At 60.5% G+C, this 43,375-nt stretch carries 35 protein-coding genes, 3 tRNA genes and 2 pseudogenes; 24 read left to right on the plus strand and 16 right to left on the minus strand.

From position 1 onward, the window contains the following. Positions 1–118: 118 nt before the first annotated feature. The 4 genes from flgH to HLH48_RS19990 all read right to left on the minus strand — a co-directional run bounded on the left by flgH (position 119) and on the right by HLH48_RS19990 (position 3,773). Positions 119–841, minus strand: a complete 723-nt coding sequence (flgH, locus tag HLH48_RS19975; RefSeq protein WP_182999238.1) for a flagellar basal body L-ring protein FlgH — start codon at positions 839–841, stop codon at positions 119–121. Between the two features lie 30 nt (positions 842–871). Beyond that, on the minus strand, positions 872–1,891 hold the full coding sequence (flgA, locus tag HLH48_RS19980) for a flagellar basal body P-ring formation chaperone FlgA (protein WP_246387588.1): 1,020 nt from the start codon (positions 1,889–1,891) through the stop codon (positions 872–874). 1 nt (position 1,892) lies between these two features. Further along, entirely contained in the window at positions 1,893–2,678 is a 786-nt protein-coding gene (gene flgG, locus HLH48_RS19985; protein WP_182999269.1) for a flagellar basal-body rod protein FlgG, read from the minus strand. 201 nt (positions 2,679–2,879) lie between these two features. Then, positions 2,880–3,773, minus strand: coding sequence for a D-amino-acid transaminase (locus HLH48_RS19990; protein ID WP_220795227.1), 894 nt, complete (start codon positions 3,771–3,773; stop codon positions 2,880–2,882). 127 nt (positions 3,774–3,900) lie between these two features. Between HLH48_RS19990 and HLH48_RS23390 the strand changes: the two are divergent. Then, a pseudogene (locus HLH48_RS23390) lies at positions 3,901–4,284 on the plus strand (amidohydrolase family protein); the annotation flags it as partial. A 428-nt stretch (positions 4,285–4,712) separates the two neighbouring features. Here HLH48_RS23390 and HLH48_RS20000 read toward each other — a convergent pair. Beyond that, a pseudogene (locus HLH48_RS20000) lies at positions 4,713–5,788 on the minus strand (IS5 family transposase). A 303-nt stretch (positions 5,789–6,091) separates the two neighbouring features. Then, entirely contained in the window at positions 6,092–6,280 is a 189-nt protein-coding gene (locus tag HLH48_RS20005; protein ID WP_182999241.1) for a YqaE/Pmp3 family membrane protein, read from the minus strand. A 288-nt stretch (positions 6,281–6,568) separates the two neighbouring features. On the opposite strand from HLH48_RS20005, the gene HLH48_RS20010 reads away from it, so the two are divergent. Continuing rightward, the gene (locus HLH48_RS20010; protein WP_182999242.1) at positions 6,569–7,093 is read left to right on the plus strand and encodes a DUF2501 domain-containing protein; all 525 of its coding nucleotides are present in this window, start codon (positions 6,569–6,571) and stop codon (positions 7,091–7,093) included. A 29-nt stretch (positions 7,094–7,122) separates the two neighbouring features. On the opposite strand, the gene HLH48_RS20015 is transcribed toward HLH48_RS20010, so the two are convergent. Together HLH48_RS20015 and HLH48_RS20020 are read right to left on the minus strand one after the other, a co-directional pair. After that, a complete protein-coding gene (locus tag HLH48_RS20015; RefSeq protein WP_182999243.1) occupies positions 7,123–9,438 on the minus strand; it encodes a hypothetical protein in 2,316 nt (771 codons plus the stop codon). After that, entirely contained in the window at positions 9,435–10,670 is a 1,236-nt protein-coding gene (locus tag HLH48_RS20020) for a DUF3142 domain-containing protein (protein ID WP_182999244.1), read from the minus strand. The genes HLH48_RS20015 and HLH48_RS20020 overlap by 4 nt, the downstream gene beginning before the upstream one ends. 243 nt (positions 10,671–10,913) lie before the next feature. Here HLH48_RS20020 and HLH48_RS20025 point away from each other — a divergent pair, with 243 nt between their 5' ends. After that, complete coding sequence (locus HLH48_RS20025; protein ID WP_264812553.1) at positions 10,914–11,888, plus strand: DMT family transporter; 975 nt, start codon at positions 10,914–10,916, stop codon at positions 11,886–11,888. Positions 11,889–11,924: 36 nt separating this feature from the next. Here the strand turns inward: HLH48_RS20025 and HLH48_RS20030 are convergent, their stop codons facing one another. Beyond that, entirely contained in the window at positions 11,925–12,374 is a 450-nt protein-coding gene (locus HLH48_RS20030) for a MarR family winged helix-turn-helix transcriptional regulator (protein WP_220795228.1), read from the minus strand. A gap of 94 nt (positions 12,375–12,468) precedes the next feature. Between HLH48_RS20030 and HLH48_RS20035 the strand changes: the two genes are divergently transcribed. From HLH48_RS20035 to HLH48_RS20060, 6 genes are all read left to right on the plus strand, one after another. Next, entirely contained in the window at positions 12,469–13,950 is a 1,482-nt protein-coding gene (locus HLH48_RS20035) for an FAD-dependent oxidoreductase (protein ID WP_182999246.1), read from the plus strand. Between the two features lie 214 nt (positions 13,951–14,164). Further along, on the plus strand, positions 14,165–15,556 hold the full coding sequence (locus HLH48_RS20040) for an NAD-dependent succinate-semialdehyde dehydrogenase (protein ID WP_182999247.1): 1,392 nt from the start codon (positions 14,165–14,167) through the stop codon (positions 15,554–15,556). A gap of 103 nt (positions 15,557–15,659) precedes the next feature. After that, a tRNA-Thr gene (locus tag HLH48_RS20045) sits at positions 15,660–15,735 on the plus strand. 268 nt (positions 15,736–16,003) lie between these two features. Continuing rightward, positions 16,004–17,440 (plus strand): paraquat-inducible protein A, encoded by a 1,437-nt coding sequence (locus tag HLH48_RS20050; protein WP_246387591.1) that lies wholly within the window; start codon positions 16,004–16,006, stop codon positions 17,438–17,440. Next, complete coding sequence (locus HLH48_RS20055; RefSeq protein ID WP_182999249.1) at positions 17,437–19,122, plus strand: PqiB family protein; 1,686 nt, start codon at positions 17,437–17,439, stop codon at positions 19,120–19,122. The genes HLH48_RS20050 and HLH48_RS20055 overlap by 4 nt, the downstream gene beginning before the upstream one ends. A gap of 87 nt (positions 19,123–19,209) precedes the next feature. Further along, complete coding sequence (locus tag HLH48_RS20060) at positions 19,210–19,776, plus strand: PqiC family protein (RefSeq protein WP_246387593.1); 567 nt, start codon at positions 19,210–19,212, stop codon at positions 19,774–19,776. Positions 19,777–19,852: 76 nt separating this feature from the next. Here the strand turns inward: HLH48_RS20060 and nusG are convergent, their stop codons facing one another. The 3 genes from nusG to HLH48_RS20075 all read right to left on the minus strand — a co-directional run bounded on the left by nusG (position 19,853) and on the right by HLH48_RS20075 (position 20,793). Beyond that, complete coding sequence (gene nusG, locus HLH48_RS20065) at positions 19,853–20,383, minus strand: transcription termination/antitermination protein NusG (RefSeq protein WP_182999251.1); 531 nt, start codon at positions 20,381–20,383, stop codon at positions 19,853–19,855. 10 nt (positions 20,384–20,393) lie between these two features. Continuing rightward, the gene (gene secE / locus HLH48_RS20070; protein ID WP_182999252.1) at positions 20,394–20,588 is read right to left on the minus strand and encodes a preprotein translocase subunit SecE; all 195 of its coding nucleotides are present in this window, start codon (positions 20,586–20,588) and stop codon (positions 20,394–20,396) included. Between the two features lie 128 nt (positions 20,589–20,716). Continuing rightward, positions 20,717–20,793: transfer RNA gene (locus tag HLH48_RS20075), tRNA-Trp, on the minus strand. Positions 20,794–21,009: 216 nt separating this feature from the next. Between HLH48_RS20075 and HLH48_RS20080 the strand changes: the two genes are divergently transcribed. From HLH48_RS20080 to HLH48_RS23930, 3 genes are all read left to right on the plus strand, one after another. Beyond that, a tRNA-Gly gene (locus HLH48_RS20080) sits at positions 21,010–21,083 on the plus strand. A gap of 231 nt (positions 21,084–21,314) precedes the next feature. Continuing rightward, positions 21,315–22,346 (plus strand): tyrosine-type recombinase/integrase, encoded by a 1,032-nt coding sequence (locus HLH48_RS23925; RefSeq protein WP_456305416.1) that lies wholly within the window; start codon positions 21,315–21,317, stop codon positions 22,344–22,346. Continuing rightward, a complete protein-coding gene (locus HLH48_RS23930; RefSeq protein WP_456305417.1) occupies positions 22,336–23,091 on the plus strand; it encodes a tyrosine-type recombinase/integrase in 756 nt (251 codons plus the stop codon). The genes HLH48_RS23925 and HLH48_RS23930 overlap by 11 nt, the downstream gene beginning before the upstream one ends. 252 nt (positions 23,092–23,343) lie before the next feature. On the opposite strand, the gene HLH48_RS20090 is transcribed toward HLH48_RS23930, so the two are convergent. Together HLH48_RS20090 and HLH48_RS20095 are read right to left on the minus strand one after the other, a co-directional pair. Then, positions 23,344–23,763 (minus strand): site-specific integrase, encoded by a 420-nt coding sequence (locus HLH48_RS20090; RefSeq protein WP_182999253.1) that lies wholly within the window; start codon positions 23,761–23,763, stop codon positions 23,344–23,346. Between the two features lie 525 nt (positions 23,764–24,288). After that, positions 24,289–24,672, minus strand: a complete 384-nt coding sequence (locus HLH48_RS20095) for a hypothetical protein (RefSeq protein ID WP_182999254.1) — start codon at positions 24,670–24,672, stop codon at positions 24,289–24,291. A gap of 69 nt (positions 24,673–24,741) precedes the next feature. Between HLH48_RS20095 and HLH48_RS20100 the strand changes: the two genes are divergently transcribed. Then, on the plus strand, positions 24,742–25,119 hold the full coding sequence (locus HLH48_RS20100; protein WP_182999255.1) for a hypothetical protein: 378 nt from the start codon (positions 24,742–24,744) through the stop codon (positions 25,117–25,119). A gap of 101 nt (positions 25,120–25,220) precedes the next feature. Here the strand turns inward: HLH48_RS20100 and HLH48_RS23610 are convergent, their stop codons facing one another. After that, entirely contained in the window at positions 25,221–25,808 is a 588-nt protein-coding gene (locus HLH48_RS23610; RefSeq protein ID WP_220795230.1) for a TetR/AcrR family transcriptional regulator, read from the minus strand. A gap of 40 nt (positions 25,809–25,848) precedes the next feature. Here HLH48_RS23610 and HLH48_RS20110 point away from each other — a divergent pair, with 40 nt between their 5' ends. The 9 genes from HLH48_RS20110 (at position 25,849) to lysA (ending at position 39,294) form a co-directional block, all read left to right on the plus strand. Further along, positions 25,849–27,255: an FAD-dependent oxidoreductase gene (locus HLH48_RS20110; RefSeq protein WP_182999256.1), complete on the plus strand. Its 1,407-nt coding sequence runs from the start codon at positions 25,849–25,851 to the stop codon at positions 27,253–27,255. Continuing rightward, positions 27,252–27,719 carry a nucleotide triphosphate diphosphatase NUDT15 gene (locus tag HLH48_RS23840; protein WP_182999257.1) on the plus strand — a complete coding sequence of 156 codons (468 nt, stop codon included), beginning with the start codon at positions 27,252–27,254 and terminating at the stop codon, positions 27,717–27,719. The genes HLH48_RS20110 and HLH48_RS23840 overlap by 4 nt, the downstream gene beginning before the upstream one ends. A 192-nt stretch (positions 27,720–27,911) precedes the next feature. Further along, entirely contained in the window at positions 27,912–30,890 is a 2,979-nt protein-coding gene (locus tag HLH48_RS20120) for a non-ribosomal peptide synthetase (RefSeq protein WP_182999258.1), read from the plus strand. Between the two features lie 5 nt (positions 30,891–30,895). Next, a complete protein-coding gene (locus HLH48_RS20125; RefSeq protein WP_182999259.1) occupies positions 30,896–32,206 on the plus strand; it encodes an aspartate aminotransferase family protein in 1,311 nt (436 codons plus the stop codon). A gap of 16 nt (positions 32,207–32,222) precedes the next feature. Further along, a complete protein-coding gene (locus HLH48_RS20130; RefSeq protein ID WP_182999260.1) occupies positions 32,223–33,230 on the plus strand; it encodes an iron-containing redox enzyme family protein in 1,008 nt (335 codons plus the stop codon). Between the two features lie 193 nt (positions 33,231–33,423). Then, the gene (locus HLH48_RS20135; protein ID WP_182999261.1) at positions 33,424–34,692 is read left to right on the plus strand and encodes an ATP-grasp domain-containing protein; all 1,269 of its coding nucleotides are present in this window, start codon (positions 33,424–33,426) and stop codon (positions 34,690–34,692) included. Between the two features lie 140 nt (positions 34,693–34,832). Continuing rightward, on the plus strand, positions 34,833–36,065 hold the full coding sequence (locus HLH48_RS20140; RefSeq protein ID WP_182999262.1) for an MFS transporter: 1,233 nt from the start codon (positions 34,833–34,835) through the stop codon (positions 36,063–36,065). 106 nt (positions 36,066–36,171) lie between these two features. After that, the gene (locus tag HLH48_RS20145) at positions 36,172–37,380 is read left to right on the plus strand and encodes an ATP-grasp domain-containing protein (protein WP_182999263.1); all 1,209 of its coding nucleotides are present in this window, start codon (positions 36,172–36,174) and stop codon (positions 37,378–37,380) included. A 591-nt stretch (positions 37,381–37,971) separates the two neighbouring features. Further along, positions 37,972–39,294 (plus strand): diaminopimelate decarboxylase, encoded by a 1,323-nt coding sequence (gene lysA, locus HLH48_RS20150; protein ID WP_182999264.1) that lies wholly within the window; start codon positions 37,972–37,974, stop codon positions 39,292–39,294. Between the two features lie 636 nt (positions 39,295–39,930). On the opposite strand, the gene HLH48_RS20155 is transcribed toward lysA, so the two are convergent. Further along, complete coding sequence (locus HLH48_RS20155) at positions 39,931–40,227, minus strand: hypothetical protein (protein ID WP_182999265.1); 297 nt, start codon at positions 40,225–40,227, stop codon at positions 39,931–39,933. A 602-nt stretch (positions 40,228–40,829) separates the two neighbouring features. Between HLH48_RS20155 and HLH48_RS20160 the strand changes: the two genes are divergently transcribed. Both HLH48_RS20160 and HLH48_RS20165 read left to right on the plus strand, forming a co-directional pair. Next, positions 40,830–42,365: an efflux transporter outer membrane subunit gene (locus HLH48_RS20160; protein WP_182999266.1), complete on the plus strand. Its 1,536-nt coding sequence runs from the start codon at positions 40,830–40,832 to the stop codon at positions 42,363–42,365. Next, positions 42,362–43,288, plus strand: a complete 927-nt coding sequence (locus tag HLH48_RS20165) for an efflux RND transporter periplasmic adaptor subunit (protein ID WP_182999267.1) — start codon at positions 42,362–42,364, stop codon at positions 43,286–43,288. The genes HLH48_RS20160 and HLH48_RS20165 overlap by 4 nt, the downstream gene beginning before the upstream one ends. Positions 43,289–43,375 lie beyond the last annotated feature (87 nt).

Below are 43,375 nucleotides of genomic sequence, written 5' to 3' on the forward strand. Positions count from 1 at the left end.
GGTCAGGCGGCAGAAGATATGGCTGGGATCGGTCAAACGGGATGAAACGGCTCATCCCAGCATACTATACCCTCGCCACTTCAAAGGGTACCCCAACCCGACAGGCTGCTAGAGCGGATCAGAAGGGCAGGACGCTATCGAGGATCTGCTGTCCGTAGCGCGGGGTCTGGAGCTTGCTCAACTGTCCGCGGCCGCCGTAGGAAATCCGTGCCTCGGCGATCTTGTCGTGGGTGATGATATTGTCTTCGGTGATGTCCTGCGGGCGGACGACGCCGCTGACCATCAACTGGCGCAATTCGCCGTTCACGCGGACTTCCTGGCGGGCGACGACGACGAAATTGCCGTTGGGCAGGACCTGGGTGATCGTGCCGGCCAGGGCGAGCGTGACGGATTCGTTGCGCGTGATCCTGCCGGCGGCCGTGTTGGCGCTGGCGCTGCTGGTGTCGAGTGCCGACGAACTGGACAAGGTCTTGCCCTGGGCACCGAAGAAGCTGGGAATGCCGAATGTCTGCGAGCCGCTGCCCGCGGCATTCGTGTTGTCGGTCAGGGCCGCGTTGTCGGCGATGTTGACGTTGATGGTGATCAGGTCTCCGACCTGCGACGCCCGCTGGTCCTTGAAGAAGGCCCGGCTGCCCGGGCGCCACAGGCTGCCGACTTCCGTCGGCGGCGGCTGAAGCGGCGGCATGGGCATGGTGACCGGGCGATAATCGGGGGTCTGCGTCGGGTCCGACGTCTTGGTCATGCGCGGCGGGTGACCGATTTCGCTGAGATCGGCTACGCCGGTGCAGCCGGACAGGCAGAGCAATCCGGCCAGGGCTACCCGGGGCAGGGGCTGTTTCATCGCGGGCAGGCTCCAGCGCATAGGCGGCGGCTATCGAAGGGAAAGGTCCGCGCGCGACCGGCCGCGCGCGGATGTCAGGCGCCGCAGCGCGTTCGAATCGGAGGGAACGGGGTTGCTGCCGGCCGCGACCTCGATTTCCGATGCGCTGATGACCCTGCCCGTCACGATCATGTTGCTCGACAGGTTGAGGATATGCACATACTGGCCGGCGCCGCCATCCTCCAGCGCGCGGCCGGTCGCCGTCAGGTGGACGCCCGGCGCGGTGAAGGTGATCACCGCCGGGTCGCCCTTGTGCATCAGCACGGTCCGTTGCAGGTCCTGGTCGAGGATCGGCGCGCCGGCGACCACACCGCGGGTCAGGGTCATGCCGTCGATGTCGGCTTCGTTGGTGAACGCCTTGGAGGTGATGTGTCCGGCATAGGAATCGTCCATCTGGGCATCCGAGGCCGAGAGTACGCTGCCGGCGGGAAGGGCATGCGCGTAGACGAGCAGGCGGCGGGTCGCGTGGATGACGCCCGTCAGCAGGAAGGAATCCCGCGTGATGTCGCCCGTGGGCTGGCCACGATAGGCCGTCGCGGAAAACCACCCGCTGCGCTGGTCCCATTTGATGTCGGACAGCACGATCGGCTTCTTGTCGTCGGGGGCGACGATGATCGGGTGGAAATCGCGGAGTTCGATGGAGACGGGGCCGTCTCCGAGATCGGGCAGGTTCTGCCGGACGAGCCCGGCAAAATAATCCTGGTCCAGCACGCGGCCGGCGCGGGTGATCGTCGCCGTGGCCGATGGCGATTGGTCGAGCCAGTCGACGCCATATTCGTCGGCGATGGCAAGCAGTTGCCTGCCGCCCACCTGGATGCTCGCGCCCGGGGCGGGGCCGGGGCCGAGGGGGCGATCCTGCCCAGGTTCCAGATCGGCGAAGAGGTCGGACAGCCTGACCGTGCCCGAGGCGATGACCGTGGCGCCGCGCAATGTCGCGGCATGCGCGTGCGCGGCGCCGCCGGCCGCGAGGCCGATCGCGAACATGCTCGCAATGGCCACGCGCATCGGCATGTTACCGCAGGTTCGTCAGCGTCTGCAGCATCTCGTCGGAGGCGGTGATGACCTTGCTGTTCATTTCATAGGCGCGCTGCGCCGTGATCAGGTCGGTGATTTCGGTGACCACGTTGACCGACGATTCCTCCACGAACCCCTGCCTGACCGTTCCATATCCCTCGCTCTCGGGCGTGCTGAGATTGGCGGTACCGGATGAGGTGGTTTCGGTGAACAGGTTCTGGCCCATCGCCGCCAGGCCGTTTTCGTTCTGGAAGGTCGCCAGCTGGATCTGGCCCGCGATCTGGGCCGTCGTCTGGCCGGACAGGGTGTACTGCACCTGGCCGGACTGGTCGATGGTGATGTTTTCGGCGTTGTTCGGCAGGGCGATGTTGGGCGACAGCGGGTAGCCGTCCGCCGAGACGATCGTGCCGTCCTGGGAGAGCGAGAAGGTGCCGTCGCGGGTATAGGCGTATTCGCCCGATGGCAGCGTCACCCGGAAATAGCCGCGTCCCTCGATGGCGAGGTCGAGGGAGTTGCCGGTCTGTTCCAGCGTGCCCTGTTCGTTGATGCGGTAGATGCCGGCGGTGCGGACGCCGAGCCCGACCTGCGCGCCGGCGGGAACGAGGTCGCCGGTGTCGGAACTCATGGTGCCGGCGCGGCGCAGATCCTGGTAGATCAGGTCCTGGAATTCGGCACGGCGGCGCTTGTAGCCCGTCGTGGTCATGTTGGCGATGTTGTTGGAGATCGTCTCGACATTCGTCGTCTGGGCCTGCATGCCCGTGTTGGCGATATCAAGCGAACGCATCATGGGATGAGAGTCCTCCGGGGCTGCCGCGCTGCACGGCCACCCACCCTGACCGATAGGGGTGACGGATGCAGGTCCACATTATTCGCACATGCCGTGGGCCGACCGATCGCATCCATCCCCGCATTGCCTTCGACACAGCTACGATCATGTCGCGCCCATGGCAAGGTCTTTCCCCCGTATACGATCGGTTAATTTTTTCTATCCGTGCCCGTCTTCCGCTGGCCAGGCTTCGGGAAGGTCCATCAGGTCGCGCATGTAGGCGGCGTACAGATCCTGGAAGACGGGACCCGGCTCGCGGTCGCCGATGGGGTGTCCGTCGATGGTGGCGACCGGGATCGCGATGGTCGATGCGCTGGTATAGAATGCTTCCGTCGCCGCCAGCGCCTCGGCGCGGGTGAAGGGCCGCTCGACGATGGTCAGGCCGCGTGCCCGCGCGATCTTGAGGATCGTCTGGCGGGTGATGCCCGGCAGGACCGCGGGCGACAGGTCGCGGGTTATCACGTCGCCGCCGGCGGTCACGATATAGGCGGTCGAAGACGCGCCTTCGGTGATCTGGTCGCCGCGCGTCATCCAAGCCTCGTGGGCGCCGGCCTGCGAGACGGCATGCTTGGCCATGACCTGGGCCAGCAGCGAGGTCGATTTGATGTCGCAGCGCGTCCAGCGCTGATCGGGAAGAGTGATGATCCTGGCGCCTGTCTTCGTCAGGGGGCTGTACTGGACGGGCTGGAATTGCGGGAACAGGACCACTGTCGGCGCCAGCCCGTCCGCGTAGGCGAACGCCCGTTCCGCGACGCCGCGCGTGACCTGGATATAGATCAGGCCGTTGCGCAGGCCGTTGCGCCGCATCAGTTCCTTTTCGATCGCGGTCCATTCGGGGGCGGCGAAGGGATTGGGGATGTCGATTTCAGCCAGCGAGCGGGCGAGGCGGGCCAGATGGGGCGTGTCGTCCACCAGGCGTCCCTCGATGACCGCCGTGACTTCGTAGACGCCGTCGCCGAAGAGAAATCCCCTGTCCATGACGGGAATGACCGCTTCGGCCAGCGGAACGAACTGTCCGCGTATGAATGCGATCCGGGTGTCTGTCGTCGTCACGATGCCTCCGCTGGCCGGTCCTGTGTCCGAGGGGCGCACCATAGAAGAGAAACGTGCATGCCGCTTATTCGGATATCGGCGTTGCCTATTCGGGCGGGTGATAGGCCTGGGCATATTCGGATAGGTCGCGGGTTGGACGGTGGCGGCGGTGAATGAGGGCGGTGTACACTGTATCGGATCGGACCACGCCTCGCATGCCCGCGACGCCGAGGAGCGCCCGTGGCCGCAGACCGTGGCCGGACTGACGGGCGTGCAGACGCCGGTGCCGGTCATGCTCGACCATGTCGGCGCCGGGCGGCTGTCGCTGGAGCGGATGGTGCAATTGATGTCCGCCGGGCCGGCCCGGATATGGATATACGGTGCCGTGGGCAAGGGGCGCATTGCCGTGGGCTATGATGCCGACTTCACGATCGCCGACCTGGCGCGGCGGCGGACGATCGAGGAAAGCTGGATTGCCAGCCCGTGCGGCTGGACGCCGTTCGCCGGCGGGCGCGCTCGTGTCGTTCCGCTAGCCGGCGGTCAGTGGGCGGCGGGGATCTCTTTCACGATCTCCCCCAGCCGGTCGAGGAAGAAGCGTGCCAGGCGCGAGAGGGAGCGGTTTTCCGACCAGATGGCGTGGGCCGCGACGGGAATGGCCGGTACGAACGGGCGGCTGGCCAGGCGGAAGCGGCCCGACGTCGCGGTCAGTGGATCGACGATGGCGATCCCGGCATTCGCCTCGGCCAGGACGCAGGCACCGGACTTCGGCGGAGAAATTGAATGCCGCTCCCTCGTGGTCGAAGGCGGTGCGCGTGGCCTCGCCCATCTGGAGAGATCGAAGAACCATTGATTGATGCGTCCGGCTTCTGATTTCAGAGTTGTGGCGTGTTGATTGATGGTTTCTGGGCCTGATTTTCGCACTGCGTCTGTCGCAGTGTGGAGGGAATTGGCTCTGGATTGCTACGCGGCGGCGTTCATCCTCTCGAGGAAGAGGAGGCGGCGCATGTCGTAGACGATATTTGCCGGCCCGATCCGCGTTGTGGCCTGGGTGATGCCGACGGTCCGGACGAACAGTCCCGTCTGCGATTTCTGATCGGCAAGACATGCTCGATGCGAGAGCGGATCACCGACTTCTTGGCGGTGGACCGATGGATATGCCGGGGCATGGGCTTGAGATGCGGCTTTTTCCTATGGACCTTCGAGACGAAGCCCTTCTTTTCCATGAAGGCTTCGTTGGCTTTCGAGCGGTAGGTCGTGTCGGCCCAGACGCTTGAGGCGGTATTGGTTTATCCAGCAGGCCCGCGCGCAGCCTGGCGCCATCACTGGCGGCGGCATCCGTCACTTTCCATTTTCGGATCAGCCGAAACTTCCGGTCGATGGCAATATGCGACTTGTAGCCAAAGAACGGGATGGTGAGATCCGTGGACGGGATCGTCCCGTCCTCCCGCCGTTTTGCCTTGGTAAACTTCAGCGTCCAGCGGGCGTGCCTGTCCTTATGCGACGCTTTGCCGGTTTGTCCTAGCAGTCTTGTGGGATCCGTCCTTCCCGAAGATCGGCTTTCTCCCCATTGGTATTGCGCTTTTTTGGAACTGCCACCAGTGTCGCATCCGGGATCCGGCCTGACATAGGCAGATAGCCGGCGTTCCGCAGGGTCGCGTCAAACCGGTCAAACAGCACGTAAATGGCGCCAGCCTGGGTCAGACGCTCACGAAACAGCCAGACCGTTTTGGCATCAGGCACGCGATCCGATAACGCAAGGCCGAGGAAGCGCATGAAGGACAGACGATCGTTGATCAGATACTCGTTCGTTCATCGGAGAGATTGTTCAGCGTTTGGAAGGCCAGAATTTTGAACATCAGCACCGGATCGAACGGGAGACGGCGGCCTTTGCTGCGATCGGAATAAGCCAGAGCCTTCTCCAGATCAGAATGGAATGCCTCAAAATCCACAGCCCGGGAAAACGCTTCGAACTGGTCACCAAGCCCGCTCAACCGTACCAGGCGCTCTTCAACATCAAAGAAACCCGGTTGCTTCATGAGCCATCCCCCAATTACCACACGAGGAATGGAATCACAGAGAGGGGGCCAAAATCAGGAGGTTTTTCGAACCTCTACCTATCAGTTTTATCGACCGACAATCACTCCGGTTTATAGGCGCCGCGTCATTTTCCCGCGGTGGAAAAGAGCGGCGAAGGGGTGGGCCGGCCACGGATAACCGGCAGCCGGCCGGACGTCGCCCTTTTCGTTTGGAAATCGTCCTGTCCGGAGCGGCGGAGATTCGATCCGGCGCTCCGGGAGAATGCGGGACAGGGAGCGTTGCGGGTTTGCCGGTGGGCGAGTTCAGCCGCGTAGGGTCTTTTTGATCTTCCGGTCGGTCTCGTATTGGCTGAGGGCGTAGACCGACCAGATGGCCGCGGGGATCCAGCCGATGATCGTGATCTGGAGCACCAGGCAGACGATGCCGGCGATGGGCCGGCCGATGGTGAAGAACTGGAGCCAGGGGAGAAGGAGCGCGAGGAGCAGGCGCATTTGGAAAACCTCTTTATTGGATTGTTAAGGGGATGGATCCTACACAATGCGGGTGCGGCCGTTAAGGGGCCGTCTGGCGGCCCGGCCACGACGACGCCCCGAAGACGCGCGCCGGGTTGGCGCCGGGATGACTTTGCCGGACGCCTCGTCAGTATTTTGTTTTGCGGCGATTGTTTCAGGACTGCATAGAACTGCCGGTGCATGGGGACGTTTCGTCTTCGTCTGTACGGCCCGATGTGACGGGATGTCGCGGGCTGTTGCTTATCCGAGTTGCTGAAAGGTTCGGTCATGTTGAAGGGTCGTTTTGTTGCTTTTGCTGTCTCCTGTGGCCTGGTGGTTTCCGGTGCCGCGCACGCGCAGAGCGCGGCGGCGCAACTGCCGGCTGGAACGACGCTGTCTACCCCGCCGGCGGGCAGCGTGCCCGTGGCGTCGCCGGCCGATCCGGCCTCCAACCCGGCTACGCGCGGCACGCAGATCGTCAAGGGCGTGACCGGGACGACGACGGCGGCGACGCCGGGCGTGTTGGGCGAGAACGGGTTGCCGTCGCTGGCGTCGGCCAATGCGGGGAATGTCGCCGGCTTGCTAAGCTATTGCATCCACAAGAAACTGGTTTACGGCACCACGTCGCGCAGCACCGCCCGCGCGCTGGCCAAGCGCGACGATGTGAAGAACGACCAGTTCTATTCGGTGGGTGGCCAGGGGCTGCTGGAGACCGGAACCAGCACGCCGTTCGATATCTCGACGCTCGACAGGTCGAAGCGTGTCGAACTGTGCAGCGACCTCGTCAAGAAGGGCCAGTCGCTGTCCAACTGAGGACGGGCCAGGAACGCCGGCTCGGGCTGCTACAGTCTCGCCATCACGTCGGCGAGCGGTGTGACCAGGTGGTGGTGCAGCCATCGGTGCAGGCGCGCGAAGGGCCGTGCATAGGGATCCATCGCGGCCGACCGGAAATCGGGCGCGGCGCAGTGCCGTCCGAAATCTTTCGCGAAGGGAACGGACGGGCCCTGGCGGACATAGCGGTGATAAAGCTCCGCCCGGGCGCCGGTGCCCCAGCCGGCGGCCTGGCACAGCACGGCGGCGAAAGCCTGGGAGCGCGGGGGCAGCAGGTCCGCCGCGTTTTCCGCCTGATCGACGGCGATCGCGCGGTAATGGAAGCGCCGGTAGGGCGTGGCCTCGCTGGCGGCGAAGCGGGCGCGTTCGCCCTCGGTCACCAGCGGGCCGGGCAGGGCGATCGCGGCGCGGGCCGCCCTGGTTGTGGGGAGTGGCGCCTGGCCGTCGGCGAGGGTGCGGCCCGCGCCCATGGCGAAGCCGCCGTCGAAGACCGCATAGTCCGGGTCCTGCTCGGTGCCCATGATGTCCATGCCGTGGGCGTGGGCAAGGTTGGCGGCGGTGAACCAGGCCTGGGCACGGCCGACGGCGGTCCAGCGGTGCGCGGCGTCGTGCAGCGCCTGGCCGTAGGTTCTGGCCCAGGCGCGGATCGGGGCACGCTGGTCGCGATCGTCGGGGAAATAGGGCAGGGCGTCCGCGACGCGGCCGGCGCGGACCAGGCGCCGGGCCAGGATCGACCGGATTTTGTCGGATTCGGCCGTGCGCGCGGCCGGGATATGGGTATCAACGTCGCGGCGCAATTCGTCGATCGTCAGGACGCGTTCGGCCAGGTAGGCGGCATCGAAGGCGATGCCGCCGTGGCTGTCCGCGTCGGCGGCGGCGTAGAGGCAGTCGAAGGCCGCGACATACTGGCCACGAGAGAGGGTCAGGACGCCCTGTTCGGCGCGGAGCCGGCTGATCTCCCGCGGTGCCAGCCCGTCTCCGATGGTGGGAAATCCCTTGACGGCTTCGGCGTATTGGCGTGCCGCGGCGGTGAGGTCGCCCTGCTGGATGGCCAGCTTGGCCAGGACCCAGTGCGACAGCGGGGTGGGCTGCATGGACGCGAATGTCCGGGCAAGGTCGGCGCGGCCGCCGCGATAGGCCAGGGCGGCCAGGCGGTCGGCATGGGCGATGCGCGCGACCCCGCGCGCGCGAATGGCATCGACCAGGGTGACGATGGCGGGATTGGGGCGGATGGTCCGGATTGCGGTGCAATAGGGGCAGCTATTGCCGGAAATGCCGCGCGCGGCATCGTAATAGCCCTGGCCGCCCCGGTCGGGGGCGGCGTAGACGGACGCTGTCCGGGGATCGTCATTGACGATGTCGCCGGTGCGGGCCAGCGCGTAGGCCACCAGGAGCTGCTGGCCGAGCGGATCGTCGATCAGGCGCCGGGCGCGCCGCGAGTCTTTCATCGCCCAGGAGGCGATGAGTTGCAGCGACGTGACGCCGCTGTTCGAGCCGCGTGCGGCCTGTTGGGCATAGAGCGCGATGGCCTGGTCGAGGTTCGCGGGGGCGATGCGATCGGCGCACGGGGCATCGGTCAGGAAGGCTTTCCAGCCGCAGGCGGTGCCGCCGTCCATCAGGTAGGACCTGGCCTGCTCGCCATAGCTGGCGACGGCCAGGGAGAGTGGATCGGGGGCGCCCTGCCGGGCGAGGGCGCGGGCCTGTGCGAAGGCGCGGGATGCGTCGTCGCGCGCCTTGCCGTCGCCGGAGGCGAACAGCCTGTCCAGGTCCAGGCGGCCGAGCATGGCGGCCGCCCAGACCGCCCGGTCCCGTCCCTGGCCGTCCGGCAGGTCCAGAACCGCCTGGAAGCGCCTGCGCGCGCGCTCGGCGGCGTCGGGGGCGCCGGTCCGGCGGGCGAGATCGGTATCGACCGCGGCGGCGGTGTAGAGGCGGATCGCGGCGGGCAGGCCGTCCGCACGGGCGTAGGCGGCATCGCCGTCGATCGCGTCGCGCATCGTCGCGACGCGGTTCTGTTGCAGGGGGGAGAGTGCCTCCATCCCGGGTTCCGGCGGGGTGGCATCGTCCTCCGGGGAGCGGAGGGGAGCGGGTGCCGACCGGGTCGCGCGGAGGGAATCGCCGGGGACGACGAGGTGGCTGGCCGCGTAGGCGAAGGAGGTGGGGGGCGTGGCCTTCAGCGTGCCTTCGCGGTCGTCGAGCAACTGGGTGGGAAAATCCATGCCGCAGGCGAGGACGATCGAGATGCCCGCGAGGCTGAACAGCGCGAAGGCGAGCCCGTGGCGCGGCAGGGCGTTGCGGATCGGCCGCGGCGGATCAGGTCTGTCGTTCATCTCTGTCGTTCATCGGTTTCGGCATAGGCTTTGACCGTTCCCCTGTCACACCGTACCCATCCGACGACGGATTGTCGCCCCGCCCGCAGCAATCCGGGCTGGTCGCGCCGCAGCCGCATGCCCCCGGCATCATAGTCCAGGATGTAGCCGTTCATGCCGTCGGCGGCCGCCGGGCAGGGGCTTTCGATCCGGATGGCCGGCGGGCCCGGGGCATCCGCGTTGCCGTCATTGGCGAGGAGGATATCGTAAGGGGACGTGGCCGAGGGCCGGTGCAAGCGGACCGACAGTGCGGCGCGCAGGGGCTGGCGGGTGACGACCGCGCGCCATGCCGGCAGGCTCCAGGCCCGTCGGTCGTCGGCTGTCGGCAGGCGGAACCATACCCAGCCGGCCAGCCCCCGTGGCGGGGCGTGGTCGATGCGTTTCATGAAGGCGGCGATGTCGGCGGGAGCGGCCACCAGTTCGCGGCCGCCGTCGGTGCCCATGAAACGGTCCAGTTCGCTCTCGACGCCCGCGATCCGTCCGTCTGTGCCCCATGTGACGCGGGCGCCGTAGGCGGGCAGCGCGACGTGCCAGGGGCCGTGGCGGCGCTGCGCGAAAAGCCGGACCCATTCGTGGGATCTTTCCGGATCGAACAGGCCGGATTGCGGGTTCTGGACCGCATGGATCTGCAGGACCGCGTCATCGGCCCGCGCCAGCACGTCGTTCAGCGCGGGAGAGGCCAGCCAGGCCGGCAGGACGGTGACGGAAACGGGCGTGCCCGGCCCCAGGCGGCCGCGCAGCAGCGCCAGGAACCGCGCATAGGCCCGCAGGCGGGCGGTCGCGCAATCATGGTCGATTTCGATGCCGGAAAGCGGAATGCCGCTTTGGCGCCATCGGGTCTTCAGATCGAGAATGCGGGTTGCCAGCAGGCCTTCGTCCCAATCGGCGAGTTGGCCCTCGACGCGGATCACGGCGATGACCGGCCGGCGCGATCGCGCGAGGAGAGCGGCGTCGGGGTGGGTGGCCGTCCAGGTGCCATGCCCGTCCAGCTCGGCCGCGAGGATGCGCCATGCATGGATCATGTCCTGGCTGGCGGTGAGCGCCGCGCCGACGGCGGGTGTCCATTGGCGTTGCCAGATATAGGCGTCGCTGGGCAGCCGGGTGGCGCGCCGCGTGGTGAGGGCCGCGTGGATGCCGATGAGGCAGAATAAAATGGCGACGAGGATGAAGGGTCTTCGGAGAAAATCGGTCATCGCGTTGCGTCAGGCCTGCCGACCATCCCGTTCCTTCCGGCTGCCGGACATGGCGTGAGGATAGCCCCGCGGCGTGGGGGACAGAAGCCGCTTTCGGGCGGTTTCCTCGATGGGGGGGGAGATCCGCTTTCCGCGCGGGTCGGGGCCGTTCATCGGCCTTCTTGCCGAACCGCCGCGAAACGGGCACGGCATTCCCTCTATCCGGCCCCCTGCATCCTTCCCGATTGTCCGAGAACAGACCCCGTGACCCATCCCGCTCCTGCTTCCTCGTCCCATGGCGGTGCCGATGCGCTGCGCGGTATCCTGCTGGCGTTCGGCGCCTTTGCCGCGTTCTCGTGCAGCGATGCCAGCGTCAAGCTGATCCGGGACGGGTTGCCGCCCTATGAATGCGCGTTTTTCGGCTCGCTCTCCGCGCTGGTGGTGTTTCCGTTCCTGCTCGGGGGGAAGGACCGGCTGACCGATGTGTTCGCGACCCGGAACCGCAGGCTGTGGATGGTCCGCTTCATCGCCTATCCGCTGGGGATCATCGGCAGTGTGACCGCGTTCAGCCATCTGTCGATGGCGGAGGCGTTTACGCTGATCTTTCTCCAGCCCTCGTTCGTGACGCTGATGTCGATCGTCTTCCTCCGGGAGCGGATCGGCCTGCCGCGCTGGGTGGCGATCGGACTGGGCTTCGTCGGCGTGCTGATCGTGCTGCGGCCCGGGCTGCGGCCCCTGTCGATCGGGCATCTGGGCGCCGTCGTCGCCGGGATGGCGGGGGCGGTCTCGGTCGTGACCTTTCGGGCGTCCGGCACCCATGAAAAGCAGATTTCGCTGTTCGGGGCCGGCATCCTGGGCGGCATCACCATTTGCGGGCTGGTCAGCATCCCGGGCTTTGCGCTGCCCACGCCGCATCAGGCCGGCCTGCTGGCCGGTTACGGGCTGCTGGCGGCCGTGGCGAACGTGCTGCTGATGCATGCCGCGTTCCATGCCCCGGCGGGGGCGATCGCGCCGACCCAGTACAGCCAGATGATCTGGGCGCTGGCGATCGGGCATCTGGTGTTCGGCGATTCGGCGGACATGGTGACATTGAGCGGAATCGGGCTGATCATCTGTTCCGGCCTGATCACGCTGGTTCGCGAGCAGGAAAAACATGTGCCCGGACCGCCGCCGATCGCGGTCAGCCGAGGGCATGCGGCGTCGATGCTGGTGAGCGAGGAGCAGGACGCCGCCCTCTGACCGCGCGGGGGCGCCAGCATCGGGGCGCCACCAGTATCAGCCGATCTCGGGAGGCAGGTTTGCCATCCCCTCGGCGAGCATGCCGACGAGGCGCACGAGCTGGTCGAAATCGCTCTCGCTCCAGTCCCGGAACAGGGAGACGGCCATGGCGGCGCGGGCGCGGTCCACGGCGTCCGTCGCGTTCCTGCCCTGCGGGGTGATCGTCGCCTCGCGCACCCGGCGGTCGGCCGCGCTGCCGTGGCGGGTCACCAGACCCAGTTCCGCCAGCCGCGCGATCTGCCGGCTGACCGTCGTGTGATCGCGGCCGACGCGGCCGGCGAGATCGACCACGCCGATCGGGCCCAGCCGCTCGACCAAAACCAGCAGCGGAAACAGCGCGCGCTCCAGCGTGAGGCCGGCGGCCTTCAGCATCGCCTCGTCCCGCTCCGGCCGGTTCATGACGCCGACGATCTCGATCAGCGACCGATGGAGCGCCGGAAGCTTCATACATATATGTGCATCATGCACATTTTTGGTTGACATTCCGGCGCCCTCCTTAATATGTGCAATATGCATATAATTCCCGGAGGAGGGAAGCGAAATGGATGTTTCACGGGAGACGGATATTCTAATCTGCGGCGCGGGGGCGGCCGGGCTGACGCTTGCGGTCGATCTGGCCCGCCGTGGGGTCTCGTTTCGCCTGATCGATCGGCTGGATGGTCCGTTCGCGGGGTCGCGCGGCAAGGGGATCCAGCCGCGTACCCAGGAAATATTCGAGGATCTGGGCGTGATCGACCGCCTGGCCGCGGAAGGGGGGCCATATCCGCCGCAGCGCGCGTATCGCGACGACGGCGCGCATGACGATACGCAGGGCATCGCGATGTCGCCGCCGACGGTGGACGAGCCCTATCGCGCGCCGTTGCTGGTACCGCAGTCGCGCACCGAAGCGGTCTTGCGCGACCGGCTGGCGGAATGGGGCCATCGGCCGGACTATGCCAGCCGGCTGACCGCGTTCGTCGATGATGGCGAGGGCGTGCGCGCCCATGTCACGGGCGCGGGCGGGGAGCAGGTCGTCCGCTGCCGTTACCTGATCGGCGCGGATGGCGGGCGGTCTTTCGTCCGGCATGCCCTGGAGGTCGGCTTTCCCGGCAAGACGCTCGGCATGCGCGCGATGGTTGCCGATATCGTGCTGGACGGCCTGGAACCGACGGTGTGGCACCGGTTTCACGAGGGTGACATGCAGCGGCAGATTTCGTTCTGTCCTTTGCCGCATTGCGATCTGTTCCAGCTTCAGGCGCCGATCCCGTTCGATGGCGCGGCCGATCTGTCCGTCGATGGCATCCAGGCCTTTATCGACGCCCGCCTGCCGCCGGGGGCGATCCGGGTGCGGGCGGTGCGCTGGGCGTCGGATTATGCGATGAATGCGCGCCTCGCCGATCATTATCGGGTCGGCCGGGTGTTTCTGGTGGGGGATGCCGCGCATATCCATCCGCCGACGGGCGGACAGGGGCTGAATACCAGCGTTCAGGATGCCTATAACCTGGGCTGGAAGCTGGGCGCGGTCCTGGCCGGCGCGCCGGCGGCATTGCTCGACACCTACGAGGAGGAACGCCGGCCGATCGCCGCCGGGATGCTGGGGCTGTCGACCCATCTGCTCGAACGGGCCCGGCAGGGCGAAATGCGCCGGGGGCGGGAGGTTCACCAGCTCGATCTCGGTTATCGCGGTTCGTCGCTCTCGCTGGATCGGGGCGGTGATCCTCATCGCCTGATGGCCGGCGATCGGATGCCCGACGCGGTGCTGCGCGGGGCGGGCGGGCAGGCGCGGCGGCTGTTCGACCTGATGGCCGGGCCGCATTGGACGCTGCTTCTGGGCGCGGGCGCCGCCCCCGTTGCCCCGCGTGACGGGGTGCGCGCCTGGCGTGTCGGGCTTGGGGGGGCATTGCCGGATGGGGGGGATCTATCGGGCCTGGAGGCTGGGGGGTGCGTGCTCGTGCGGCCTGACGGTTATGTCGGGGCGCGTCTGGCCGCGGGGGAGATGGGAGGGCTGGCGGCTTATCTCGCGGCGGTTTCCGTTCCTTTTTGACGAGGAGAACCAACGCCCCCTCTTTGGTCATTTCCTTCCGGGTCGATGGGCCGCCTGATCCCGCGGTGCCGGCGCCCGGGGGCCGTGGGATGACGGGGCGCGTGATGCATCCTGGTGACAGCGGAATTGCGGGGCGGCCTCTTGACGGGCGTGGGCCGGACGGCCGTTATCACACGCGTCGGGCCGGAAAAGGCCTGCTGCAAGGAAAACGACCATGGCGTACGCAACGACCAACCCCTATACCGGCGAAGTGCTGGCCACCTTTCCGGATGCCACGGATGACGAGGTGCGCCAGGCGATCGACGACGCCCATACGGCCTTTCTGGCCTGGCGCGACACGCCGTTTGCCACCCGCGCCGCCGTGATGACGAAGGCGGCCCGGATCCTGCGCGCCGAGACCGATGAATTCGCCCGCCTGCTGACGCTGGAGATGGGCAAGCTGTTCGCCGAGGCCAAGGCCGAGGTGGAATTGTCGGCGGCGATCTTCGATTACTATGCGGAACATGCCGAGCGCCTGCTGGCGCCGGAGCGGCTGCCGGTGTCCGACCCGCGTTCGGGCGAGGCGATGCTGGTGCATCAGCCGCTGGGCGTGCTGCTGGCGATCGAGCCGTGGAATTTCCCGTATTACCAGATCGCGCGGATCATCGCGCCGCAGCTTTCGGCCGGCAACACCGTGCTGCTGAAACATGCGTCGAACGTGCCGCAGAGTGCCGGGATCTTCCAGGTGCTGATGCAGCGCGCCGGGCTGCCGGACGGCGCGTTCCGCAACCTTTACCCCACGCGCGGGCAGGTCGAGATGATCCTGAACGATCCGCGCGTGTGCGGCGCCGCGCTGACCGGATCGGAAGGTGCCGGGGCGGTGATCGCGTCGCAGGCCGGCAAGGCATTGAAGAAGACGACCATGGAGCTGGGCGGTGCCGATGCCTTCGTGGTGCTGGAGGATGCGGACCTGGAGAAGACCGCGCGATGGGCGGTGTTCGGCCGGCACTGGAATGCCGGGCAGGTGTGCGTGTCGTCGAAGCGGGTGATCGTGGTCGATGCGGTCTATGACCGGTTCATGGAACTCTATACCGCCGGCGTCGCGGCGCTGAAGGCCGGCGACCCGATGGACCCGGATACCACGCTGGCGCCGCTGTCGTCGCAGGCGGCGGCCAAGGAGATTCGCGAGAACATCGCCAAGGCGGTGACCCATGGCGCGACGGCGACCGAGGTCGGCCCCCGGGTGCCGGAGACCGGCGCCTTCGTCCAGCCGACGATCCTGACCGGGATGACGGGCGACAACCCCGCGCGCCTGTGGGAGTTCTTCGGCCCGGTGTCGATGATCTTCCGCGCCCGCGACGAGGCCGACGCGATCCGCATCGCCAACGACACGCCGTACGGCCTGGGTGGGTCGGTCTTCACCCGGGACACCGCGCGCGGGGTCGAGGTGGCGAAGAAGATCCATACCGGCATGGTGTTCGTGAACCATCCGACGATGGTCAAGGCCGACCTGCCGTTCGGCGGCGTCGGGCGCTCCGGCTACGGCCGCGAACTGATCGGGCTCGGGATCAAGGAGTTCGTCAACCACAAGCTGATCGACGTCGTCGATATCGACGCGCCGTTCTGACGGCGTGACCGGGGCGCCGGCCGGTCCTGCCGGATCGGCCGGCGATCCTGCCCGGAAGGGGGCTTGCAATGCCCTTTCAGGCCCGTTATACGCTCGCCTCGTTGCCGGTGTAGCTCAGTTGGTAGAGCACGTCATTCGTAATGATGGGGTCGGGAGTTCGAATCTCTTCACCGGCACCACTCGGCCTTTCCTTCTGATCGTGGGCCGGGTGGTCTGGCAGGATAGTGCCGGTTCCGCCTCCGGGCCGGCGGGCCGTGTCGTCGCGCGGCGCTTCCGTTATCCAAATATTCCGGTTTTCCAGAGATGATCGCGTCATCGCCGGCCGGTCATGCGGTGGCCCGGCGGCTCTCGTCATGGCAGCAATATGCTGGATGACTATCGCGGGTCCGATTTTGATCTATAGTACGGCGGGTCATGAGCGAGACGATGTCAGCGCGGACTTCACGCATGCTCCGTCGGGGCCCCTGGCCGCGCCGGACGGCCGATTTGCGGCATGTCCGGACGATCGACGACCTGGTGGAATGTCCCGGATGCGGCCTGTTTCAGCGCCGCCCGCCGTTGGAGGCTGGCGAACTGGCCGCCTGCGCGCGTTGTGGGCAGACGCTGGAATGGCGGCGCCGGACCTCGCCCTTGCAGACGCCGCTGGCCTTCTGCATCAGTTCCTGCGCCCTGTACCTGGCCGCGCTGGCGTCGTCGCTGATGACGCTGGACGTGTATGGGCGCGAGCGCACCGTGGACCTGCTGACCGGGCCGATGGAACTGCTGCATGAGGGGTGGGGGGAGGCCGGGCTGCTGGTCGGGCTGGTCACCATCGCGGCACCGGCGGTGGTGATCGGCATGATGTTCGCCATCCTCTATGCCGCCAGCCGGCGGCACATGCCCGACTGGGCGCCGCATCTGCTGATCTGGTACGAGAAGATGCGGCCGTGGTCGATGGTCGAGGTCTATGTCCTGGGCATCTTCGTGGCCTACACCAAGCTGACCGACCTGGCGCATGTCGATGTGGGGCCCGCGGTCTATCTGATCTCGGCCCTGATGCTGACCATGGCGGCGACGGATTCGACCCTCGATACCGAGCGGATCTGGCGGCACCGGCGGGTGGAGGCCATCACCCGGCAGGAAGACGGCCAGCGGGTGGCGGTCAGCCACGTCCATATCGACCAGATTGCGCTGCCGCCGGTCGATCGTCTGGTGGCCTGCCCGTCATGCGGGCTGGTGGGCGAACTGGGCGCGCCGGTCAGCAACCTGCGCTGCGTCGGCGTCTGCCCGCGCTGCGGCCATCGGGTGTGGCGCCGGGCGCCCGACACGCTGGCGCGGACCAGCGCCTTCCTGCTGTCGGCGGTCATCTTCTATTTCCCGGCCAATCTCTACCCGGTGATGACCTTTTCCAAGCTGGGGGGCGGGGGAGGCCATACGATCATCGAAGGCGCGATCGAGTTGTGGCAGGACGGGATGATTCCGCTGTCGCTGCTGGTGTTCTTCGCCAGCATCCTGGTGCCGATGCTCAAGATCCTCAGCCTGAGCTGGATGGTGATCGGGACCTGGCGCGGATCGTCCTTCGCGCTGGTCCAGCGCACGCGGCTGTTCCGCATCGTCGATGTGATCGGCCGGTGGTCGATGATCGACGTCTTCATGGTCTCGATCCTGGTGGCGGTGGTCCGGTTCAATTCGCTGGCGAGCGTCACGGCCAATGCCGGCATGGTGGCCTTCGCCTCCGTGGTGGTGCTGACGCTGTTCGCGGCATGGAGCTTCGACCCCAGGGTGATGTGGGATGCGGCGGGCCTGAACGGACCGTCGCCCGATGGCGTGGCCTCGGCCGCCGTGCGTCCGCGGCGCGACCGGCGCGGCGCGGAGACTGACAGGATGGAGCCCAGGCAGGCGTGACCGACGACCCCCAAGATCATTCCGGCGATCGCGCCGCCTCCGCCCCCGAAGCCTCGGCGCGCCGGTATCGTTTCTCGATCATCTGGCTGGTGCCGATCGTGGCGGTGGCCATTGCCGGCTATCTGGCCTGGCGGGGGATCATGGGTCGCGGTCCGGACATCACCATCGTCTTCGATACCGCCGACGGCCTGACCAGCGGCCAGACGCAGGTGAAGAACAAGGCCGTGCCGCTGGGAACGGTCCAGGACGTGACGCTGACGCCCGACATGCGCCATGTCGAGGTGCGGGTGCGCATGAGTGCCAAGGCGGCGCCGATGCTGACCGACCATGCGCGCTTCTGGGTGGTGCGGCCGCGCCTGAACGGCGCCAGCGTCACCGGGCTGGAGACCCTGATGACCGGGGCCTATATCGCGATGGACCCGGGCGTGGCGGGCGGCAGCAGCGCGAGCAATTTCAAGGGCCTGGAAGCGCCGCCGGGTATACGGTCGGACCAGCCGGGCAATACCTACACGCTGATCAGCCCCTCGCTGGGGTCGATCGGGCAGGGGGCGCCGGTCTTCTTCCGCGACATCGATGTGGGCGAGGTGCTGGGCTATACCATGCCGCCCGGCGGGGTGGGGCCGATCCTGATCCAGGTCTTCGTCCGCCAGCCCTATGACACCTACCTGCGCACCGATACGCGATTCTGGAACGTGTCGGGCGTGCAGGTGGGGCTGGGGGCCGGGGGCCTGAAGGTGAAGCTGCAATCGATCCAGGCCCTGTTCTCGGGCGGGGTCGCCTTCGGCCTGCCGGACAAGCGGGAGGGCGTGGCCGCGCCGCCGGCGCCCCGGAATTCGGTCTTCCGCCTGTATGACAGCAACGAGGCGGCGGATAATGCCGGCTATCGCGAGCGCGTGTCGCTGGTCACCTACCTGACCAGTTCCGTGTCGGGCCTGACGGCCGGGGCGCAGGTCACGATGTTCGGGATCCAATTGGGGACCGTGACCAGCGTGAAGCTGGTGCTGGACCAGGAGGGCGGAACCGCCCGGGTGCGGGTGGGGATGGAGATCCAGCCCGAGCGCATCCTGCCGCTTGGCGAGATCCGGCGCGGCACTATGGCGGCGACCACCCAGGCGCTGGTGGATAACGGGCTGCGGGCCTCGGTCGACAGTGCCAGCCTGCTGACCGGCGAATCGATGATCAGCCTGAGTTTCGTGAAGAATGCCCCCCCTGCCGTCGTGGGAACCGAAGGGTTGGCGCTCGTCATTCCCAGCAAGGCCGGCGGCATGAGCGGCATCATGGATTCGCTGTCCACGGTCGCCGACAAGATCGCCGCGATGCCGCTGACCCAGGTCGGCGACAATCTGAACAGCCTGCTGGCCCACAGCGACGCGCGGATCAATTCGCCGGAAGTGCGGCAGGCCATCGTGGCGCTGCGCGATTCGCTGCGCAGCATCCAGGCGCTGGCCGGCGATGCCCGTACCGGCATGCATCCGCTGCTCCAGCGCCTGCCGCAGATGAGCCAGCAACTGGACGGCACGTTGAAGAACGCCAACAAGCTGATGGCGAGCTACGGCGGAGACACCGACTTTCATCGCGATCTGCAACAGATGCTGGTGCAGTTGAACGAGGCGGCGCGATCGTTGCGCTTCCTGACCGATTTCCTCAACCGCCATCCATCGGCGCTGATTACGGGACGCTAGCCCATGAGACCGCCAGGGCCCCTTTCCCCCTTGCATTCATCCCGCCGGCCTGTCTCGCGCCGGACGGTTCTGCGGGGAGCTGGCGGATTGCTTGCCGCCGCCGCGAGCCCGCTGGCCGCGTGTTCGGCGGACCCGGATTTCTACACCCTCGTGCCGTGGCCCGGCGCGGCGCAGGCGGGCGGGCCGGCGGTGGTCGAGGTTCGCACGCCCTCGGTCGCGGTATCGCTCGATCGCGAGCGGATCGTGAGCAGCGAGGGCGATTATCGCCTGCGGACGGCCGGTGGCGATGCCTGGAGCGAGGCGCTGCCCGGCATGCTGGGCCATGTGCTGACGACGGACCTGCAACAGCGTCTGCCCGGATCCGTCGTCTTCGCGCAGAACGATGCCGTGGCGACGACGGCGCTGGCGGTGGTGGAACTGACGGTGACGCGCGCCTCGCGCGATGCCGGCGGCCGGGCGGTGCTGGCGGGCAGTCTGGCGGTGCATTGGCTGGGGCATGATGGCGGCGCGTCGGACGTGCTGGCGCTGAGCCTGCCGGTCGGCGGGTCCGCGACGGGGGACCTGGTCGCGGCGCTGAGCCGGCTGCTGGGGCAGGTGGCCGATCGCGCGGCGGCGCATCTGCGGGCGATGGGCGCGGTCGTTCCGTCCGAATGAGCGGTCTGGCGGGGTTCTGAAACGAGAACGGGGCGCCGTGAGGCGCCCCGTTCCGTATCTGAATGGCCAGCCCGGCCTAGAGTTTCTCGACCTGGCTGTATTCCAGGTCGACCGGGGTCGAGCGGCCGAAGATCGAGACGCTGACCTTGAGGCGGGCCTTTTCCTCGTCCACGTCCTCGACCGTGCCGTTGAACGAGGTGAACGGCCCGTCGGACACGCGGACCTGCTCGCCGATCTCGAAGGTGACGGAGGGGCGGGGACGTTCCACGCCCTCCTGCGCCTGCTTCATGATCCGCTCGGCCTCGGCCGCGGTGATCGGCGAGGGACGGGTCTTGGTGCCCAGGAAGCCCGTGACCTTGGGCGTGTCCTTGACCAGGTGCCAGGCCTCGTCGGTCAGTTCCATGTTGACCAGGACGTAGCCGGGGAAGAATTTCCGCTCGGCGTTGACCTTCTGGCCGCGACGGACCTCGACCACCTCCTCGGAGGGGACCAGGATGTCGCCGAAATGGTCCGACAGGCCTTTCTGCGCCGCCTGCTCCTTGATGTGCTGGGCGATCTTCTTCTCGAAGCCTGAATAGACGTGAACGACGTACCAACGTTTCGCCATGGTCCGTTCCTCAGCCTCCAAGCCCAAAAAGTTCACGTACGCCCAGGCCGATGATCTGGTCGACGACAAAGAAGAAAACCGATGTCATGGTGGCCATCGCCAGCACGGCCCCGGTCGTCACCAGCGTGGCGCGACGCGTGGGCCATGTGACCTTGGCCGCCTCGGCGCGGACATCTTGCACAAATTTCGCGGGACTGACCGACACGAAACACCCTTCTCGAACCGCCACGCCACCGTCCGGACCGGAGCGGCGGACAGGGCCGGACACCAACCAATACTGCATGTCGGGGGCGCCGTCACGGTCCGGGCGGGAGACCTCCCGACCGGAGCGAGTGGCAGGGGCGGAGGGTCTCGAACCCACAACCTCCGGTTTTGGAGACCGGCGCTCTAGCCAATTGAGCTACACCCCTGCAAACCGCCTACGGCGCCGACCAAATGGAATAGCGGAACGCTGTCCCCCTGGCCACCCGTGCGAACCCGGCGCAGGCAGCGGAAAAAAGTATGCCCGGCGGGCAAAGTCAAGAGGGGGGAGGCGATTCGTTCGTCCGTCGGGGGCGGGAGGTCCGTTCCGATCGCCGAGAGGGCTTGCCGCGCGGGCGGGTTCGGCGGTAAGGAAGGGGCGCTGAGCGGGCGTAGCATAGTGGTAATGCAGTAGCCTTCCAAGCTTCTGAGGAGGGTTCGATTCCCTTCGCCCGCTCCAAATTGTATTCCATGGATGTCCACTGAGTTCCACAAGGGCTTGAAAGCGAAGGGAAATCCCTCGGGTCTTGTTCCACCGAAGTCCATGGAAAGCTCCCCAGAGCGCCGCGATTTAAGGCCAAGATTGAGGCCATCTTTGCGGTTCCGGTGAAAGCCGGTTTGTTGGTGGAGAAGCGAGAGAGCGCAAGGAAACCATCCGTCCTGATCCGCGCATCAGGAAGGACACGAACGCATGGCACTCTCCGATTTCGCCGTCAGGCAGGCAAAGCCCGCGGCGACTGCGTATTCGCTTGCCGATGGCGATGGCTTGGCCCTCTACGTGGCTCCACCTGGGGGCAAGTCGTGGCATTTTCGCTACTACTGGCAGGAAAAGCAGAAACGGATATCTTTTGGTAGCTATCCCGAGATCGGTCTTCGAGAGGCCCGCGCCCGGCGGGACGAAGCCCGGTCGCTGCTGGCACGGGGCATTAATCCGCTCATCGAGCGCAAGCGCCAGCGACTCGCGGTCCAGCAGGCGGCGGAGCATAGCTTCGAGTCGGTCTTCGCCCTATGGCATGCTCACCGTAGCCTGTCTCTGCGTCATGGTCGCCAGACTGCGCTGTCTCAGGTGGAGCGGATGTTTGCGAAGGACGTGCTGCCTATCCTGGGCAAGCTGTCGATCTACGATATCCGACGTGATCACCTGCTCGACGTCCTCAGCAAGATCGAGCGACGTGGTGCCCTCAGTGTAGCGAAAAAGATTCGCATCTGGTTCAACCAGATGTTCCGATTCGCGTTGGTCAAGGTGCCGGCTCTGGAGAGCAACCCGGCCGCAGACCTCGACGTGGTTGCCCGACCGCTGCCGCCAGTGCGCAACAATCCGTTCCTGAGACTGGAAGAACTGCCTGCTTTCCTACAAAGGCTACGCCGCTACCGTGGCCGCCTGCAGACCCAGCTCGGGCTGCGCTTTCTATTCCTGACGGGCGTACGCACGGGCGAGCTGCGAGCGGCGACATCCGACCAGTTCCATCTCGACGAGGGGTTGTGGGTTATCCCGCCCGAGTCGGTGAAGCAGTTGCAGCTCACGATGCGCAAGCAGCGCAAGCGTCCACAGGACATCCCGCCCTACGTCGTGCCGCTGTCCGCACAGGCGCTCGAAATCGTGCGCTACCTGCTGGCGCGGATGGCGCCGGGTCAGCGGTACCTCTTTCACCAACGACTCCAATCCCAGGAAGCGCATCAGCGAGAACACGCTGAACGCGGCGCTGAAGCGGATGGGCTATGAGGATCGACTGACGGGCCACGGTATCCGGGGCACGATTTCCACCGCCCTCAACGAGGTTGGCTACCCCCTGAGCTGGGTGGACGCGCAGTTGTCACACGCCGATCCTCATCGAACGAGCGCGGCCTACAATCACGCGCGCTACGTTGAGCCGCGCCGGCGCATGATGCAGGACTGGGCTGACCGCCTGGCTATGCTCGAGCAAGGTCAGGTGGAGGCTGCCGGTGCCCATTTAGTCGTTCGAATCGAAGAAAGTGAAGGAGCGTCGTCGATCCCGGCTCAAGTGAGTCAGCCAGCGCATCGCTTGTCAGCCGTTAGTTGGCCTCACCCGGTGGAGAGTGCGGCGCTCTCATCGCTCCAGCGGGAACGGATGCTGCTCATGGACACGCTGGAGGCACCACACAACCTGCCTGTGGTCCAGTTCGCCAAATTGGCGGGCAAGTCCCGTCAGTGGATCAGCCAAGAAATTCAGAGGGGCAACCTGCTGGCGATTGCCGTGGGCAACCGAGGTCAACGTGTGCCTGACTGGCATCTCGATCCCATTAAGCACAAGCTGATCCAGGCAGTACTCAGGCAGCCCAAGGACGGAGATTCGTGGCAGATTTACCACGCCTTGTCCCGTCGGAACGCGATGCTGGACGGGCGTGTGCCCGTGGAGATTGTGACGCAGGACAATCTTTCGGAAATGGTCCGCGTCGTGCGCTTCAGTCTGAAATCAGTGGCCTCGTCATTCCGCCAGTCTGCCTAATGCGTATCCAAATGCTCACGACCCGTTATGCGACCGCGCGGCTCGTGCCGTCGTCTACGGCCTCGGTTACGGAACAGTCCGGCATGGTGATTGGCTGAGTACCGCGGGCCGTGATCAGTGATTCCGCTTGAGGGCGATCGGCCATTCCCGTGATCGCGATCACGGTGCTGGGAAGGCATTGTGAGGCCGCCGGCACCGTGGACGGTCAGCCCTGACCATCCCGCCCGCTCCGCTTGCGCAGGCTCGCCCCTTTCAGGCATAGGCGATGCGCCCGACGCACGGTGCGACCGATGATGGCGTCCAGACTGCATTGGCGATATAGGACACGGCTATATCGACATCGGCGCCCTGGCGATCCCCCTTGGAACGCGGCAGGTGGCGCGTGAGCCTGCGCGCCTCGTGCGTCACACGTTTAATGCAAATCTCGGCCAGTTCCGAGCGGCGCATGGCGCCCACGAAGTCGACCAGCACCACGGGACTGTCGCGAACCTCGGAGAGGGCAGAAAAATCGATCGGTGCTAGTAGCACGGTATAGCCTTGGGCGGTGGCATCGCGATGGATTCCGGCGTGGTTTGCGGCAACCACGCCGCCGCCGGTCTGCTCCGCGCAATCTGCGAGGCGGTCAGACGAGGAGAAGGTGCCGCGGCGTGGATCGAGTGCGGGTGGGATCACGCCACAGCCGGGCTTGGCGGCGACGAAGGCGATAACGTCGGCGCTAACCGGCTCCGGACCGGCGGAAACGATGGTCGCGTTTCGTCCCGCCGCGCGTGGGCCCGGCCTCGCCCGCTGGCTGGTCGAATGGGAATGAGGAGGCCGGTGGCTGGTGCCAACGGCGGACGAAGGGGCGGTGGCGTACAACCTGGCCTGGCTGCGGCGCGTAGCCGCGGAAGCTTGGGCGAAGCGGGCGCGGCAGCCGGCACAGGCTGAACGAACGTTGGGGCACCACCTAGCCGTTGCGCAAGGTCGCGCTGACTGAGGCCGGTGATTGGGAGCGTTGTCGTTCGTATCGGGCGACCGGACGCCCAGGGCGGCGCTGCGCACAGTCCCGACCGCCTGGCCGAGGCTCTCTCTGTTTGCCCGGTGGCCGATGCCGAACGACGCGGAAGCAGGCTGCAGATGCCGGCGCGCCGGCCGGGCGTCCCGGAACTGCATTTGGAGGTTACGATGGGCCGCTTGACCTGGCGGAGCGGCGGGGAATCAATCTTGCGTGATGTCGGTCGCCAAGCCGGATGCCACCGTGGAGGACTGACGTTTCGCAAGCGACAGGTTCGATGCGACCGGTATCCCCTGAACTGGATCGACGCCCAGCTGTCGCATGCCGACTCTCATCGCGTCAGCGCCACCGACAACCACGCCCGTTAGGTAGCGCCGCGCCGGCGCATGATGCAGGATTGGGCGGATCGTCTGGATTTGCTCGAGTAGAACGAGGTGGAGGCGGTCAGCGCTCGCCTGATCGTACGGATCGGCGAGAGCGACGCGGCCGAGGAGCGCTTCGCTTTCGAGCGTCGTCTTCCATCGCAGTCGGCGTTGCGGCTTTTCACTCCTGAGAGCACGGCGCCATCGGTCGCAGGGCCCACCCATCGTCTGTCCGCAGTTCGTCGACCCGCTCCCGAAGAAAATCCGGCGCTGTAATCGCTTCAGCGCGAGCGCATGCTGCTCATGGACAAGCTGGAGGTGCCGCACAACCTGCCGGTGGCCGAGTTTGCAAAGCTTGCCGGAAAGTCCCGCCGTTGGATCGGCGACGAAATCCAGGCGAGGAATCTATTGGCGATTGTCGTCGGCAACCGGGGACAGCGTGTGCCTGACTGGCATCTCGATTCGGTCAAGCATCGGCTGATCAAGGCGGTGCTCAAACACACCTGGGATGCCGACGCCTGGCAGATCTATCACGCGCTGTCCCGTCCAAATGCGATGCTCGATGGGCGTGTGCCGGTGGATATGGTTACGCAGGAAAATCTCGCGGAAGCGGTCCGTGCCACGTGCCTCGGCCTTGAGGCGGCGTATAACCGCTTCCGCCGGTCCGCCTAACACACATCCAAGTGCCCAGCGGCGAGTGGCGACGTAGCGGAGCATATGGGGGAGCTTGGCTCGCAGGGCTATCCGCAACTGTCGAGACCGTAGCGAGAGTCCTAGCTCGGTTGAATCAAAAGGCCTCGGAACGTGTTTTCGACCAAAGCATCAATGTAAGATTCGTCAATGTCGCGATATGGAATCGTAAATCGATAATATACCGCCCCAAATAGCATATCCAATACTAGATCAACATCACAGTCTAATCCTATTTCCCCTCGCTGGCATGCCAATTTAAGAAATTGAATCCCTTCATTACGCCTGGGTTGGATCCAGCGCTCCCAAAAGGCACCAGAGAGTTCTTCGTCCATCTGTGCCATGCCAAGCAAATTGCGGAGGAGCTGGCGTCGCTTGCCCGAGAGTGCAGTCACCAGTTGAAACAGGGCGTGGCGGAACGTTGCCGTCACAGAACCGAGGTCCTTGTATGAGATTTCTTGCGAAATGTCCGATAGGAAAGCGTCCATCAAAACAGACGCGGAATTGGGCCAACGGCGATATATCGTCGATTTTGCCGCACCAGAGCGTTGGGCGATGTTTTCAATCGTGGCATGACCGATGCCATGCTCATAGGCCAATTCAAGCGCAGCTTGCCGAACTAGAACAGAGACCTCAGTCCGACGAGGACGCCCAGATACGCGACTGGCCACTATGTCCACAACCTCCTCCTGACGGGATGAAATCCCGTGAATGACCAAAATCAGTAGTTTCCAATCTTATGACAAACGGACGTTGCAACCAAGTCCGTGGTCGGGGTTGCCTAGAAACGATACGTCGCGTATCTATTCTAAATCAGATCTCTTGGGCAGCGGGCTGACGATGCAGCATTTCGATTTCGTGATTATTGGGGCGGGCCCCGCCGGTCTTGCAGCACGACAGCGCTTGGAAGACGAAGGGTGCTCCGTTGCTCTTATCGACGCCGGTAAGCCTCTCAGTCAACGGAGTCGAGGCAATGAGAAGGAACTCGCAACCGGATATGGGGGAGCTGGGCTGTTCTCAGATGGAAAATTCTCCTTTTTCCCGTCAGCGACACGCCTCTGGCAACTTGGTCACCAGGACGCACTGCGCGCCTCCTACGATTGGGTCCAGGCGCTGCTCAAACAGCATGGCCTCGATAGCCCGCCTTATCCTGAGATCGGCCTAAGTGACGCTGCTGCTCAAGGTCGGTGGGCATTAAAAGAATATCCGTCGAGTTATCTTCCGCTGAGCAGTCGGTTTGAACTAATAACGTCTCTGTTGGCTGGCAGTCAGTCGGTTTCCTTCGACGAAACAATCGTGGAAGATTTGAATTTTTCGCGTGAATCACAGTTGTTCGGCGTAAGGCTTGTCCAAACGCATGGAATTCGTTCGGTGATTACAGCTCGATACGTGATAGTGGCCACAGGAAGGTTTGGTCCCCTGAGCTTTCCAGGCTTGTTCCTCAATAAACATTTCCAAAGACTGGAAGTCGGATTTCGGATCGAGCAACCTTCTGACCGTGCGTTCTTTGCGAACGTCAAGCAGCTGGATCCGAAGTTCTGCTTCCGCGACGATGCGAAGGCACTCGAGTGGCGAACATTCTGCGTATGCCGTGAGGGCACGACTGCCCTCGCTCACGTAAATGGCTTGTGGGCTGTATCCGGCCACTCGGATTGTGCACCCACCTGTAATTCCAACGTGGGATTCAACACGCGGATATTGGATGAGGCTGTCGCATCGAGGAATCTGCCGCATTTGACGGGAGCAATGAAGGACAAGGGTTGCCATTTCAAGGTCCCTCTCCGCGACGTCTTAGCCCATAAAAAGTCGACGCTAGACATATTCCACCGTGTTTACGGTCCTGAGTTGAGTGAAAGCATGATCGTTGGGCTGCGTCATCTGATAGCTCAATTCCCTTCCATTGATCACGAAACGACGAACTTGATCGGACCTACGCTTGAAGGCGTCGGGTGGTACCCAGTCCTTGATGACTACCTAAGTCTTCGCGATGTTCCTGCTTGGGTTGCAGGTGATGCGTGCGGTCTGTTTCGTGGAATCGTCGCTGCCCTTATCAGCGGACATTACTCTGCGTCGGAGGCCCTCCGTAAGTTCAAGTTAGAAGAAACTATTGCAGCATGAGCGTCGAGTTATATCAACGCACCTCAGTTATTGGAGTGGGTGCTATAATCCGCAACAATAGAGGTGAGGTATTGCTCGGGCATCGGGTGAAGAGAGGAGAACACGAGACATGGTGCCTTCCTGGCGGTCACGTCGAACCTCACGAAACCTTTGAACAGACTGCACGCCGCGAAATAGCGGAAGAAACCGGGATAGCCGTCTATTCGGATCTAGACCCTATTATCCTCACAGTGGATACTACGGCCTCTATTCCGTCTGTTACTTGTGGCGTGGTCGTCACAGTGAGAGACGGCACGAAACCCGTTGTCCGCGAGCCATGCGTATTTGCTTGCTGGCAGTGGATACACCCCAGCCTATTCCCTCGCCCGTTTTTTCCGGCCTCCGAGGCTCTGTTGAATGCTTGGATGGGAAAGCCACCCTTAGTAGGGTGGCACACCTATTTCATCAACTTAGAAAAAAGATAGCCGATATTCGGGCTATATACCATGTCAGGAACTGAGATGGATGGTTAATTTTGTTTAAATTGAAATCGCTCCATTTGTGAGTGGAGAGCTCGATTCGAAAGCGTACTATGAGAAGTCAGCGCGGTATTTTGTAGCTGCGATGGCATCCGAAATCAGCGAGAGAAATCAATGTTAGTTAATGGCATGTCGCCAATGGCATATGATGTTCCTATTACGGGCACGAGCGTTCTCTCACTCATCTTAGATTGCGCGGCGACAAACCGTGATTCTATCGCGGTAATCCATGGGCGTAATTCGTTAACATATTCCGAGCTCGTGGCTTGCGCCTATTACAATGCAACGAGACTAAAGGAGGTCGGAGTCGCCAAAGGAACCACGCTGCTTTGCGCGGCTCCTACCGGTGTTCAACTACCCATCTCCTGGCTTAGTTCGATGATGCTTGGGGCAATTTTTATACCCGTGGACCCGGGATGGCCACAGCATCGCGTAGAAGAAATCATTTCCACATCAACACCAGCAGCCATCCTAACGACTGGTTCTGAAGAAAGAATCCTGAATTATCTCCATGACGCCAATTTTATAAAAATCGAGACTAAGCTCAACGGTGACTCTTCTGAATGGGAGATGGCCGATCTATCAACCGGAGACATCATGTATGGATTTTTTACGTCAGGAACAACAGGATCTGCAAAGTGCGCGCTGAATATTCACGGGGGCGTCCAGAACAGATTTCAGTATATGACCCGTCGCTTCGGGCACGGACATGTAGCATTCCAAAATAGCTCTCCATGCTTCGACTCCTCAATATGGCAGCTTCTATGGCCGCTAGCCAGCGGCGGGTCAGTAGTGCTTCCGGACGAGCGACGTGCCGTAGACGTCATATCGACAGTCGCGCTCATAGAAAAACATCGCGCTACCATAACAGATTTCGTTCCGTCTCTCTTTCGGTTGCTCGTAAAATCCCTGAACGTCGGCACAGTCAAACCCGAGCAATTAACGAGCCTTCGACACATCTTGATCGGTGGCGAGGCTGCAGACGGCACTTCTATACGCGACTTTATGAGGCACGTTCCGAATTGCGCGCTCGTAAACACCTACGGTCATACTGAGGCTTCGATCGGCATGGTCTTTCACGACATTACCAGGGAAGATCTTGCTAGGATTCCGCTCGGAAGTCCGATAGACAACACTTTCGTTTTGGTCGTCGACAAGACGATGGCTCCGGTTCCTGATGGAGAAGTCGGAGAAATCGTGGTTGGTGGCGCATGCGTAGGTCGAGGGTACTTGGGTCAACCCGAACTCACGTCGCGATGTTTTCTTCCGAATCCCTATGAGGGTACAAAAGGGGAAACAGTGTACCGGACCGGCGACTATGGACGAATGAACGGAAAAGGATTGCTCGAATATGTCGGACGTTCCGGTGATCAAATAAAGGTGTTCGGGGTCCGCGTCGAGCTAGAAGATGTGGCTAGCGCGGCCAAAAGAACGCTTCCGGAGATAGAGCAGGCAATCCCTCTGGTGATTTCTGCGAGCGAAGGAAATGACATCCTGTGCCTCGCATACGTGGGGGAAAAGGAATATGAGCCCAGCCTTATGCGTCAAAATCTGTCGTCCTGTCTTCCCCTGACCCACGTGCCGAAGTACTTCCTGCGTCTCGGAGATCTTCCCCTCAGCGATAATGGCAAGATAGATAAGAAAGTAATCCACGCTATATTCGAATCAAAGCTGAATGCTGTTCGTCAAGATATCGGACACCCGCAGGAGACTTCGGTCCCCGGCAGAGTCTATAGCTCATTTGCGAGAGTGCTTGGGCGAAGGAAATTTCCAACTGATGCAAACTTTTTCGATATTGGAGGGTCGTCGCTTGACGCGATAAATCTCGCGATCGACCTTGAACAGTCGACGGGATTTCACCTGGATGTCTCAACAGTATATCGTTACCCCAGCGTGCGGGCACTCGCCGATTACCTCCAAAGAGGGGGCACTCCGGAAGCACCCGATAATGAAATCACTTTACCTATTTTGGATCATTTCCGAGTCGCCGAGCCCGTGGAGCCAAGGGGGCGACCAAAGACAATCCTGATAACGGGGGCAACTGGTTTCGTGGGCGCGTCCTGCCTTGCCAACATCCTCCGCGAAACGTCGTATGATGTTTATACTATAGCCCGCGCTGATGATTCTCTTCACGCCAATGCCCGTGTATGGAAAGAGCTACACCAATTCGAGGTGAATGAGAAATCTGTGGCTTCACGGTTGACGGTAATAAAAGGCGATCTCGCTGCCGAAAGGTTCGGTTTGGATCATCAAACATTTGAGCAGCTTCTGTCCAATATTGATGAGGTGATCCATTGTGCTTCAGAGGTGAATTTCCTGAAAGAGCCTGACCTGCTATATCGATCGAACGTTACCGCGACAGAAAAGGTTCTACGATTTTGCGGGATGGTTCAGGCCAAACGCCTCCATCACATATCTTCGCTTGCCGTAGTTCCATTTCACCCACAGTCGGGCGACTCCCAAATCAAGTACAGCGCGGGTGTCGGCTCCGGCTATGGAGTAACCAAGTACCTCGCAGAGGTCATCGTCAAGAAAGCAAAAGCACTAGGACTCGAGGCCGAGATCTACCGCCTCGACGATGTCCTTCCCTCCGCGGTCTTTGGCTATCGGAACAAGCGATCGATTTTCGATATATTCGTGCGCACTTGTCTTAGGGAGGGGGTATACCCCGCTGAAGCAGGGGAAATAAGGTATCTTTCGACGGATCAGGTGTCCGAAATGATCGTGAATCGCATCGGTCTGACGGACTGGGGCGCGCCGGAAGGCTCTACAATACAGGTAGTATCTCCTATTGCAATAAGTATTGAGCAAATGTTGCTTCACGCCGCGCAGCGAAGAGGACTACTGCTACGACAGCTACCATATCAAGAGTTTCTCCATGCTCTCGAGGTTTCGTCGCATAGCGACTCGAAGCTACTGAAAACCGTAATTCCGGAGTACTCGACTGTGGTACGGGGCCGGCGGGTATTTGAAATCACCATGGTGGCCGATCAGCCTGGGAGCAGTGGCAAATGCGCTTTGCCGGTTGCAGACGGAGAAGCAATCCGAACTGGTTGCTTCGATCGATTTATTGACGCGGTTGTCAACGACATCACCGCGGTATCTTCTCAGGAGTAATATGTATGTTTAATGATAGATATCGTAAATCGAGAGAACAATTCAAGCGCGGCCTTCGCACTCTTCCTGGGGGGGTCAGTTCGCCTGGAAGAGCTTTTAGCGATGTCGTGACCCCTCCGATTTTTGTAAGTTCCGCCCGGGGGAGTCGCTTCACCGATGAAGACGGCAACAGTTACGTGGATTTTGTGCTCGGTCTCGGCCCTGTGATCCTCGGGCACGGGCATCCAGAAGTGGTAAGAGCAATCTCGGATCAGGCTAGCAAGGGTACGGTCTATGGTATGCCGACTACAATAGAGTACGATCTTGCTGATGAAATTATTGCGGCGTCGGAAGTGATCGACCTCGTTCGCTTTATGTGCAGCGGGACCGAGGCAGTGATGACCGCCTTTCGTTTAGCGCGTGCTGCAACCGGACGGGAGCGTATCGTAAAGTTCCGTGGAGGGTACCATGGTCACTCGGACGTTGCCATTGCACAGGCAACGAAGCCACACATGCTTTCCATCGACGGCGAAAATATCCGGAGCGGGCTGGCGACAAGTGAGAAGCAAGACGTAATTATATCAGAATACAATGACAGCGACGCAATTAAGACGCTAGTCGATGCTCATGGTGACGAGATTGCTGCGATAATTGTTGAGCCGGTGGCGACGAATATGGGGTTGGTGCCGGGGACAGGTGAGTTCCTTAGAACTCTGCGCAGTCTAACCTCTGATCGCGGAATCGTGTTGATCTTCGACGAAGTTGTCTCGGGATTTCGCTTTAGATACGGGCCTGTGGCCGATCAAATCGGCATTCTACCGGACTTGATAACGTTCGGTAAGATCGTGGGCGGCGGCCTGCCAATCGGTGCTCTCGGGGGAAAGGCCGAAATCATGGAGTTGTTGGTCCGCCGAGGGAGTGTCTTTCAGGGAGGCACGTTTGCTGGTAGTCCACTGGCTATGGCTGCAGGGCTGGCGCAGCTTAGAGTCTTGCGGGATACGGACGCCTATGCTCATCTCGACCATCTTGGAAAGATCCTTTGTCATTCGTTAATAAATGAGTTCCGTGAACGGAATCTTCCGTTTGGGGCTCAACGCTATGGATCTTTGGTTAGTCCTATATTGCAGGTTGCCAAGGAATCCCTTCGTGATTATTCAGACGTTGGCGGTCAAGACGCAAAGTTATTTGGTCGAGTACATAAGGAGCTAATGGACCGTGGCTTTGCGATCCCTCCTTCGATTGAGGAACCGCTTTTTCTTTCGGTGGTCCACGAAGAACATCAGGTTAAGGGACTGGCTTCAGCTTACGCCGATGCGGCGTTTTCTTATTCTCGTTAAGGAAGGACGAAAAATAATGAATTCATCGGAAACGAACGACTTTCTCGCTATCTCGAGAGGCGAGGCTGCGGTCCTAATGGGTGGGGCTTGGCAGGAAAACTCCTGGTTCCGTCATCTCAGCAAGTTGGTAAAGAAAGGATTCTACGAGGGCGATAACGAGAGCCAACTGCAGCTTCATAGAATCCTAAATTCGATCTACCGAGTTCTCACCGTTGTCCCTGACCCGGGAGCTGAGACACTTGAGGGGACTCCATATATAGAGAGCATTAGGTCAACCATTGAGAAGGGTTTCATTGATTGGCTGAACGACACGTGTGTTTTAAATGGCATAGTGGTTCCGGGCGAGACGAGCTTTGCGAACTGGTTATGGCAGTTTGTAGAGACTCATCCCGCTGCTACTCATCAGGCGTATTTTGAGTTCTTGGCTAACCGGGCGACGATCGAGGATCTCCGGTTCTATTTGGTGCAAGAGTCGGCCATTGATGCAAGCACCGACGACTTTCTCGCGTCTTTGCAAATCGGGGCTCCAGGTGAAGCAAAAATGGAGATCGCACGGAATTATTGGGATGAGATGGGTGAGGGAGACCCAAATTTTCTGCATTCCACTTTGTTTTCCGATGCTCTCGGGGCATTTTCAATCAGCAACATGGAAGCCGAGAACGCGCTTACTCTTGAAGCATTGATCTGCGGGAACCTTCAGCAAATGGTTGGCCTGCGTAGGAACCTATTTCATATAGGCGTGGGATACTTCGGAGCTACAGAGCAACTCGTGCCAAAGCGCTTCGAAGCGCTGAAGCGCGGCTGGGAGAGGGTTGGGTTGAATCCGAGCGCGGCAAAGTATCATATGCTGCATATTGAAGTCGACGGCGGCCATTCGGAAGGTTGGTACCAAAATGTGGTTGCGCCGCTGTCGAAGCGATCTGAACAAGTTCGGAGGGAAATAACGACGGGCGCATTATACCGCCTTGTCACGTCGCACATTTATCTCGACAAACTCCTCCGGGATTTTCCGAGTCAGAATTAAGGTATTGCTCTGTCGGTTGACCACTTGAGGGGAGGCTTCGGGTTTTCCCTCTTGCGGTATTGAGCGGGCGGTCGGCGCGGCGTTCGATCGAGGAGCTCGTGGAAATGTTGAACCGGTTATAGGTCGAGGCCTCCTCGGCGATGATCTCTGGCGCTCGGGAAGGGCTTTGAAGCCTCGCGATTGGAGTCGCTTCGTGAAAAAAAAGTATGCGATCATTGTTGACCCTTATTCTAGCGGTAGCCTTCTAGCGCCGGAGTTCGTTCGGCGAGGTTTTGATTGCGTTGCCGTTCATTCGCAACCTTTGCGGATTCCGGACAATGGGGGGCGGCCCAATGGCTCCTTTTTTTTCGCGGAGCAGTATCTAGGAGCTCAGGGAGTTGAGGCACTTGGTGCGGAACTCCTACGCCTAGGCCAGCCGGTTGCTGTGGTTGCGGGGACGGAGAGCGGCGTAATTCTGTCCGACCAACTCTCCGAGTATCTAAATCTACCTGGGAACGACAGGATGTCGTCGCTAGCGCGGCGTGATAAGTTCTTAATGCACGAAGCTGTAAAGATGTCCGGCCTGGCAAGTGTCGATCAATGCGTCGTACGTACCACCTCCGAAGCTCTCAAGTGGCTCGGAATGACGGGGCACGATCAGGTGGTGTCTAAGCCTCGCTCTTCGGCGGGGTCAGACAATGTGAGGCTTTGTCGTTCTCCCGGGGAATTGGAAGCCAGCGTCGATACAATATTGAGGAGCATGAATTACGTCGGAGAAAAAAATCACGACGCTCTTTTGCAAGAATATATTCCTGGAACGGAATATGTCGTGGATACGATAAGCAGCAACGGTCGCCATCTTACGATTAATTTGTGCTGCTACACAAAGAGCATAGTCAATGGCGCTTTCTTATATCGAGAGACGCGCTTTCTTCCTCCGACGGGGGAGCTAGCGGAGAAGCTCATCAGGTATAATGATGCTGTTCTTGATGTTCTTGGAATTGTAACGGGTCCGGCTCATAGCGAGATTATATTGTCGGGTGAGGGCTCTCCTATTCTGGTGGAGGTTGGTGCCCGCTTGCATGGCGGCGTTACCGGTCCACAGGTGGTGCGTCGCTGCAGTTCACTCGACCCGTTTGACGTGCTCGTCGACGCCTACGTAGATAACGATGGGTTTCGAGCTGCGGCTAATGAAGGCAATCGCTTTATCAGGCATGCGACTGCCTATTGCTTTGCAAACCAAACAGAAGGGATCGTTACCGGCTTTCCCTCCAGGAACAGGTTGATGTGTCTTGCGTCATTCTTCGACTTTAAGGCTAATGTATCGGTTGGCGACAAAATCTCAAAGACAGTCGACCTCTATAGTTCTCCCGGTTGGATCGTGCTCTGTCATCATGATGCTAAGCAACTGGCGTCAGACTTAGAGGAGGTCAAGAGGCTCGAGGCGGAAGGTTCAATCGTGGGCGTCCTCAGGGAGCCATAGAATGAGGCGGGCACTATACCGAGTGCCCGATAGGTGAGCGACCACCTGTCCCACGTCGGGCTTCACGTGTGCGCTAAATAGATTTGCAGAGTCTCCGGTTGAATTAAGCATGAGGCAACAAGTTGGGCTTGGAGAACGAGTTGATCGAGCGCGCAGGTCCAGTTGAACGTGGCATGTCGCTAGAACAAAGGAAAAACGAACGCATTTTGTTGACGTCGACAATTGTGTCCTGCATTGGTAGCGGCGCGAGTTCGATCCTGATCGGAAAATTGCTTTACGAATTGACTGGATCTGTCGGTGCATTTGGTACCCTGATCTTTGTCGATTTCGTTCTAGCGATGGTCGTGAATTTGGTGGGCGGAGGGTGGATAGATCGAGCAAATGCAAAAGCCATTCTTTGCGGAAATGAGTTAGCCCGCGGTTGTGTTCTACTGATTATAGGGTGGCTTCTATGGCTTAACGTGAAATATTGGATGCTTGTGATGTTGCTGTTGTACACCCTGCGTGTCGGGCAACACTTGAGTAAGCTATCTATGTTTTCGCTGCTGCCACGCTGTATACCTCCATCGTCGCTTGCTAGCTTTACTGCTCGAAACTCAGGTGCCATGCAAGGCGCACTTTTAGTGGGGGCCACTTTCGTCGGTTTTGCATTGGTAGGGATGTCATATGCTCCGGTGATCGTGTTCGACGCTCTCACGTTCTTTGTTTCAGCTTTCCTACTGGCAAGGCTGACGGGCATTGATGTCAAGCCACGGTTGCCGAGAGTCGCGTTCCGGTCCATAATTGAGGATTGGATGCGATTCCGCCGCGAGTTTTTCCGCGACCCACGTTTGGCGGTATTTCTAGTACTTGCCGCGGAAGTTCCGATTTGTGTTGCCCTGAGTAATCTCTGGTTAGCGCCGCTCGTATTCGTTAGATTTAACGATAATCCAATATATTTGTCGGTCTTCGAAGGTTCTTTCTCTGTGGGCGCAATTACAGTTTTTTTCTTTAGAAACTATTTGGGTAGAGACGAGGCGGGGTATGTATTCATGTTATTGCAAGCAATTTCAATAATATTGTTGGGATTCTGTTGGTCTCCTGCGTTTGCAATTTTAGGTTTTGTCGCGCTGGGAGTCGGTCTTGCTTCCTCGAATGTATATTTCTCAGTTCGCCTGCAGAGTTGGAACCATAAGGGTGATTATGGAAAAATAATGGGATACTCATCGGTTATGAATCTTGCGGTCGCACTGGCGATTTTGCCGGTATTCTCGTTTGTGACGGACCAATCTCTCGGGGTTTCGATTGTAATGTTCGGAGTGTTGGTATTGTCCGTAACTGCAATGCTGTTCTTAAAGGGCGGTACTAATGGGAAAGGGACCATAACGACGTGAGAACTTTCATTCAATCGTCGGAACATCTCTTTACTAGGGTTCACTCGCTGCATGTGCGAGCCCTTCGCTTGCTGGATCAGGGATTCGATAATAAGGAAGTTACATTGTGACTGAGCGAAATGCCGATTCCAACACCATTGTGATTTTTGGTGGACGTGGCCACCTGCTTGAGCGCGCGGCAGGGCTAGGCTTGAAGACCATTCTCGTAGAGGAGCCCTCGGAGATGCAATCCGAATGGTTTGGTCTTGCATCTAAAACATTGCTGCTACCCTATAAACGGTCCGACGATTATATCGGTTGTCTGGCGGCTCTCCATGAGCGAGACCCCCTTCTCGCGATGATTTCCGTGAACGAAATCGGCCTTTCGGCCGCTGCTGCTGCGTCTGAAGCGCTGGATCTGCCACACCTCTCGATGGAAGGCATTAGATGCATAAGGGATAAGCACCTTTTTCGGCAAGCATTGCAGGGCGACCTGGGGGTCCGCGCTGCTGCAGTGTCTAACCCCGATGACGTTGTCGAGTTCGGCGAACAAAACGGCTGGCCTCTAGTGCTGAAGCCCCGGCAGGGTACCGGAAGCACAGGCGTAAGAAGAATTGCCAGCAGTGAAGATTGCGTTCAATTGGAACTAGCGGACGAATCAGGATATTTAGTGGAAGAATTTTTGTTTGGTCGAGAACTATCTGTCGAATCATTTAGCTTTGGTGGGCGACACTTAATCGTTGCGATAAATGAAGAGACGAATGGAGGGGGGAGTATACAGAACGAGTTTCTGGAAATTGCACATCAACTTCCGGCGTGTCTAACCGAGCGTGAAGTATCTGCGGTTCATGATGTCGTAATAAAGATGCTTGATAAGGTGAATATATCTGACGGTGCGTCGCACACGGAAGTTATACTTACGCACGGAGGGCCTCGAATTGTAGAAACCCACGCTCGCATCGGTGGAGACCATATAACAGATATGATCTATGCGCTGTCAGGCTTGGACCTCGTGCGTCTCTCTGTTGGGTGGGCCGCGAAAAAAATAGCACCGCTTGAGGTCCCTCCGCAGATGCACGGTGGCGCCGCAATTCGATACTTTACTGCGGCTCCTGGGAAAGTGGTATCTGTTGGGATGTCCGCTCCCTGGCGTTATTATCCAGGGGTGATTGACCTGCAACTCACGGCGACTCCTGGCAGCGTAGTTGGTCCGACTGCGAAGTCTAGTGACAGGCTAGGTTATGTCATGGCTGTGGGACAGAACTCATCCGTCGCAGCGGAGACATGCAAACGTGTTGTCGAGGCCATAGAAATCAAAACTATTCCTCTATCTTAATGGCTCAGTGTGCTAATTGTTTCTGGCGATCGTCTTGAGCGCTGGCGGGTTGACGTGATGCGCGTGGTTGACATGCCAATCTGGTGCCGGATGGCCCTTCAATGGAACCATCCGACTTGAGCCGCCCGACTATGAGCGCGTCCGTCTCTCGCCGGACGGTTGTGGCAATGTCCTTGCATGACATATTGCCTCCTTTAGCGGGAGTTTTTGCTACTGGAGCCGGGCACTCTGGAAATTCCGGCCAAATGGATCCGAAGAGGGGCGCGCGTCACATGCTCTCGACATTTTCGATGGCTCGGCCGGATGAAGAAAGTTTGTCTAATCAGTTCGGATCGGCAAAATTGTCAGTATCGAGTTAAAGTGCTATAAGGCGCTGTCACGTTGCGTGACAATCTGACGACACCGCACTGGAGACGAACTACAATAAAACGATTTGACTAGAGCAACTCCTGTCCGGCAAGGCGGTATGGAAGATAATTGGCCACTCGGCGCCAATTGCGGAGTAGGGACGACGGTGGTGCCGTGCACGGTTTCCACTCGATTGGTAAAGCACTTAAGAAACCGTCCGTAGGACGCCCGAATGGACATGATATGGAAGCCTTTAATTATCATCAGGGTGAATTATACTGCGAAGAATGTCGTGTTGATGACATTTTGAAGGAAGTTGGGTCTCCTGTATTCATCTATTCAAAAAAATCATATGTGGAGCGTCTGGCCGCAATTCGTGAAGCGTTCGACGTGGTCGACCCGCTGATTTGCTTTTCAGTAAAGAGCTGCCCGAATCTCCATTTGCTTCGTGTTCTACATGAGCAGGGGGCTGGTATGGACGTCGTCAGTGGTGGTGAGTTGTATCGTGCTCTTAGTGCTGGTTCACCGGCGTCAAATATCGTATTTGCTGGTGTTGGCAAGTCACGGCTCGAACTCGAGATGGCAATTGAAGCCAAGCCTTTTTTGATTAACGTTGAGTCCGAACAGGAATTAGAACGGCTATACGAGATTTGTCTGGCACGTGAAGAGAGTATTTCTGTAGGAATTCGTGTGAACCTCGATGTTGCGGATCCTAATACTCCGGAAAAGACGGCGACTGGTGGCCGGACTAGTAAATTTGGCGTTCCGCTCTTCGGGGTGGTTGAGCTTTTTAAGAAATATCGCGATAGAAAATTTATAAATTTAACTGCATTACATGTTCACCTTGGCTCACCGATTACGTCGGCATTGCCTTATCTTCAAGCTATAGGTAAGCTCGACTCTCTTGTCGGTGAGATCCGATCCCAGGGGTGTTCGATACAAGTATTGGATATTGGAGGCGGGTTCCCAACGGAGCCAGATTCCTCGGCAAATCGCAAGAATTTGGCTGTCCTGGCTAAGGAAATCTGTAGTCGGATCAAGCCATTAACAGAGTCCGGAATTAGAATCGTTATTGAACCAGGGCGATCCGTGAGTGCAGATAGCGGCATTCTGGTTAGCCGGGTAGAGTATATCAAGCAAGGATGGGATAAAAAGATCATTGTTCTCGATGCGGGAATGAATGTGCTGATTAGACCAACGCTCTATGGATCCAAGCATTTTATTTGGCCATCAATTTTTCAAGACTTTTCAGGTCCGTGGACTGAGGTTGCGAAGTTAAATGGCGATACCAATAGTGAGCAACCTGATCCAGTCGATATTGTTGGTCCGATCTGTGAGTCCGGAGACTTTCTCGCGCTCAATTACCGGTGCGAGTTGCCACCTGAAGGCGGCTATATGGCCGTATTTTCGTCAGGTGCTTATGGGATGTCGATGGCTAGCCAATATAACTCGCGCCCCAGACCGGCGGAAGTACTCGTAGACGGGGGTACGTTTAAAGTGATCCGCCGCCGGGAGGCGTATGAAGACCTTGTGAAACATGAAATCGACGACACCGATATACCATGAAACGAACTACATAGGTCCGAGAGACTTGTCCTCGAATCTACATTATGACGCGTCCTAGGTTTGCTTTTGTGAAGCAGTCGTCCAAAGAGAGCGCGGCATCGCAAACATGCCTTCGGCCGCGCTGCATTGGGTGAGAGGCGGAGAGGTCTCCTGGGCTAAAGGCTTTGTTCACTGCGTCTGGGATTTCACGCGGGGCATTTCGGAGATGTACGAGGATTCAATGGTCCGGGCTCGAGGGGGCGAGTGTCTAGATGATCCGTTCGCCGTGATTGTTACGTTAGGGGCGTAGTCTTGGCGAAAGGATTCGGGATTGCGAGGTGGCATCCGCGCTGAGCCGATTGCCTTCTTCGCCAGTTCCATCGGCGTCGAAGGCGGTTAATGAACCTACACCACGGTGCGAGTGGTCCTTGGCAAAAAGCATCGTGAGCGGTAGGCGGATTATTCCGTCAGGTTTGACGTTTCTGACGTAAGTGCCGGTTGACGGTCGAATTTCGGCTGGGGGGCCGCAAGCTCGTTACGGGCCGCAGGTAGATGGCACATCCGTCGACGCGGTCGGAGGTTGCGATCCCAGAAGCGAGAGTGTGAGTCAATGGTGCAAGAGAGTTTGCGATAAGTGCTGCAATCAGGAGGGTGGCATCACGATTCGCTGGGGAAGGTCGCGGGGAAGAGCGGCTGAATGTTCGTCGTTTTCGGCAAGCAGCGGAAATGGAAAGCGATGGCTCGACCACGGTGTTGCGGCAGCTTCCGTTGCGTCTGCATATGGATAATATCTAGAGAATCTTTAATTTTTTGGCGTGAATCGTTGAGGACCGATGGGGCATGGTCGCGTTGTGTGGGATGATGGCACGTTTGTGGATTGCGGTCGTGCTCCTGCCTGTCGGGAATTTGTCGGTCAATAATGCAGAGAGTGCCGAAACACGCGTCAGCGATCATCCATCTGTCGTCATCTCCTCTCGTTTGCTAACGACCATAGTGTTCAATGAGTGCGGCTCGCATGTAACCCCTGATGCTTTCGAGGCACCCTCCCATGCCAACGAGATTGTGGGGCGCCAAACAGGTGCCCGCGCACAACAGACCAAAAGCGAGCTCTAATGAGCGAATCGCAAGAGAGATGCTGGCGATCAAGGCACACATTTATTCGCGAAGATCTTGAAACACGGCGGAATGGTTCGAGCTACGCCTACATGTGGGGTGCGTTGTAGGCGCCTTGCGATGTGCCACGAGGCTGGGCGGGCGATTGAAGGGATATCGTGTGCCCGAAGTTGACGATTTCCGCGGAAGTGCATGAAGCGGGTTCTGGAGACCGCTGATTGCGCCGCGACCTATTTAGGGGTCTTACAACCTGAAAGTTGGAGTTCACCGGTGATTCGATATTGGGAGTCGCCTGATCGGCGGATTTCATTGAAACCCGAGGTGTCGATATTTTTTATTCTGGAGAAGCCTCAAGTTGCTGGTTCCGTTGGCTATGTGCGGCGCTCGGTTCCGTACACGGGAGACTGCGGCCGATATGCACGGGTGCGGAAGGATTGTGAACGTTGATTGGTGCGACGCGGGGTAGCGAAGGCCGGCAACGCTTTATGAAAGCGTTATTATTTCAAATTGCAGTTTTGATGTATGGAGGGCTCGATGGGTGCGCGGTCGGTCCTACTTACCGGCCTTCCAATCAACCAATTCCAGATAGTTTTGGCATATCGCGTGATTTTACCCCTTCAAGCACCAAGAACGCTCAGATACTCTTTGCGGGCAAAGATCTACCCGGTGAATGGTGGAGGTGCTTTGAAAATTCCGCTTTAAGTGGGCTTGTGGATCGAGGCCTCGCACACAGTCCAACGCTTATCGCTGCACGCGATACGCTCCTCGCTGCACAGGAAAGCGTTCTAGCTCAATATGCTGGCCTTCTGCCTGGTATCGACGGTCAGGCAAGGGGGATTCAGCAAAAATATCCCTATGCAGAGAGCGGGATTCCTAATTCGAACGGAACTTGGACGTATTACGATCTTCATCTTGCGTTCAGCTACAATATTGACCTCTGGGGCGGGGTCAGGCGTGGCATAGAGCGTGAGACTGCGGTCCGGGATGCAGTAGAGGCACGGCTACAGGCCGCTTATGTTGTTTTGACGGGGAATATCGTTGCTACGGTAATTAACACTGCCATGCTCGCGCGTGAGTTGGCGGAGCAGAAACGTTTGGTCAGCCTCGAAACGGAATATCTTAGAACTATCGAGGCGCAATACGCGGTGGGAGCCGCATCGGAGACTGATCTGGCTCTTCAACATGCGCAGCTCGCGGAACAGTCTGCGCTTGTGCCAAGGTTCAGGGTCCGATTTCTTAATGCTCGACATGCATTAGCTGATCTTGTCGGCGGGTTACCGGATGACAAGGCAATGCCGGCTATTGACCTGGACGATCTCACACTGCCTGCAGTGCTGCCACTTGGTGTCCCTTCAAGAGTCCTAGAGCATAGGCCAGATATTCGGGAGGCCGCAGCAGAGCTGCATGCGGCGACGGCTGCGGTAGGCATTGCGGAGGCGGCACGCCTACCGTCCCTGGTAGTTTCCGGTGCCTGGGGAGACATTGCGGCGCGAGTTGCACAATTTGCCGTCCCGGGAAATGGCATGGCGGTATTGGCTGGTCAGATTACGCAGCCAATCTTTCAGGGCGGACGGCTGCTGCACGGTCAGCGTCAAGCGGAAGCAAACCTTTTGGCTGGCGCCGAGCACTGGCGTGCCGTCGTGTACTCCGCATTCCACAACGTAGCGGACGTCCTGACTCAGATTGCCGCAGATAAAGATGTATTTGATGCGGAGGTCGAAGCAGAGCGAGCTGCGTCTCAGGCGATGTTTCTGGCACAAAAGCAGTACAGTTTGGGGGGAAGCTCTTACATTGCGGTTCTTATCGCGGAAATGGCCTATCAGCGAGCCTTGATCGAACTGATCGAGGCCCGAGCAGCAAGGCTATCCGATAGTGCCGCGTTATTCGTTAGTCTCGGTGGTGGGTGGTGGAGCCGCCCCGAGGATCACGCTCTTATGCCTGAGCGAGTTTTGCCATTTAACAGGGGGATTCTCCAATGACGAGCCGAATCCTCGCGATCTGCGGCCTTACTATCTTTCTGTTCGCCGTAATCATCTTTGGCGTCCCCACGTGGCGTGCTGCTGGCCCGCTCGTTCAAGATACCCCTATAACAGTTACGGCGACGGTTGCACGGCTGGTGTCATGGCGCCCGCATCTGCATTTCGTCGGAACATTACGCGCACATTGGGGTACGGCGCTTTCTTTTCAGACGGAGGGCCTCGTTTCACAGATCGGTTTTCATTCTGGGCAGCGTGTGGAAGCTGGCACAATCCTCGCGCAACTGCAGCTTAACGACGAAACTGCGCTTTTCGCAAAGTATGCAGCACAGGCTGACCTCGACCTAATCAACTTGAAGCGTGACACGGCTCAGCTTATGGCGCATGCTGTAAGTAGAGCACTTGTTGATCATGACCGTCTTACATTGGCTGCCGACCGAGCTCAACGCGACGCGGAACAAGCCCTTATTGCCACGAAGACCCTAAGAGCGCCATTTTCTGGTCGCCTTGGCATTCGGCGTATAGATCCTGGGCAATATCTCACAGCCGGGTCCGAAGTCGTCACTCTGCAATCTATCGATCCGATCTACGTCGATTTCTTCGTCCCGCAACGCTATGCGGAACGTATTCATACCGGCGCGGATGTTGCTGTGTCGTTGGATTCCTCACCGGAGGATCTGGTCCGAGCGCACGTAACTGCGACGACACCTGCGCTCGATATTGCCAGTCGCACCTTGATGGTCCGCGCTGCAATGTCAAATCCCGACGAACGCCTCTTGCCTGGAGCGTTTGCGAATGTGGATCTCGCATATGCCGAGCCTATACCGCTCGTTGTGATTCCTCAAGCAGCGGTCCTCTATCATCCTTACGGTAAGCACCCGGCGAGTGACGCCTTGCTGAATTTTTCTGGTCTGGGTCAGCTATGAGGCATGAGCGACACAAGAGATCAGAATGGTACACTACCTGCGAGCCTCGCAGGTAGTGTTGCAGACAGGCTCCAAAGGAGCGGTGGA

This window comes from Gluconacetobacter sacchari (genome assembly GCF_014174255.1).
In the GTDB taxonomy this organism is placed as follows: domain Bacteria; phylum Pseudomonadota; class Alphaproteobacteria; order Acetobacterales; family Acetobacteraceae; genus Gluconacetobacter; species Gluconacetobacter sacchari.

Coding starts and splice junctions, on each gene's coding strand:
- flgH (WP_182999238.1), bottom strand. CDS start 841: ATGAAACAGCCCCTGCCCCGGGTAGCCCTGGCCGGATTGCTCTGCCTG.
- flgA (WP_246387588.1), bottom strand. CDS start 1,891: ATGCCGATGCGCGTGGCCATTGCGAGCATGTTCGCGATCGGCCTCGCG.
- flgG (WP_182999269.1), bottom strand. CDS start 2,678: ATGCGTTCGCTTGATATCGCCAACACGGGCATGCAGGCCCAGACGACG.
- HLH48_RS20005 (WP_182999241.1), bottom strand. CDS start 6,280: ATGCGCCTGCTCCTCGCGCTCCTTCTCCCCTGGCTCCAGTTCTTCACC.
- HLH48_RS20010 (WP_182999242.1), top strand. CDS start 6,569: ATGTTGAAGGGTCGTTTTGTTGCTTTTGCTGTCTCCTGTGGCCTGGTG.
- HLH48_RS20015 (WP_182999243.1), bottom strand. CDS start 9,438: ATGAACGACAGACCTGATCCGCCGCGGCCGATCCGCAACGCCCTGCCG.
- HLH48_RS20020 (WP_182999244.1), bottom strand. CDS start 10,670: ATGACCGATTTTCTCCGAAGACCCTTCATCCTCGTCGCCATTTTATTC.
- HLH48_RS20030 (WP_220795228.1), bottom strand. CDS start 12,374: ATGAAGCTTCCGGCGCTCCATCGGTCGCTGATCGAGATCGTCGGCGTC.
- HLH48_RS20035 (WP_182999246.1), top strand. CDS start 12,469: ATGGATGTTTCACGGGAGACGGATATTCTAATCTGCGGCGCGGGGGCG.
- HLH48_RS20040 (WP_182999247.1), top strand. CDS start 14,165: ATGGCGTACGCAACGACCAACCCCTATACCGGCGAAGTGCTGGCCACC.
- HLH48_RS20050 (WP_246387591.1), top strand. CDS start 16,004: ATGCTCCGTCGGGGCCCCTGGCCGCGCCGGACGGCCGATTTGCGGCAT.
- nusG (WP_182999251.1), bottom strand. CDS start 20,383: ATGGCGAAACGTTGGTACGTCGTTCACGTCTATTCAGGCTTCGAGAAG.
- HLH48_RS23925 (WP_456305416.1), top strand. CDS start 21,315: ATGGCACTCTCCGATTTCGCCGTCAGGCAGGCAAAGCCCGCGGCGACT.
- HLH48_RS23930 (WP_456305417.1), top strand. CDS start 22,336: ATGGGCTATGAGGATCGACTGACGGGCCACGGTATCCGGGGCACGATT.
- HLH48_RS20095 (WP_182999254.1), bottom strand. CDS start 24,672: ATGGGTGGGCCCTGCGACCGATGGCGCCGTGCTCTCAGGAGTGAAAAG.
- HLH48_RS20100 (WP_182999255.1), top strand. CDS start 24,742: ATGCTGCTCATGGACAAGCTGGAGGTGCCGCACAACCTGCCGGTGGCC.
- HLH48_RS20110 (WP_182999256.1), top strand. CDS start 25,849: ATGACCAAAATCAGTAGTTTCCAATCTTATGACAAACGGACGTTGCAA.
- HLH48_RS23840 (WP_182999257.1), top strand. CDS start 27,252: ATGAGCGTCGAGTTATATCAACGCACCTCAGTTATTGGAGTGGGTGCT.
- HLH48_RS20120 (WP_182999258.1), top strand. CDS start 27,912: ATGGCATATGATGTTCCTATTACGGGCACGAGCGTTCTCTCACTCATC.
- HLH48_RS20125 (WP_182999259.1), top strand. CDS start 30,896: ATGTTTAATGATAGATATCGTAAATCGAGAGAACAATTCAAGCGCGGC.
- HLH48_RS20130 (WP_182999260.1), top strand. CDS start 32,223: ATGAATTCATCGGAAACGAACGACTTTCTCGCTATCTCGAGAGGCGAG.
- lysA (WP_182999264.1), top strand. CDS start 37,972: ATGGAAGCCTTTAATTATCATCAGGGTGAATTATACTGCGAAGAATGT.
- HLH48_RS20155 (WP_182999265.1), bottom strand. CDS start 40,227: ATGATCGCTGACGCGTGTTTCGGCACTCTCTGCATTATTGACCGACAA.
- HLH48_RS20165 (WP_182999267.1), top strand. CDS start 42,362: ATGACGAGCCGAATCCTCGCGATCTGCGGCCTTACTATCTTTCTGTTC.